This is a genomic window from Pseudomonas sp. BT76 TE3572 (assembly GCF_050435365.1).
Lineage (GTDB): Bacteria > Pseudomonadota > Gammaproteobacteria > Pseudomonadales > Pseudomonadaceae > Aquipseudomonas > Aquipseudomonas fluorescens_W.
Genome location: NZ_JBNDKE010000001.1, coordinates 3125674 through 3183011 on the forward strand (window position 1 = coordinate 3125674; position 57338 = coordinate 3183011).

Consider the following 57338-nt stretch of genomic DNA (forward strand, 5'->3'; position numbering starts at 1 on the left):
GTGTCGAGAGCACTCCACGGTATTCCTTGAGAAGCAATTCTCGGGCATTCTTGGCCGCTTCAACGCTCAATTTATGACTCCTTATATAGAATCCGTCAAAAAAACGGACAGGCGCCTGGGGATAAGTTCCAGTCCGCCATCGGGGCAGTTCTCATGTGCAACCAGGCCGTATCAGGTGCAGATCGAGAGGCTACTCTCTAAAAGGAAACCACTCCCTCTGACCTGCTATTGGGGCATGCGAATGCAACTCACCGACAAAGTAATCATTATCACTGGCGGTTGCCAAGGTTTAGGCCGCTCGATGGCCGAGTATTTAGCCGGTAAAGGCGCGAAGCTGGCGCTGGTTGACCTGAACCAGGAAAAGCTCGACGACGCCGTCGCCGCTTGCAAGGCTAAAGGTGTCGAGGCTCGCTCTTATCTGTGCAATGTCGCCAATGAAGAGCAAGTGACGCACATGGTCGCCCAGGTGGCCGAAGACTTCGGCGCGATCCATGGCCTGATCAATAACGCCGGGATCCTGCGCGACGGCTTGCTGATCAAGGTCAAGGACGGCGAGATGACCAAGATGAGCCTGGCCCAGTGGCAGTCGGTCATCGACGTCAACCTGACCGGCGTATTCCTGTGCACCCGTGAAGTCGCGGCCAAAATGATCGAGCTGAACAACAGCGGCGCGATCATTAATATCTCGTCGATCTCCCGCGCTGGCAACGCCGGCCAGACCAACTACTCCGCCGCCAAGGCCGGTGTCGCTGCGGCGACCGTGACCTGGGCCAAGGAATTGGCACGCTATGGCATTCGCGTGGCAGCCATTGCACCGGGCTTTATCGAAACCGAAATGACGCTGAGCATGAAGCCTGAAGCGCTGGAGAAGATAACGTCCGTGATTCCACTCAAGCGCATGGGCACGCCTGAAGAGATCGCCCATTCGGCGGCGTACATTTTCGAGAACGACTACTACAACGGTCGGATTATGGAGCTGGATGGCGGGTTGCGGATTTAAAGCAAGATCAAAAGATCGCGGCCTCGCTTCGCTCGACAGCTCCTACATGAATTGGCTTACACCTGTAGGAGCTGCGAGGCCGCGATCTTTTTTCAGCGAATCAATCGTCGCTGATGGTGATGTTCGGCATCGCTGGCGATACCGCTTCCTGCAACACGATCCGCGCGCCGACATGGCGGGCCAGTTCCTGGTAAACCATCGCAATCGGGCTGTCAGGCTCGGCGATCACCGTTGGCTTGCCGCCATCGGCCTGTTCGCGGATGGCCATCGCCAGCGGCAACGAAGCCAGCAGCTCGACGCCGTACTGGCTGGCCAGCTTCACACCGCCGCCCTCACCGAACAGATGCTCGGCATGCCCACAGTTGGAGCAGATGTGCACGGCCATGTTTTCCACCACGCCCAGCACCGGGATGTTGACCTTGCGGAACATCTCCACGCCCTTGCGCGCGTCCAGCAATGCCAGATCTTGCGGCGTGGTAACGATCACCGCGCCGGCCACCGGGACTTTCTGCGCCAGGGTCAGCTGGATGTCACCGGTGCCTGGCGGCATGTCGATGACCAGGTAATCCAGGTCGCCCCAGGCTGTTTGCGTGACCAGTTGCAACAAGGCGCCGGAAACCATCGGCCCGCGCCAGACCATCGGCGTGTTGTCATCCGTCAGGAACGCCATGGACATGACTTCGACACCATGGGACTCGATCGGAATAAACCACTTCTGATCCTTGACCTTGGGTCGGGTGCCTTCGGGGATGCCAAACATGATGCCCTGGCTCGGACCGTAAATGTCCGCGTCGAGGATCCCGACCTTGGCGCCTTCGCGGGCCAGGGCCAGGGCCAGGTTGGCGGCAGTGGTGGATTTGCCCACACCACCCTTGCCGGACGCCACGGCCACCACGTTCTTGACGTTGGCCAGCCCCGGGATCTGCGCTTGAGCCTTGTGCGCGGCGATCACGCTGGTGATGTCAACGCGAGCGCTCGTCACGCCGTCCAGGCCTTCGATGGCCATTTGCAGCATCTGTGACCAGCCACTCTTGAACAGACCGGCGGCGTAACCCAGCTCCAGCTGGACGCTGACGCGATCACCCTGAATGTCGATGCCGCGTACGCACCCGGCGCTGACCGGGTCCTGGTTCAGATAAGGGTCGGTGTATTGGCGAAGGACGGCTTCCACCGCTTCGCGATTGACGGCGCTCATGGGCAACTCCGATAGCAAGACTGGAAAATCAGGCGGGTATCCTACGCCGGACACACATTTGTGGCGAGGGAGCTTGCTCCCGCTCGACTGCGCAGCAGTCGCAATAGGGCTGATCCGGTTTGTCTGACAGATCGGCATCGCCGGGTTTGGGGCGGCTTCGCCACCCAGCGGGAGCAAGCTCCCTCGCCACAGTTTTTTGCGATCGCCGCATTTGGATACAGGCACACGGGGTGAAAAATATGCGCTGGCGCTTTATAGTGGCCGACCTCCGTTTCATCAAGTAGCCGAGCCCCATGTCCGAGCCACGCAAGATCCTCGTCACCAGCGCCCTGCCCTATGCCAATGGTTCGATCCATCTTGGCCACATGCTGGAATATATCCAGACCGATATGTGGGTGCGCTTCCAGAAGCACCGCGGCAATCAATGCATTTATGTCTGCGCCGACGACGCCCACGGTTCGGCCATCATGCTGCGCGCGGAAAAGGAAGGCATCACCCCGGAACAACTGATCGCCAACGTCCAGGCTGAACACAGCGCCGACTTTGCCGAGTTCCTGGTGGACTTCGACAACTTCCACTCCACTCACGCCGAAGAAAACCGTGAGCTGTCGAGCCAGATCTACCTGAAGCTGCGCGACGCCGGGCACATCGCCCAGCGTTCGATCACTCAGTACTTCGACCCGGAAAAGAAAATGTTCCTGGCCGACCGCTTCATCAAGGGCACCTGCCCGAAATGCGGCACCGAAGACCAGTACGGCGACAACTGCGAAAAATGCGGTGCGACCTACGCACCGACCGACCTGAAGGATCCGAAGTCGGCGATCTCTGGCGCCACCCCGGTGCTCAAGGATTCCCAGCACTTCTTCTTCAAGCTGCCGGACTTCCAGGAAATGCTGCAAGCATGGACCCGCAGCGGCACCCTGCAAGAAGCCGTGGCGAACAAAATCGCCGAATGGCTGGATGCCGGCCTGCAACAATGGGACATCTCCCGCGATGCGCCGTACTTCGGTTTCGAAATCCCTGACGAGCCAGGCAAATACTTCTACGTCTGGCTGGACGCGCCGATCGGCTACATGGCCAGCTTCAAGAACCTCTGCGACCGCACGCCGGAATTGGATTTCGACGCGTTCTGGGGCAAGGATTCCACCGCAGAGCTGTACCATTTCATCGGCAAGGACATCGTCAACTTCCACGCCCTGTTCTGGCCAGCCATGCTCGAAGGCGCCGGTTTCCGTAAACCGACCGGCATCAACGTACACGGCTACCTGACCGTCAACGGTCAGAAAATGTCCAAATCCCGCGGTACCTTCATCAAGGCCCGGACCTATCTCGACCACCTGTCGCCGGAATACCTGCGCTACTACTACGCGGCGAAGCTGAGCCGTGGCGTCGATGACCTGGACCTGAACCTCGAAGACTTCGTGCAGAAGGTCAACTCCGACCTGGTCGGCAAAGTCGTCAACATCGCCAGCCGCTGCGCCGGTTTCATCCATAAAGGCAACGCCGGCGTGCTGGTAGCGGGAAATGCCGCGCCGGAACTGACCGAAGCGTTCCTCGCCGCAGCGCCGAGCATCGCCGAAGCCTACGAGGCTCGCGACTTCGCCCGTGCCATGCGCGAGATCATGGGCCTGGCCGACCGCGCCAACGCCTGGATCGCCGACAAGGCGCCGTGGTCGCTGAACAAACAGGAAGGCAAGCAGGACGAAGTCCAGGCCATCTGCGCCCTGGGCGTCAACCTGTTCCGCCAGCTGGTGATCTTCCTCAAGCCGGTGCTGCCGCTGCTGGCCGCCGATGCCGAGGCGTTCCTCAACGTCGCCCCGCTGACCTGGAACGACCACGCCACCTTGCTCAGCAACCATCAGCTGAACGAGTTCAAACCGTTGATGACCCGTATCGACCCGGTAAAAGTGCAAGCCATGAGCGACGCCTCGAAAGAAGACCTGACCGCCAGCGCTACCGACACCGGCGACGCTGCACCTGCCGGCAACGGCGAACTGGCCAAGGATCCGCTGTCGCCGGAAATCGATTTCGATGCCTTTGCCGCTGTCGACCTGCGCGTCGCCCTGATCCTCAAGGCCGAACATGTGGAAGGTGCCGACAAACTGCTGCGCCTGACCCTGGACATCGGTGACGAGCAACGCAACGTGTTCTCCGGGATCAAGAGCGCTTATCCGGACCCGTCCAAGCTCAATGGTCGTCTGACCATGATGATCGCCAACCTCAAGCCACGGAAAATGAAGTTCGGTATCTCCGAAGGCATGGTGATGGCAGCCGGCCCTGGCGGTGAAGAAATCTACCTGCTCAGCCCTGACAGCGGCGCCAAGCCAGGTCAGCGCATCAAGTAAGGCTCTGCAGTAAACCGATCCCACAGTCGTGCCTGGCGCGACTGTGGGATTTTCATGCCTGGCCCACCCTCCGTCCTTGCCGGATAATGCCTAAGCTTTTTAGACCGCTCCGTTAAAAAGCCCCGTTCTTGCCGGCACGATCATGACCGAAATTGTTCTTACGCTTATCAGCACTGCCCTGATCAACAACCTCGTGTTGCACTGGCCGCTGGGCGTCGATCCGCTGTTGGGCAATGAGCACCGGCAGGTCCACGCGCTGGGCCTTGCAACGACTTGCTTGATGTTGATTGTCGGCATAGCGGGCTACTCGGCCTATCGTTGGATGCTGGTCCCGCTGGAGCTGACGTCGCTGCGCCTTTTCGTGTTCCTGCCATTAAGCGTTCTGCTGATTGGCCCGCTGCTGAAAGTGCTTTCCCGATTACTTCCAAAGCTTGCGTTCGATGGCCTCTGGCCCCTGCTGCTGGGCAATGCTGGCGTACTCGGGCTGACGCTGCTCAACGCTCAGGACGACAAAGGCTTCTTCTACGCCATGGCCCTGAGCCTGGGTGCCGGCCTGGGTTTCTGGCTGGTACTGAGCCTGTTCAGCGACTTGCGCCAACGCACCATCGAAAATGATATCCCCCTGCCCTTTCGCGGCCTGCCCATCGACCTGATCGGCGCCGGATTGATTGCAGTGGCCTTTCTCGGATTCAGCGGGCTGATCAAAACATGAGTCTGATTCAACGCATCGACGCCCTCTTACCGCAGACCCAATGCGGCAAGTGCGGCCACCCCGGATGCAAACCGTACGCCGAAGGCATTGCCAGCGGCGAACCGATCAACAAATGCCCACCGGGCGGCAGCGAGACCATCGCGGCCCTGGCCGAGCTGTTGAAAGTGCCGGTGCTGGAACTGGACGTCAGTCGCGGTTCGGCCCCGGCGCAAATCGCCTACATCCGTGAGGCCGAGTGCATTGGTTGCACCAAGTGCATCCAGGCCTGCCCGGTGGATGCCATTGTCGGCGCGGCGAAATTGATGCACACGGTGATCGTCGACGAATGCACCGGTTGCGACCTGTGCGTAGCGCCCTGCCCGGTGGATTGCATCGAGATGCGGCCGTTGCCGCTGGACACGGTGCTGCCGATTGTCGGCGGCCTGGCGTTCAGCCTTGAGGAACAACGCGCCCGAGCGGCCAAGCGCAATCACGCGCGACGCCGATTTGAACAGCGCAACGATCGCCTGCATCGCGAAGAACAACAGAAAATCGCCGAACGTCAGGCCCGCGCCCAGCGCGCCGTGCAGCAAAGCGAAGTGGCGACGCTCGATCCGGTTCAGGCCGCTCTTGAGCGAGTCCGTGCACAGAAGGCAGCGAATGCGGATACGGCGCTGAAAAAGGCCAAGATCGATCTGGCGATGAGTCGGGCGCAACTGAACAAGTCACTCAAGGCGTTCGGGCATCCGCCGACCTTCGAACAGCAGTCGCAACTGATCGTCCTGCAACAGCAGTTCGAGGCGGCCGAACAGGCGTTGGCAAAACTGGAAAGTACTGCACCGCCAGCCGCGGCCCCCGTCGTTCCGGCGAAAAATGCGCAGCTGAATCGGGCCAAGATCCAGTTGGCCATGCGTCGCGCCGAACTCAAGAAAGCTCAAGCCAACGAAGCGCCGACTGAGCAGATCGAAGCCCTGGAACTGGCGGTGAATGAAGCCGAGCGTCAGGTGGATGCCTATGCCGCCCCTTGAGTCGGTCGACGAACGCCTCCAGCAAGCCATGAAGCTGGTATTGCTGGCCACCGTGCCGGGGATGCTGGTGTTTTTCTGGCTGTATGGCTGGGGCGTGTTGATCAACCTGATGCTGACGGGTGTTACCGCACTGGCCGTCGAAGCGACCGTATTGCGCTTGCGCAAGCTTGCGCTGAAGCCGACCTTGAGCGACGGCAGTGCGCTGGTCAGCGCGACGCTGCTGGCGCTGGCCTTGCCGCCTTATTGCCCGTGGTGGCTGACGGTCTGTGCCGCGGCGTTCGCGATGGTGTTCGGCAAACACCTGTATGGCGGCGTTGGCAAGAACCCGTTCAACCCGGCAATGCTGGGCTTCGCCCTGGTGCTGGTGACTTTTCCCCAACAGATGACCCATTGGCCGTCATCCCATGGGCTGGACCTGATCGGCGGCTTGCAGCAGGTGTTCGGATTCAGCCTCGGGCAGACGCCAGACGCCTGGGTCCAGGCCACGGCGCTGGACAGCCTGCGGATCAACAAAAGCCTGACCATGGACGAACTGTTTGCCGCCAACCCGGCGTTCGGCCACTTCGGCGGCCGAGGCATGGAATGGGTCAACCTGGCCTTTCTGGCGGGCGGTGCGTTTCTGCTGCAACGACGGGTGTTCAGTTGGCATGCGCCGGTCGGCATGCTGGCCAGCCTGTTCGTCATCAGCCTGCTGTGCTGGAACGGCTCGGGCTCCGACTCCCATGGTTCGCCGCTGTTTCATCTGCTCACTGGCGCGAGCATGCTGGGTGCATTCTTCATCGTCACGGAACCGGTGTCCGGCGCAAAGAGCCCCGGCGCGCGACTGCTGTTCGGCGCGGGCGTCGGGCTACTGACGTACTTGATTCGTACCTGGGGAGGTTATCCGGACGGCGTCGCCTTCGCCGTACTGTTGATGAACCTCTGTGTGCCGGCGCTGGAGCGGTTTGCCGCCTCCAGACTGGAACGGGGTACGCCATGAGCCGAGCGTCGAGCGTTGTGATCCTGGTGGTGCTGGCAGGCCTGGGCATTGGCGCGACTTACCTCGTGCAGCACACCAGCGCGCCGCGCATTGCGGCCGAACAGCGCCTGATCGACAGTCGTAACCTGCTGGACCTGCTTCCGGCTGAAAGCTACGACAATCAGCCGCTGGAACAGCCACTCGCCCTCGAAAATACTGGGCTGGCCAACAGCACGTTGCTAGGTGGCTACCAGGCGACCAAGACTGGCCAACCCAGTGCCGTGTTACTGCGCAGCCAGACCCTGGGTTACGAGGGTTCCATCGAATTGCTGATCGCCATCGGCGCCAACGGCAAGGTGCTGGGCGTCAAAACGCTCAAGCAATCGGAGACGCCGGGGCTGGGCGGTCGACTCGCCGACTGGCCCAATGCCTGGCTTCAGGCTTTTTCCGGAAAGTCCCGAACCGAACCCGCCGACAATGGCTGGGCCTTGAAAAAGGATCAGGGGCAATTCGATCAAATGGCGGGGGCGACCATTACTTCGAGAGCAGTCATCAACGCCATCCATGACGCGTTGCGCTACTTCGATGAACACCAGCAACAGTTGATCGGGAGCAGCGCTCATGAATAAGTCATCGACTCTGCAGAATTCACTGATGCTTGCGCCGCTGATCGGTGCCACGGATTCATTGGTGTCCGCTCTGGGTTTGTGGCTGATGTTCATCGTGGTGATCAGTGCCTTTGGCGTGAGCATGGGCGCGTTGCGATCCCGACTTGTCCCGGCGACACATCTGCTTGCCAGCGTCCTGCTGGCGGCCACGCTGACCAGCTGCGCGGAGCTCGCCGCGCAAGTCTGGTCGCTGCAATGGCACCAACATGTGGGGTTCTATGCAGGATTGACCGCCTTGCAATGCGTTGTGCTGGAACACACCGGTTTTCTCCAGAGTGCCTGGCGTGATCGCCTGCGCCTGTGTGGCCTGTTCGGCGCGATGATGGCGGGCCTTGGCGGGCTGCGCGAATTCATCGGCAACGGAACATTCGGCAGCCATCTGCCATGGCTGGCTGGCACCGCGAAAGCGGACTGGCAAGGCTGGGTACTGACCGCCGACGGTGGCTTGCACCTGGCCACCCTGGCCCCAGGTGGATTCATTCTGCTGGGACTGCTGATCGCCGCACGTCAGGCCTGGACCCGCTCGACGCACTCTCACTGACCGCCTTCGAGGAAACGCACTGCCCATGAATGCCGCAAAACGCCTGGAAATTTTTCGCCGGTTTCACGAAGACAACCCGGAACCGAAAACCGAACTGGCCTACTCCTCGCCGTTCGAGTTACTGATCTCCGTGATTCTCTCGGCGCAGTCGACCGATGTCGGTGTCAACAAGGCCACCGCCAAGCTCTACCCGGTAGCGAATACACCGGCGGCAATTTATGCCTTGGGTGTCGAGGGACTGTCGGAATACATCAAGACCATCGGCCTGTTTAACAGCAAAGCGAAAAACGTGATCGAAACCTGTCGCTTGCTGATGGAACGTCATGGAGGCGAAGTGCCGCAAACCCGTGAAGAACTGGAAGCGTTACCCGGCGTCGGCCGCAAAACTGCCAACGTGGTGCTCAACACCGCATTCCGCCAGCTGACCATGGCCGTGGACACGCATATTTTCCGGGTCAGCAATCGTACCGGCATAGCGCCAGGCAAAAATGTGGTCGAGGTTGAGCAAAAACTCATGAAGTTCGTGCCGAAGGAATATCTGCTCGACTCCCATCACTGGCTGATCCTTCACGGACGCTACGTTTGCCTTGCCCGCAAGCCTCGCTGCGGCAGTTGCCGGATCGAAGACTTATGCGAATACAAGCACAAGACATCGGACGATTGAGGCGCTATTAAGATTTTCGATTTACCGATTGAAAAAATCTTTTTTACCCGCAGGGAGATTATCGATATAAGGAGCGCCAAAGGCAGTCTTAGCCTGGAGTAATGCTATGAGCACTGGCAAAGAGCAATTGGACGTAGAAGACGACTTCACCCCTGTTGAGACAGATGATGCTGAACCGGTGGTTGAAGTGGCGAAGACCAACCTGAGCAAACGCCGTACCATCGACAATCTGCTGGAGGAGCGCCGACTGCAAAAGCAATTGGCCGATTACGACTTTGATCTATGACACCTAAAAGCCTCCCGAAACGGAGGCTTTTTACTAAGTGCCGACCCCTGATCCCCCCCGCTCATCGCGCCTTGTCAAACGCTGAGGCATTCACACCAGACCATTGCGTTGAGCCAATTCGATCAGGTCGACCAAGGAGCGAGCATTGAGCTTCAACAACAGACGAGTCTTGTAAGTACTAACGGTCTTGTTGCTGAGGAACATTCCATCGGCGATCTCCTTGTTGGTCTTGCCTCGGGCCAATTGTTGCAAGACCATCATCTCCCGCCCCGACAGTCGATCCACCATATCGGCTTCACTGGCGTTCCCCAAACTGGAACGTACGGTATGCAAGGCTTGATTCGGAAAGTAACTGTAGCCTGACAATACCGCCTTAATTGCACTGAGCAACTCAGTGAGATCCTGTTGTTTACAGACATACCCTGCGGCACCAGATTGCATGCAACGCATGGAAAAATGCCCAGGCGCCTGGGAAGTTAATATCAGTACTTTCATGGGCATTGCTGTCGATGTCAGACGCGCAATGACTTCCAGTCCATCAAGTTTCGGTATTCCAATGTCCAGGATGACAATATCCGGCATATGCTCACGGGCAAGTTGCAACGCATCCACGCCATTATCTGTCTCTGCAATAACTTCGTAGCCGTGACGCTCCATTAGCATACGTACCGCAAGACGAATGACGGGGTGATCATCCACGATCAGCACTTTATTCATGGGCAAGTCCAATTTTCGCTGTTCGAATTTTTAGAGCCCGCACGATAGCCTAGTCGTTTCACCCATGGCATGCCGCCCCCCTCGGCCACCCACACCGAGAGACATTCCCTACAGACATTAAAGAATAATCTTACAAAATCCCCAAAAATACCGTGAGGGTAAAAACTTTATCAACCTGAAAACATTTCGATTATCCCCAGTTTTTTTGTTTCTATTTAAAACCAGAAAACCAATAACAGGGTTCATCGCAAGACGATCCAACGAATACCGACTATTGAGCTACCCTTAAAAGTAACCGATATTTACCACTTGAAACCCCACACCACAAACACCGAACATCAAGAATGTAATAAAAAATCACACCAGGCAACACTTCAATAAAAAACTCAACCCAACATCCCCTAAAACCCAACAACAGAGGTACCCGCCGCATGCTCAATACCGTTACTATCAAACCTTCGCATTCAACAACTTAAAAGGAGAACTACAGCAACACAAACACCGACCACTTAGTTATTAAAATGAAAACCAAAAACATCAATCAACCGAGATAAGACACTATTCCAATGAGCAAAAAACATGATCAAACTAAAGAAAAAAATCTTCAACCCCATGACAGTTATTGCCATATTTGCCGCTATTTCTGAAACATCAGCCGCCGTCTCACTGCCCTTTCTCGACAATAAGGAGCGGGAGCTTTATGTCTGGTTCCTGATCAGTTTCCCTTTTTATTTGCTTTTTCTTTTCTTCGCCACACTCAACTTCAACTACCGGTCGCTGTACGCGCCATCCGATTTCGGCAAGGGAAAGCATTTTATAAAAGTGATGGACAACGCTGAACGCGGTCAGCGGCCCGACAACCTGAAGGCCCCTCCCCTCCGGATCGGTATTCAGACGGGCCTCTCGGCTCTACAGCACGTTTGCCTGGCCGAGCCGCTAAAAAACCTGCACATCGTCGATGCGCGGTGGCTAAACAAGAAAATGGAATTCGGTGCCTGGATTGAAAAAAACCGGCACCCGCAGGGAAGCCCGGCAAAAGTGATCGTATTTCTCACCTGTACCGATTCGGAGGCATTACTGAAGGAGAGCGCGAGCAAGCAACCAAAACAGGCAAAAAATCGCAGCGGACCAACGCTTTGCATTGCTTACAATTTGAATTCACACGGTCTGACGATTCTTGATCACTCTTTTTACCTGACACGCAGCAGGTAACGCTTGAAGAGCATTCAGAGAGAGGAAACAGAAGGAAGGTATTGCAGATACAAAAAGAGCGCTGATAAAACGATGTCCGGCAGGAAAACTCCCCCTATTCAAAATTGTGGCCTTGTCACCGACAAGGCCACAACTCTATTAACGTCTTTCCACTACGGTTTCAAAGATCTCAGAAAAGCTTCCGGCCTTTGTTCGCCGCAATACGCATGCGCAAGGCGTTGAGCTTGATGAAGCCCGCCGCGTCGGCCTGGTTGTAGGCGCCGCCATCTTCTTCGAAGGTCGCGATGTTGGCATCGAACAACGATTCGTCGGACTTGCGACCGGTGACGATCACGTTGCCCTTGTACAGCTTCAGGCGCACAACGCCGTTCACGTGGGCCTGGGATGCATCGATCATCTGTTGCAGCATCAGACGCTCAGGGCTCCACCAGTAACCGGTGTAGATCAGGCTGGCGTATTTAGGCATCAGCTCGTCTTTGAGGTGAGCCACTTCGCGGTCCAGGGTGATCGATTCGATCGCACGGTGGGCGCGCAGCATGATGGTGCCGCCTGGGGTTTCGTAGCAGCCACGGGACTTCATGCCCACGTAACGGTTCTCGACGATGTCGAGACGGCCGATACCGTGTTCGCCACCGATACGGTTCAGGGTCGCCAGCACGGTAGCCGGGGTCATTTCGACGCCGTCCAGTGCGACGATGTCGCCGTTGCGGTAAGTCAGTTCCAGGTATTGCGCTTTATCTGGAGCCTTCTCCGGGGAGACGGTCCATTTCCACATGTCTTCTTCGTGCTCGGTCCAGGTGTCTTCCAGCACGCCGCCTTCATAGGAGATGTGCAGCAGGTTGGCATCCATCGAGTACGGGGATTTTTTCTTGCCGTGACGCTCGATCGGGATGTTGTGCTTTTCAGCATAATCCATCAGCTTTTCACGGGAGAGCAGATCCCATTCGCGCCACGGAGCGATCACTTTCACGCCTGGCTTCAAGGCGTAGGCGCCCAGCTCGAAACGAACCTGGTCGTTGCCCTTGCCGGTAGCGCCGTGGGAAATGGCGTCAGCACCGGTTTCGTTGGCGATTTCGATCAAGCGCTTGGCGATCAACGGACGAGCGATGGAAGTACCCAGCAGGTACTCGCCTTCGTAAACGGTGTTGGCGCGGAACATCGGGAAAACGAAATCGCGCACGAATTCTTCGCGCAAGTCGTCGATGTAGATCTCTTTCACGCCCATGGCCTGTGCCTTGGCGCGTGCAGGTTCGACCTCTTCGCCCTGACCCAGGTCAGCGGTGAAGGTCACGACTTCACAGTTATAAGTATCCTGCAGCCACTTGAGGATCACCGAAGTGTCCAGGCCGCCGGAATACGCCAGAACGACCTTGTTTACGTCCGCCATGCCATCACTCCACGGGGTTCTACGGAAAGCCGTCAAGTCTACCGCTCATGCAGGATAATTTACAGAGGCGCGACAGCTTATGACGACGAAGCGACAGATTATGTCGAGTGAGCGACGATAACAGCGGGTTCAGGAGGTCGACGCGGCCCTCGCCGATACAGTGGCCTGAGGGGCCGGCGTTTCGGTGGGCGCAACGCGCGCGAGGTGCACATTGACCCGACGGTTCTTCGCCCGGTTGGCGGAATTGGTATTGGGCGCCAATGGATAACGCTCGCCGTGAAAGCGCACGGTGATCTGCGATTCCTGAATGCCGTTGGCCTTGAAGAACTCCATGACGGCCAGGGCTCGACGCCGCGACAGATCACGATTGGTCAGGCGGTTGCCGCTGTTGTCGGAGTGGCCATCGAGTTCGATGTGGTTGACCGTCGGGTCGGCCTTCATGAATTCCAGCATCACTTGCAATTGTGCCTTGGCCTGCGCGTCGAGATCGATGCCTTCGCCGGGGAAGCCGATCTGCGATTGTTTAACCTGCTCGAAATTCTTCGGCAGCAGCTTCGCCACGCAGCCCTGATAGTCGTTGAAGGCCTGGCTGAACTTGACCGGCAACAGGCGCACTTCCGACACCCGGCCATCGCCAGAGTAATGTCGAACGACCGGACTGCGGCCATCCATCAGGCCACTGATCAAGCGGCCGGCCTGAACTTGCGAACTGTTGAACAACACATTGCCGCTGCCGATCCGCACAGAACCGAGGTTGATGTCACCACGCCCCGGCTGCCACGGTGCAGCCGCCGCCAACAAGGTGGCCGAACCGCCGCCGATCATCGCGTTGTAGGCCTTCAGACGAAACGTCGCTTGCTCGCCAGCGCGACGCACGAACTCACCCGAACCGAAATCAGTGATCGGTTGGCTCAGGCGGCACTCGAACTTGTCCCCTTCGACCTTCCACTCGATGCTCTCCAGACGGGTCTGGAAAGTGAGCGCCATCGCAGGAAGGCTGGCAAACACGCTGAGCAAGGCTAAATAACGCTGGCGCACGGGAGGCTCCACTGGCTTCTACAACAAAAAGACCGACACACAGATGTTTACGGCATACCTGTTGGATATCGGAAGCTTGCTGCAAAACTTGATAGCGAGTGCCTGGAAGAGTCTTTTCCGGTAGCATTCCCCTCAGTTTGACCCGCCTGGAATCCCCTCATGTCCGACCGCCTGACCCTGCTGCGTCCCGACGACTGGCATATTCATCTTCGCGATGGTGCTGTGTTGCCCAATACAGTCGCGGATGTCGCGCGCACCTTTGGTCGCGCCATCATCATGCCCAACCTGGTACCTCCGGTGCGTAACACCGCTGAAGCCGACGGCTATCGCCAGCGGATTCTCGCTGCACGCCCGGCTGGCAGCCGCTTCGAACCGTTGATGGTGCTGTACCTGACCGACCGCACCCAGCCCGAAGAAATTCGCGAGGCCAAGGCCAGCGGCTTCATTCACGCCGCCAAGCTGTACCCGGCCGGCGCGACCACCAACTCGGACTCTGGCGTCACCAGCATCGACAAGATTTTCCCTGCACTTGAGGCCATGGCCGAAGTCGGGATGCCCTTGCTGGTTCACGGTGAAGTCACCCGTGGCGATGTCGACGTGTTCGATCGCGAAAAAATCTTTATCGATGAGCACATGCGTCGTGTGGTCGAGCGCTTCCCGACGCTCAAAGTGGTGTTCGAACACATCACCACCGCTGATGCCGTGCAGTTCGTCAACGAGGCTTCGGCCAACGTTGGCGCGACCATCACCGCGCATCATCTGCTGTACAACCGCAACCACATGTTGGTGGGCGGGATTCGGCCGCACTTCTATTGCCTGCCGATCCTCAAGCGCAACACCCATCAGGAAGCCCTGCTCGACGCCGCCACCAGCGGCAGCGACAAGTTCTTCCTGGGCACCGACTCGGCGCCTCACGCCCAGCACGCCAAAGAAGCCGCTTGCGGCTGTGCCGGTTGCTACACCGCTTATGCAGCGATCGAGATGTATGCCGAAGCCTTCGAACAGCGCAACGCGCTGGACAAGCTCGAAGCCTTCGCCAGCCTCAACGGCCCGCGTTTCTACGGCCTGCCGGTGAACACCGATCGCATCACCTTGGTCCGCGAAGAGTGGACCGCCCCAACCAGCCTGCCATTTGGCGAGCTGACTGTAATCCCGCTGCGCGCCGGTGAAAAACTGCGCTGGCGCCTGCTGGAGGAACACGCGTGAGTGAAGACCATTTCGACGACGAACAGGACGGTCAAGGCGGCGGAGGTGGTTCGCGCCACCCAATGGCTGAGCGCTTCCGTGGATACCTGCCAGTTGTTGTCGACGTTGAAACCGGTGGTTTCAACTCTGCCACTGACGCCTTGCTGGAAATTGCTGCAACTACCATCGGCATGGACGAAAAAGGGTTTGTGTACCCCGATCACACCTACTTCTTTCGTGTAGAGCCTTTTGAAGGCGCGAACATCGAAGCGGCCGCTCTGGAATTCACCGGGATCAAACTCGATCACCCGCTGCGCATGGCAGTGAGTGAAGAAGCAGCGCTGACCGACATCTTCCGCGGCATCCGCAAGGCCCTGAAAGCCAACGGTTGCAAACGGGCAATTCTGGTCGGGCACAACAGCAGCTTCGATCTGGGCTTTCTTAACGCCGCTGTCGCGCGCCTGGACATGAAACGCAACCCGTTCCATCCGTTCTCGAGCTTCGATACGGCAACCCTGGCCGGTCTGGCTTACGGCCAGACCGTACTGGCCAAAGCTTGTCAGGCCGCCGATATCGACTTCGACGGTCGTGAGGCCCACTCGGCTCGCTACGACACCGAGAAGACGGCAGAGCTGTTCTGCGGCATCGTCAATCGCTGGAAACAAATGGGCGGCTGGGAAGATTTCAACGACTGATCTGTCGCTGATTAATCCCGCGCATAAAAAAACCGGCCACTGAGGCCGGTTTTTTTATGCCTGACGCTTGGGCTTACAGCGCCGCAGCGTGCTCGGTCAGGTAAGCAGCAACGCCTTCTGGAGAAGCGTTCATGCCCTTGTCGCCTTTTTTCCAGTTGGCAGGGCAAACTTCGCCGTGCTCTTCGTGGAATTGCAGAGCGTCGACCAGACGAATCAGCTCTTCCATGTTACGGCCCAGCGGCAGGTCGTTGATGATCTGCGAGCGGACAACGCCTTTGTCGTCGATCAGGAACGCGCCACGGAATGCAACGCCGTCAGCGGACTGAACGTCGTAGGCCTTCATGACTTCCTGCTTGATGTCGGCAGCCATGGTGTAGCGAACCTGGCCGATACCGCCATTGTTCACCGGGGTGTTGCGCCAGGCGTTGTGGGTGAAGTGCGAGTCGATCGAAACGGCGATCACTTCAACGTTGCGTGCCTTGAAGTCAGACATGCGGTTGTCCAGAGCGATCAGCTCGGACGGGCAAACGAAGGTGAAGTCCAGTGGGTAGAAGAACACCAGGCCGTATTTGCCTTTGATGGCCGACGACAGGGTGAAGCTGTCTACGATTTCGCCATTGCCGAGTACGGCCGGTACGGTGAAGTCTGGGGCTTGTTTGCCTACGAGTACGCTCATTGAATATCTCCTGGTCTATTAACGTGAAGAACTGGGTTCGCATCAGCCTGCCACCCTCAGGCGACAGCCCTGTGACACGACCCCCTTCGCAAGGACCGACCATCATACACGGCGTTTTTGAGCTGTCCTTAACGGATTTTCAACGTCACGGTGAAATTGCCGTCTGCGACGATGCTGGCAGATTGCCGGTCTGAAACCGTTCGTCAGTGACCCGCGCTTATAACGCGAAGCTTTCAGAAAGCACTTTGACAATCATTCTCGTTAACATTAAGATCCATCGCAATTGAGTCACAACCAGCGACGGTTTTCACTTATGTATGTCTGCCTCTGCACTGGCGTCACCGACGGTCAAATCCGCGATGCAATCTATGAAGGTTGCTGCAGCTACAAAGAAGTCCGTCAGGCCACCGGCGTAGCCAGCCAATGCGGCAAATGCGCCTGCCTTGCCAAGGAAGTGGTTCGCGAAACCCTGACCAAATTGCAATCGGCCCAGGCCGCGATTCCTTACCCTGTAGAATTTACTGCTGCGTAAATACCGTATTTCAAAGAACCGGACTTAATGTCCGGTTTTTTTATGTCTGAAAATCAAACGCTTACGCTCTAGACGCGGAACACAAACATTCTTATTCCGATTAATTTTCATTTAAGTTTCAATAACTTAGGTTTGACACTCTTAGTTGTGCGGCTCAAACTCTGCCTTATAGACAGCTACTTAGGGCAGGACCCCACCATGAAAGGCGACGTTACAGTCATCCAGCATCTCAACAAGATCCTTGCCAATGAACTGGTCGCGATCAATCAATACTTCCTGCATGCACGCATGTACGAAGATTGGGGCCTGAACAAGCTCGGCAAGCACGAATACCACGAATCCATCGACGAGATGAAGCACGCGGACAAGCTGATCAAGCGCATCCTGTTCCTTGAAGGCCTGCCGAACGTCCAGGACCTGGGCAAGCTGCAGATCGGCGAACACACCCAGGAAATGCTTGAGTGCGACCTGCGTATCGAACGCACCGGTCATGCCGATCTCAAAGTGGCTATCGCTCATTGCGAAACCGTTGGCGACTTTGGTAGCCGCGAATTGCTTGAAGATATTCTTGAATCCGAAGAAGAACATATCGACTGGCTGGAAACCCAACTGGGCCTGATCGATAAAGTCGGTCTTGAGAACTATCTGCAATCGCAGATGGGCGAAGAGTAAGTTAGCGCCCGCTAAATTCGAGATAACAAAAAGCCCCGCGCTCTTTTAAAGAGGCGGGGCTTTTTTATTGCCTACAGAGCCCGAATCAAGCTTCGGTCTTGTTGGCAGCAGCCGCTTCGACAGCAGCCTTGATGGTGGCCTGCAACGAACCGTCAGCAGCCATCTCGGTCATGATGTCGCTACCGCCGACCAGCTCACCGCCCACCCACAGTTGCGGGAAGGTTGGCCAGTTGGCGTATTTTGGCAGGTTGGCGCGGATTTCCGGGTTCTGCAGGATGTCCACGTACGCAAACTTTTCACCACATGCCATCACGGCCTGCGCGGCTTTCGCGGAGAAGCCACACTGCGGGGCATTCGGCGAACCTTTCATGTAAAGCAGAATGGTGTTGTTAGCAATCTGCTCTTTAATCGTTTCGATGATATCCATGGAGCACCTCGGCTGAACTTTCCGACTCAGGGGTCGGCACGGTGGCGCATTGTAACGGAAACCCGAGCACCCTGCTCGGTCTCCCCGACAGACTTGATCAAGCCGCCGCCACGGTCACTGGTACACCGTTCAACGCGGCATTGCCCGACAACTCATCGAGCTGACACTCGTCGGTCAAGTCATTGGCGCTGGAGCCCGGCTGACCACTGGCAATGGTCATCTGCACGCCCGGCCGCGCATGGCCCCAACCGTGAGGAAGACTGACCACACCTTTCATCATATCCAGACTGCCAAGCACTTCAACTTCAATCACACCGACCCGCGAACTGACCCGCACGCGCTGCCCGTCGTTGAGCCCACGGCTGGACAGGTCATCCGGGTGCATCAGCAATTGATGGCGCGGTTTGCCCTTCACCAGACGGTGATAGTTGTGCATCCACGAGTTGTTGCTGCGAACATGACGGCGGCCAATCATCAGCAACTCATCGGCCGCGGGTGCTTGCAAGGCTGCAAAGCGCGCCAGGTCGGCAAGGATCACTGGTGGCGCAGCCTGGACGCGCTGGTTGGCGGTTTTCAGGCGTGGCGCCAGATTGGATTTCAGCGCCCCGAGATCGACACCATGCGGGTGATCGAACAAGGTCGCCAGCGACAATTTCTGTTCCGAAGCATCGCCATACAACCCCATCCGCAAGCCACGGTCGATCATCTGCGCTGGCGGGATCGTCGGTTTCAGTTCCTTGCCGGTCTTCGCAGCAAAGGCCTTGGCCAGCCCGACGAAAATCTCCCAGTCATGCAACGCACCTTCGGGCTTGCCCAGGATCGCGCGGTTGAACCGAGTGACGTTACGCACCGCGAACATGTTGAATGTGGTGTCGTAGTGATCGTTTTCCAGGGCCGATGTGGACGGCAGGATCAGGTCGGCATAGCGCGTGGTTTCATTGATGTACAGGTCGATGCTGACCATGAACTCCAAACCGTCCAGGGCCTGTTCCAGTTGTCGGCCATTGGGCGTCGACAGTACCGGATTACCCGCCACGGTAATCAGCGCGCGAACCTGCCCTTCCCCTTCGGTAAGCATCTCTTCGGCCAGCGCCGAGACCGGCAGTTCTCCACCATATTCAGGACGCCCGGAGACCCGGCTCTGCCACAGATTGAAATGCCCACCTGAGGTGGAAGCCACCAGGTCCACCGCAGGTTCGGTGCACAACGCCCCTCCCACGCGATCAAGATTACCGGTGACCAGGTTGATCAGTTGCACAACCCAATGACACAAGGTGCCGAACGCCTGGGTCGAGACACCCATACGGCCGTAACAGACCGCCGTCGGCGCCGCCGCAAAGTCCCGCGCCAGTTGGCGGATCTGTTCGGCGGGCACCGCGCACAGCGGGCTCATGGCTTCGGCGGTGAAGTTCGCGACGGCTTCCCGCACGTCATCCAGACCGTCCACCGGCAAATGACTGTCTCGGGTCAGATCTTCAGCGAACAAGGTATTGAGCAGTCCGAACAACAGCGCGGCATCGCCACCGGGGCGCACGAACAGATGCTGGTCGGCAATCGCCGCGGTTTCGCTGCGGCGCGGATCGACCACCACCACTTTGCCGCCGCGGGCCTGAATGGCCTTCAAGCGCTTCTCCACATCCGGCACGGTCATGATGCTGCCGTTGGAGGCCAGCGGATTGCCGCCGAGGATCAGCATGAAATCGGTGTGATCGATGTCCGGGATCGGCAACAGCAAACCGTGGCCGTACATCAAATGGCTGGTCAGGTGATGGGGCAACTGATCGACCGAGGTCGCGGAAAACCGGTTGCGGGTTTTCAACAGGCCGAGAAAGTAATTGCTGTGGGTCATCAGCCCATAGTTGTGCACGCTGGGGTTGCCTTGATAGACCGCCACCGCGTTTTGCCCATGACGCTCCTGAATCGCCGCCAGACGTTCGGCTACAAGGCTGAAGGCGTCTTCCCACTCGATGGGTTGCCATTCGCTGCCGACCCGCAGCATCGGCTGACGCAGACGATCCGGATCGTTCTGAATATCTTGCAGGGCGACGGCCTTGGGGCAGATGTGCCCGCGGCTGAATGTATCCTGAGCGTCACCCTTGATCGACGTGATCTGCACCGCGCCGTCGGCCTCGGTGGTTTCGATGGTCAGGCCGCAGATGGCTTCACACAAGTGGCACGCACGGTGATGGAGAGTCTTGGTCATGGCCAGTCTCTGTCTTGTTCTGGGCGGGCGATATCGGCCGCGGGAACAAAACTATGGCGCCTGATCCACGGCTGCGCCAGCGACGTTCGTCTTGTGAATCGGCGGCCATCAGGCCAGCCGATGACCGCTGGGGATCAGTTCGGCGGCAGTCTCGGCGGCGCCTGCAACTGGATCTCCTGGATGGTTTCGATCTGCTCTTGAGCGACATGAACACCGGTGAGTTCGCCGATCAGCCGCCAGTGCTCGTCGAGCCCGGTGCTGATGGTTGCCATGCGGTCGATCATCCGCCGGCCGGCGGCCTTGGTCACGTCGTCTTCACTGCGCATCAACTCGAAGGACATCGAGGTCATGGACGCGGTGAGATGGGTCAACGAGCGAGCCGTGAGGCCGAGTAATTCCATTAACTGTCGTTCTTTCGATTCCATTCCGAAGGCTTCCTGCGTCGTTCGTACGTTAGTTATAACCCGCCACTTTGCATTAGCAAATGTTTCAGACCAGACACACCCCGCCATCCTGAGTACAAATGTTTCGAATGACAGGTCAGAAACCGACCGTTGCTACGCCTTCCCCGCCCCGTTTGATTGCAAAGCCCCGCGACCCCAGTGTACAAATGACAGGCTGCTGTCAGGAAACAGGCTTCAAAAGCGCTACTGCGGTCATCCCGTAGCCCCTCTGAAATCCCCTAAAAACCGTAGCCCTATTGGTAAGACGCGACATTTAATTATAAGATCGCGCCTTCCCCTATTTCGTCGCCCCGTGCGGCTTACGCCGCAGGTCTCGCCCGTTTTTCAGTTAAACAAGGCTTTGAGTATCTGCGGTCTGTTGCAAAAAGGTAGTCAATGATGAGCGCAAGGCACTTTCTCTCCCTGATGGATTGCACGCCCGAAGAGCTGGTCAGCGTGATCCGTCGAGGCGTTGAGCTCAAAGACCTGCGTAACCGCGGCGTACTGTTCGAGCCTCTGAAAAACCGCGTGCTCGGGATGATTTTCGAGAAGTCCTCGACCCGCACCCGTATTTCGTTCGAAGCCGGCATGATCCAGCTCGGTGGCCAGGCGATCTTCCTGTCGCCGCGCGACACCCAACTGGGCCGTGGCGAGCCGATCGGCGACGCCGCCATTGTCATGTCGAGCATGCTCGATGCGGTGATGATCCGTACGTTTTCCCACAGCACACTGACTGAGTTCGCCGCCAACTCCCGTGTGCCGCTGATCAACGGCCTGTCCGATGACCTGCACCCGTGCCAGTTGCTGGCCGACATGCAGACGTTCCTCGAACACCGCGGCTCGATCCAGGGCAAAACCGTGGCCTGGATCGGCGACGGCAACAACATGTGCAACAGCTATATAGAAGCGGCGATCCAGTTCGACTTCCAGTTGCGCGTCGCGTGCCCGGAAGGCTTTGAACCCAACCCTGAATTTGTGGCCAAGGCCGGCGATCGGGTCACCATCGTCCGCGATCCGAAGGAGGCCGTACGCGGCGCCCACCTGGTCAGCACCGACGTCTGGACCTCCATGGGCCAGGAAGAGGAAACCGCCAAGCGCCTGAAGCTGTTCGCGCCATTCCAGGTCAACCGCGCCCTGCTCGACCTGGCCGCACCGGACGTGCTGTTCATGCACTGCCTGCCGGCCCACCGTGGCGAGGAAATCAGCGTCGACCTGCTCGATGACCCGCGCTCCGTCGCATGGGATCAAGCCGAAAACCGTCTTCACGCACAAAAGGCCCTGCTCGAGTTTCTCGTCGAACCGGCGTACCACCACGCATGAGCCATCCATTACTGCTGAACCTGCGCAACCTCGCCTGCGGCTACCAAGACCAGCGCGTCGTGCAGAACCTCAACCTGCATTTGAATGCCGGCGACATCGGTTGCCTGCTGGGCTCTTCGGGTTGCGGCAAAACCACCACGCTGCGGGCGATTGCCGGTTTCGAACCGGTACACGAAGGTGAAATCCAGTTGGCGGGCGAGACCATCTCCCGCGCCGGTTTCACCCTTGCTCCGGAGAAACGCCGGATCGGCATGGTGTTCCAGGATTACGCACTGTTTCCGCACTTGAGCGTGGCCGAGAACATCGCCTTCGGGATCCGCAAGCATCCGCAAAAGGATCGCGTCACCGAAGAGTTGCTGGAACTGGTCAACCTGAAAAACCTCGGCAAACGCTTCCCGCATGAGCTGTCCGGTGGTCAACAGCAGCGCGTCGCACTGGCCCGCGCGTTGGCGCCGGAACCTCAACTGCTGCTGCTCGACGAACCCTTTTCCAACCTTGATGGCGAGCTGCGACGCAAGCTCAGCCATGAGGTGCGCGATATCCTCAAGGCCCGTGGCACCAGCGCGATTCTGGTGACCCACGACCAGGAAGAGGCCTTCGCGGTGAGTGACCACGTGGGGGTTTTCAAGGAGGGTCGCCTGGAGCAGTGGGACACGCCTTACAACCTGTATCACGAACCGCTGACGCCGTTTGTGGCCAGCTTCATTGGCCAGGGTTATTTCATCCGCGGTCAGCTGAGCAGCCCCGAGTCGGTGCAGACCGAACTGGGTGAGTTACGCGGTAATCGTGCCTACACCTGGCCGGTTGGCGGTGCGGTGGATGTATTGCTGCGTCCGGACGATATCGTTTATGCACCAGACAGCACGTTGAAGGCGCGGATTGTCGGCAAGTCTTTCCAGGGTGCGTCCACGTTGTATCGCTTGCAGTTGCCGACCGGCGCGCAGCTGGAATCGATTTTCCCAAGCCATGCCGATCATCAGGTGGGTTCAGAGGTCGGCATTCGTGTCGCGGCTGAACACCTGGTGCTGTTTCAGGCGTCGGGCAGTACGGCGGCGCAGATTCCGGTCGTAGAATCCGGTGTCCGCCGCTATAGCAGCGCCCACTAAGCACACGCAATAAAATGTGGGAGCTAGCTTGCTCCCACATTGGGTGTTCGTTTAACTGAGCATTAGCGTGCCGCTTGCAACGAGCGTCGCATTCCCGCCGATTTTCACCCGATCCCCTTCCAGCCGACAGAACAACTCCCCGCCTCGAGCTGAGCGCTGGCAAGCCGTCAGGCTTGACTTGCCCAAACGTTTCGACCAGTACGGAATCAGGCTGCAATGGGTGGAACCCGTCACCGGGTCTTCGTTGATGCCGATCGCCGGTGCGAAGTAGCGGGAAACAAAATCATGCTGGCTGCCCCTGGCTGTGACAATTGCTCCTGGCCACGGCAGTTTCGCCAATGCCGCCATGTCCGGCTGACATTCGAGCACCGCCTGCTCGGATTCCAGCACCACGAACAACTCGTTAGCCCCCAGCACATCAACCGCTTCCACACCCAGCGCGCGCTCGACATCCAGGGTCACGCCCACTTCCGACGGAATGAGCGCCGGGAAATCCAGCCACAAGCGCTCACCCTCACGACTCACGCTTAGCGGGCCGGACTTGCAGATAAAGTCCAGCCGCTCGACCGGCTCTTTATAGATTTCAAACAGAACATAAGCGCTGGCCAGGGTCGCATGACCGCACAATGGCACTTCGGTGGTCGGGGTAAACCAGCGGATGCGCCAGCCCTGCCCTTCGCGCACCACGAAAGCAGTTTCGGCGAGGTTGTGCTCGGCGGCGATCTTCTGCATCAACTCATCGGCAAGCCAGGCATCGAGGCGATAGACCATCGCCGGGTTGCCACTGAACGGCCGATCACTGAACGCATCGACCTGATGAAACTCAAGCTGCATAACCTTCTCCCTTTGTCAGGTCACGGAGCATGAAGCTCCCGGCAACCCGGCACCAGTAACAGAGTCTTTACATTTCCACCATACAGCGCCAGACCGGGAGCCCTCGTCAGGCGCGGCCGATATCAGCGAATTTCGCTTGGGTATGTTCGGCCAGCACCGCGGGTGCCAATTCGACTTCCAGCCCACGCCGCCCCGCGCTGACAAAAATGCTGGCAAAGGGCTGAGCCGAATTATCGATAAAGGTGCGCAAGCGCTTTTTCTGTCCCAGCGGGCTGATCCCGCCCAACAGGTAGCCGGTGGATCGTTGCGCAGCGGCAGGATCGGCCATTTCGACTTTTTTCACGCCCGCAGCATGCGCCAGGCCTTTCAAGTCCAGACTTCCGACGACCGGCACCACGGCCACCAACAATTCACCTTTTTCGCTGGCCGCCAGCAAGGTCTTGAACACCTGCGCCGGATCCAGTCCCAGCTTCTCCGCGGCCTCCAGCCCGTAGGACGCTGCCTTCGGATCATGTTCGTAACTGTGCACGCGATGTTCGGCACGAACTTTTTTCAACAAATCCAATGCGGGGGTCATGACAGCTCCAGGCTTGGCGGCAGAAGAAAAATACTGCGCTGGATTCTAGGCCATTGATCGACAAATGGCTCTATTGCGGCGCTATTTCAAAGGCTTGGCGGCGCCTTATGCCGTTCGTCCACCTTCAGCCTGACGCGTGAACGATGCGGTCATTCATGTGACTAATAGTTCGATTGTGACTGACGGTTCACTTTCGACCTTTGACAGCAGCGTTTCTTGTCTATATTTTTTCGAATCTGAATACTGTACGAATGTTCCTATCGCAGCACCCAGCAGTAGGCCGAGAACAGGATGGGGATCCTGCCTCGGTGAAAATCGCGCTTTGTCCCTGAGGAAAAAGCGCCAGACAACAACAAAAACGAGGTTTTCAATGACAACTGCTTTACAACAACCGTCGCTCTCAAGCCAATGCATGGCCGAATTTTTGGGCACTGCGCTGCTGATATTTTTTGGTACAGGTTGTGTTGCCGCGCTCAAGGTCGCGGGTGCCAGCTTCGGCCTTTGGGAAATCAGCATCATCTGGGGGGTCGGCGTGAGCATGGCGATCTACTTGACCGCCGGCGTTTCCGGGGCTCATCTCAATCCCGCCGTCAGCATTGCCCTGAGCATTTTCGCTGACTTCGAAAAGCGCAAACTGCCGTTCTATATTCTCGCCCAGATCGCTGGTGCCTTCTGTGGAGCGTTGTTGGTTTACACGCTGTACAGCAACTTATTCTTCGATTACGAACAAACTCACCATATGGTTCGTGGTACTCAGGCCAGCCTCGAATTGGCGTCGGTGTTCTCCACCTTCCCCAACCCGGCCCTGACCACGGCACAAGCCTTCCTGGTTGAGGTGATCATCACCGCCATCCTGATGGGCGTGATCATGTCCCTGACCGACGACAACAATGGCTTGCCAAAGGGTCCGCTCGCTCCGCTGCTGATCGGCCTGCTGATTGCCGTGATTGGCAGTTCAATGGGGCCGCTGACCGGTTTTGCGATGAACCCGGCGCGCGACTTCGGTCCTAAACTGATGACTTTCTTCGCTGGCTGGGGTGAAATTTCCTTCACCGGCGGGCGCGATATCCCGTATTTCCTGATTCCGATTTTTGCACCGATTGTCGGTGCCTGCCTCGGTGCTGCAGCTTATCGCGGGCTGATTGCCCGTCATCTGCCCAGCGCCCTGACTGCTACACAGGACGCTGCACCGGCCATTGACGGCAAACCAAGAACTTCTTGATACCGTTGGCGTGTGATCCTGCCCATCAGATCACGCGCCGGACCTCACTCCCTTTTTTCGTCCAAGGCAATCGACATGACCGACACTCAGAATAAGAACTACATCATTGCCCTCGATCAGGGTACGACCAGCTCCCGCGCGATCATTTTCGACCGCGACGCGAACGTGGTCTGCACCGCCCAGCGCGAATTCGCACAGCATTACCCGCAAGCCGGTTGGGTCGAACACGACCCGATGGAAATCTTCGCGACCCAAAGCGCCGTGATGGTCGAGGCCCTGGCTCAAGCCGGCCTGCATCACGACCAGGTCGCCGCCATCGGCATCACCAACCAGCGCGAAACCACCGTGGTCTGGGACAAGACCACAGGCCGCCCGATCTACAACGCGATCGTCTGGCAGTGCCGCCGCAGCACCGAGATCTGCCAGCAGCTCAAGCGCGACGGTCACGAGCAATACATCAGCGACACCACCGGCCTGGTTACCGACCCGTACTTCTCCGGCACCAAGCTCAAGTGGATCCTCGACAACGTCGAAGGCAGCCGCGAACGTGCGCGCAAAGGCGAACTGTTGTTCGGCACCATCGACAGCTGGCTGATCTGGAAATTTACCGGCGGCAAAGTGCACGTCACCGACTACACCAACGCCTCGCGCACCATGCTCTTCAACATCCACACGCTGGAGTGGGACGCGAAGATGCTGGAGGTGCTGGATATTCCGCGCGAGATGCTGCCGGAAGTTAAATCCTCGTCCGAAATCTACGGCCACACCAAAAGCGGCATCGCCATCGGCGGTATCGCGGGTGACCAGCAAGCAGCCCTTTTCGGCCAGATGTGCGTTGAGCCAGGCCAGGCGAAAAACACCTACGGCACCGGCTGCTTCCTGCTGATGAACACCGGCGACAAAGCGGTGAAGTCCAAGCACGGCATGTTGACCACCATCGCCTGCGGCCCGCGCGGCGAAGTGGCTTACGCGCTGGAAGGTGCTGTGTTCAACGGCGGTTCGACTGTTCAGTGGCTGCGTGACGAACTGAAGATCATCAACGACGCCCACGACACCGAATACTTCGCCAACAAGGTCAAGGACAGCAACGGCGTGTACCTGGTGCCAGCCTTTACCGGCCTGGGCGCACCGTACTGGGACCCGTATGCCCGCGGTGCATTGTTTGGCCTGACTCGCGGCGTACGCGTGGATCACATCATTCGTGCAGCCCTGGAGTCGATTGCCTACCAGACCCGCGACGTTCTGGACGCGATGCAACAGGATTCCGGCGAACGCTTGAAATCCCTGCGTGTGGACGGCGGCGCAGTCGCGAACAACTTCCTGATGCAGTTTCAGGCCGACATCCTCGGCACTCAGGTCGAGCGTCCGCAAATGCGCGAAACCACTGCACTGGGCGCCGCTTACCTGGCCGGTCTGGCGTGTGGCTTCTGGGGCAGCCTGGATGAGTTGCGCGGCAAGGCTGTGATCGAGCGCGAATTCGAACCGACCCTGGACGAAACCGCGAAGGAAAAACTCTACGCCGGCTGGAAAAAAGCCGTCAGCCGCACCCGCGACTGGGAACCGCATGAAGGCGCTGAATAAGCCAAGCTGAGTACTCGTAACTGGTAGGGAGCAGATTCCTGCGGCATCATGGGCAAATTTTGCACGGCAGCCCAAAGGAAGCCCCATGAATCTGCCTCCCCGTCAGCAGCAAATCCTCGAACTGGTCCGCGAACGCGGCTATGTCAGCATCGAGGAAATGGCTACGCTGTTCGTCGTTACACCGCAAACCATCCGCCGCGACATCAATCAGCTCGCGGAAGCTAATTTGTTGCGTCGCTACCATGGCGGCGCAGCCTACGATTCCAGTGTCGAAAACACCGCCTACGCCATGCGTGCCGATCAGATGCGCGATGAAAAGCAGCGTATCGGTGAAGCCATTGCGGCTCAAATCCCCGATCACGCCTCGCTGTTCATCAATATCGGCACCACCACCGAATCCATCGCCCGGGCGTTGCTCAATCACAATCACCTGAAGATCATCACCAACAACCTGCATGTGGCTTCGATGCTCAGCGCCAAGGACGACTTCGATGTCCTGCTGACCGGTGGCAACGTGCGGCGTGACGGCGGCGTGGTCGGTCAGGCCAGCGTCGACTTCATTAACCAGTTCAAGGTTGATTTCGCCCTGGTCGGCATCAGCGGTATCGATGAAGACGGCAGTCTGCTGGACTTCGACTATCAGGAAGTTCGGGTGTCCCAGGCGATCATCGCCAATGCCCGACAGGTCATCCTCGCGGCTGACTCCAGCAAATTCGGGCGCAACGCCATGATTCGCCTGGGGCCGATCAGCCTGATTGATTGCCTGGTCACCGATCAGCAGCCTGTGCCGGCGTTGGCGCAGTTGTTGAGTCAGCACAAGATTCGGCTGGAAGTGGTTTAATCCTTTCCAAACAGCGCGCTCCCTTGTGGCGAGGGAGCTTGCTCCCGCTCGGCTGCGCAGCAGACGCAAATCAGACGATGTGTTCTTCCTGAAAAACCGCGCTCGCCGGTTTTAGGGCTGCTTCGCAGCCCAGCGGGAGCAAGCTCCCTCGCCACAAAAGCACTCAAATCGCACTTTTAATGTTCGCAAATTTTCCTTTGACGGCCCTTCGATCAGTATTTTCAATCGAAGTTAACTGGCTGTGGGCGACTTTATGGGCTACCATTTTCGCAAATGAACATTAATGTTCGAATTCCAATACAGAAAATCATAAAAGCCCGAGGCTAGCCGATGCCCACTTCTACCTTGCCTACGCCCCCTCTCGCTGAGATCTACGATATCGCCGTTATCGGTGGCGGGATCAATGGCGTGGGGATCGCAGCGGATGCCGCCGGTCGCGGTCTTTCGGTGTTTCTTTGTGAGAAAGACGACCTGGCCAGCCACACCTCGTCAGCCAGCAGCAAGCTGATCCACGGTGGCCTGCGCTACCTTGAACATTACGAATTCCGTCTGGTGCGCGAAGCCCTGGCCGAACGCGAAGTGCTGTTGGCCAAGGCCCCACACATCGTCAAGCAGATGCGCTTCGTGCTGCCACATCGCCCACACCTGCGTCCGGCCTGGATGATCCGCGCCGGTCTGTTCCTTTATGACCACCTCGGCAAGCGGGAAAAACTAGAAGGCTCGAAAAGCCTGAAGTTCGGCCCGGACAGCCCGCTGAAAAGCGAAATAACCAAAGGCTTCGAATACTCCGATTGCTGGGTCGACGATGCTCGTCTGGTGGTCCTGAACGCCATGGCCGCCCGCGAAAACGGCGCCCACGTTCACACCCAGACCCGTTGCGTCAGCGCCCGTCGCACCAAGGGCATGTGGCACCTGCATCTGGAACGCGCCGATGGCAGTCTGTTTTCGATCCGCGCCAAGGCACTGGTAAACGCCGCCGGCCCTTGGGTCGCCAAGTTCATTCGTGACGACCTGAAGATGGAATCGCCGTACGGCATCCGCCTGATTCAGGGCAGCCACCTGATCGTTCCGAAATTGTACGAAGGCGAACACGCGCACATTCTGCAAAACGAAGATCAGCGCATCGTGTTCACCATTCCGTACTTGAACCACTTCACCCTGATCGGCACCACCGACCGCGAGTACACCGGGGATCCGGCTGCCGTTGCGATCACTGAAGGTGAAACCGATTACCTGTTGAAAGTGGTCAACTCCCATTTCAAGAAACGCATCAGCCGCGACGATATCCTGCACAGCTATTCCGGTGTTCGCCCGCTGTGCAACGACGAATCCGACAACCCGTCGGCTGTCACTCGCGACTACACCCTGGCGCTGTCGGGCACCGGCGAAGAAGCGCCGCTGTTGTCGGTGTTCGGCGGCAAGCTGACCACCTACCGCAAACTGGCCGAGTCGGCGCTGGCGCAACTGGCTCCGTACTTCAAAGACATCAAGCCGAGCTGGACCGCCAGCGCTACCCTGCCGGGCGGCGAAGACATGACCACCCCGCAAGCCTTGTGCGCCTTGATCCGTGACAAGTACGACTGGGTGCCGACCGAAATCGCCCGCCGCTGGTCCACCACCTACGGCAGCCGCACCTGGCGCATGCTGGAAGGCGTGCAGAATCTCAGTGATATGGGCGAACACATCGGCGGCGGGCTCTACACCCGTGAAGTCGATTACCTGTGCAGCGAAGAGTGGGCGACCACCGTGCACGACATCCTGTGGCGCCGCAGCAAGCTGGGGCTGTTCACCACCCCGGTGGAACAGGAAAAACTCAAGGATTACCTGAACAAGGTCGAACAGAACCGCAGCAAGATCGAAGCGGCCTGATCGCAAATCCGGTTAAACGAAAGCCCCTGAATCGAGAGATTCAGGGGCTTTTCGCATGCTGCCAGACACTAAACATCCCCTGTGGAATCGTCGCACCGCCGCTCCCACAGGGGGATTTCGGCGCCCTCGGGATTTCATTCGGTTTTCCGAACGCGACTTGCCGGTCGATTCGGTTAACCGGATTCTTCAACATCAAAAACCTCGCCACAAATATTTAATCCCCTTATAAATCAATGTATTGACCTGACTGTCCTGGCCTGGCACGAGTCATGCTCTACACTCTTGGACGAATGTCCGCTGAGCCAACCCTTCAGGAGCCGGCAAGCATTCAAAGCACAAAAAGGGCCGATGAACTGGCTCCATATAAAAACAATGTCGAGGAAAATTTGATGCGCATCGTTCCCCATCTCCTGGGCGCAGCCATTGCTGCCGCTCTGATCAGCACTCCAGTTTTCGCCGCCGAGCTCACCGGCACCCTGAAGAAGATCAAAGAGTCCGGCGTTATCACCCTCGGACATCGTGACGCTTCCATTCCGTTTTCCTACATCGCTGATGCTTCCGGCAAACCGATGGGCTACTCCCACGATATCCAGCTGAAAATCGTCGAAGCCATCAAGAAAGACCTCGACCTGCCGAACCTTCAGGTCAAATACAACCTGGTCACCTCGCAAACTCGTATCCCGCTGGTGCAGAACGGCACCGTGGACGTCGAGTGCGGCTCCACCACCAACAACGTCGAGCGTCAGCAGCAAGTTGACTTCTCCGTCGGTATCTTCGAAATCGGTACCCGCCTGCTGTCCAAGAAAGGTTCCGCGTACAAGGATTTCGACGACCTCAAAGGCAAGAACGTCGTGACCACCGCCGGCACCACGTCCGAGCGCATCCTCAAGTCGATGAACGCCGACAAACAAATGGGCATGAACGTCATCTCCGCCAAAGACCACGGCGAATCCTTCCAGATGCTGGAATCGGGCCGTGCCGTCGCGTTCATGATGGACGACGCGCTGCTGGCCGGTGAAGCGGCCAAAGCCAAGAAGGCGGATGACTGGGCCGTAACCGGCACTCCACAATCCTTCGAAATCTACGGCTGCATGGTCCGCAAGGGCGACGAGCCGTTCAAGAAAGTCGTGGATGACGCCATCGTTGCAACCTACAAGTCCGGCGAGATCAACAAGATCTACGAAAAATGGTTCATGGCGCCAATCCCGCCAAAAGGCCTGAACCTGAACTTCCCGATGAGCGACGAGCTCAAGGCCCTGATCGCCAATCCGACCGATAAAGCGGCTGACGAAAAGAAATCCTGATTTCTGACTAACCTTATCTCCTGAGAGGGCCCCTGCCCTTTCAGGGGATAGTCATTCCCTGCTGGCATTTCTGGAAACACTCGAACCGGTGGCTGTCGAGCCGCTCGTGTGTGCCTGACCGTCAAGGTTGGGCGGGAACGGAGCTTCCCCAGGCGGGCACTTGTACATCGAACGATCTGAGGGGAGACCCTAATGAATTACAACTGGGACTGGGGCGTGTTCTTCAAGTCCACCGGCGTGGGCAGCGAGACGTATCTCGACTGGTACGTCGCCGGTTTGGGCTGGACCATCGCCATCGCCGTCGTGGCCTGGATCATTGCCCTGCTGCTGGGCTCGATTCTGGGTGTCATGCGCACCGTACCGAATCGCATCGTATCGGGCATCGCGACCTGTTACGTCGAACTCTTCCGTAACGTGCCGCTGCTGGTCCAGCTGTTCATCTGGTACTTTCTGGTGCCCGATCTGCTGCCTCCGGACCTGCAAGAGTGGTACAAGCAGGATCTCAACCCAACCACCTCGGCTTACCTCAGTGTTGTCGTCTGCCTGGGCTTGTTCACCGCCGCTCGTGTTTGCGAACAAGTGCGTACCGGTATCCAGGCGCTGCCTCGCGGCCAGGAATCCGCCGCTCGCGCCATGGGCTTCAAGCTGCCGCAAATCTACTGGAACGTGCTGCTGCCCCAGGCTTACCGGATCATCATTCCGCCGCTCACCTCGGAATTCCTGAACGTGTTCAAGAACTCTTCCGTCGCGTCGCTGATCGGCCTGATGGAGTTGCTCGCGCAGACCAAACAGACCGCCGAGTTTTCCGCCAACCTGTTCGAAGCCTTCACCCTGGCAACGCTGATCTACTTCACGCTAAACATGGGCCTGATGCTGCTGATGCGCATGGTCGAGAAGAAAGTGGCCGTACCGGGTCTGATCTCCGTAGGGGGTAAATGATGGAATTCGACTTCTCGGGCATCGTCCCGTCCCTGCCGGGTTTGTGGAACGGCATGGTCATGACCCTGCAACTGATGGCACTGGGCGTGTCCGGCGGGATCATCCTCGGCACGATCCTGGCGCTGATGCGCCTGTCCCACAGCAAACTGCTGTCGAACATTGCCGGCGCCTACGTTAACTACTTCCGCTCGATTCCACTGCTGCTGGTCATCACCTGGTTCTACCTGGCGGTGCCGTTCGTACTGCGCTGGATCACCGGCGAAGACACCCCGATCGGCGCGTTTGCCTCGTGCATCGTGGCGTTCATGATGTTTGAAGCCGCGTACTTCTGCGAAATCGTCCGGGCCGGCGTACAGTCGATTTCCAAGGGCCAGATGGGTGCAGCCCAAGCCCTGGGCATGACGTATAGCCAGATGATGCGGTTGATCATCCTGCCGCAAGCGTTCCGCAAGATGACCCCGCTGCTGCTGCAACAGAGCATCATCCTGTTTCAGGACACCTCGCTGGTCTACGCGGTCGGTCTGGTGGACTTCCTCAATGCCTCGCGTGCCAGTGGCGACATCATCGGTCGCTCCAACGAGTTCCTGATCTTTGCAGGTCTCACGTACTTCACAATCAGCTTTGCCGCCTCGCTGCTGGTCAAGCGTCTGCAAAAAAGGTTTGCCGTATGATCTCTATCAAGAATGTCAACAAGTGGTATGGCGACTTCCAGGTACTGACTGACTGCAGCACCGAGGTCAAAAAAGGCGAAGTGATTGTGGTGTGCGGGCCGTCCGGTTCCGGAAAATCCACCCTGATCAAATGCGTCAATGCCCTGGAACCGTTCCAGAAAGGCGACGTGGTGGTCGATGGCACGTCCATCGCCGACCCGAAGACCGACCTGCCGAAACTGCGTTCGCGCGTTGGCATGGTGTTCCAGCATTTCGAACTGTTCCCGCACCTGACCATCACCGAAAACCTGACCATCGCGCAGATCAAGGTGTTGGGCCGCAGCAAGGAAGAAGCCACCAAGAAAGGCCTTCAACTGCTTGAGCGCGTCGGGCTGTCCGCCCATGCGCATAAGCACCCGGGCCAGCTCTCCGGTGGTCAGCAACAACGTGTGGCAATTGCCCGTGCGCTGGCGATGGACCCGATCGTCATGCTGTTCGACGAACCGACTTCGGCGCTGGACCCTGAAATGGTCAACGAAGTACTCGACGTGATGGTGCAACTGGCTCACGAAGGCATGACCATGATGTGCGTGACCCACGAAATGGGCTTCGCCCGTAAAGTGGCGGACCGGGTGATTTTCATGGACCAGGGCCGGATCATCGAAGACTGCAAGAAAGAGGAATTCTTCGGCGACATCAATGCCCGCGCCGAGCGTACGCAGCATTTCCTCGCCAAGATTCTGCAGCACTAAGACGGTACTGGCTTGCCCTTGTGGCGAGGGAGCTTGCTCCCGCTGGGTCGCGCAGCGGCCCCAAAACCTGCCAATGCATGATGTCAGACACACCGCATTGACCGGTTTTACGACTGCTTCGCAGCCGAGCGGGAGCAAGCTCCCCCGCCACAGGTTCCGCATTCGACTGGAAACCAGAGCAAGCCTGTTGCCACGCTGGTTGACCCAAGGCATCTGTGATGAAATGCGACCCCACTCTCTATCGCGCCGCGCCGCCATCACTCGCCGTGAAACCCCGTCTGATTCGCCATCTGTTCCTGCCGCCGCTGGTCATCGCCCTGATGATCGGATTGGGTTACATCGGCTTCTGGGTCAGTGAACACTACGGGATCCGCAGCCTCAGCGAGAACGGCCAGCGTCAGCTGGAACTGCACGCCCGCGCCGTCGAGAGCGAGATCAGCAAGTACACCTACCTGCCCAGCCTGCTGGAACTCGAATCCAGCGTTTCGAAGCTGTTGGCCGACCCGTCGCCGGAACACCGACAGACGGTCAATGAATACCTCGAAGGCCTGAACCGGCGCAGCCGCAGTCGGGCTATCTATGTGATGGACACCACCGGCCGTGTCATGGCCACCAGTAACTGGCGCGATGTCGACAGTTACCTGGGCGAAGACCTGTCCTTCCGCGCCTATTTCCAGAATGCCGTTCGCGGTCAGCCGGGGCGTTTCTACGGCATCGGCAGCACCAACGGCGAGCCCGGTTATTACCTGGCTCATGGCCTGGAAGAACAGGGCAAGATCATCGGTGTCGCGGTGGTCAAGGTCCGCCTCGAAGCGATGGAAGAACGCTGGCAGCGCGCGCGGCTGGAAGCGTTCGTCAGCGACGAGAACGGCATCATCATTCTTTCCAGCGATCCGGCACGGCGCCTGAAATCGGTTGTGCCGCTGAGCGACGAAACGAAAGAAAAACTCGCTCGCAGCCTTCAGTACTACTGGTTCCCGCTGAACGAACTGCAACCGCTGGCCCGGGAAAAACTGGCCGAAGGCGAGGAAAAACTCACCTTCCCCGCCAACAGCGAAGTGGAATCCGACGATGAAGACATCAGCTACCTGTCGCAAACCCGTCCGCTGAGCGACACACCATGGAATTTCACCCTGCTCACCCCCCTGCAGGATTTGCGTCGCGAAGCGATCAATCAGGGGATTCTGGTGGCGGTGGCGTTTGCCCTCGTGGCGTTCCTGCTGATCGCCTGGAACGAGCGGCGCAAGGTCATTGCCACGCGTCTGGCCGCCCGGGAAGCCTTGCAGGAAGCCAACAATCAACTGGAGCGTCGGATTACCGAACGCACCACTGATCTGCGCGCCAGCAACGAACGGCTCAAGGGCCAGATCCGCGAACGGCGTCTGGCCGAAGAGACGCTACGCCGCGCCCAGGATGAACTGGTGCAGGCCGGTAAACTCGCGGCCATCGGCCAGATGTCCACCAGCATCGCCCACGAATTGAACCAGCCATTGGCGGCGCTCCGAACCTTGTCTGGCAACACCGTACGGTTTCTGGAACGCGGTCAACTGGACGTTGCCAGCACCAACCTCAAGACCATCAACGAACTGATCGACCGCATGGGCCGGATCACCGCCAGCCTGCGTTCATTCGCTCGACGCGGCGACGACAAAGGTCAGGCCAGCCTCGGCAAAGCGGTGGATGCAGCCTTACAGTTGCTCGGTGGTCGCGTGGAAAGCACGCACCTGCAACTGCACCGAGACTTCGCCGATCTGCAGGTGCAGATCGACCAGACCCGTCTGGAGCAGATTCTGGTCAACCTGATCGGCAACGCCCTCGACGCCATGCAGGCACAGCCGCTGCCAGAACTGTGGCTCGAAGGCGAAGAGTTCGATGGTAAATATCGCCTTCGTGTACGCGACAACGGCCACGGCATCGACGCCGAAGCCCGCAAACATCTATTCGAACCGTTCTTCACCACCAAACCCGGCGAACAGGGCCTGGGCCTCGGCCTGACCCTTTCCGCCAGCCTGGCCGCCGCCACCGGCGGGCACTTGGGTGTCGAGCACCCGGCCAGCGGTGGTACCACCTTCGTCCTCAGTTTACCGTTGGTAAGCCCCACTCACGCCGAGCCAATATGAACAATGACCTTAGTGTGCTGATCGTCGAAGACGACCCCCATGTGCTGCTCGGCTGCCAACAGGCGCTGACCCTTGAAGACATTCCCTGCGAGGGCGTCGGTAGCGCCGAAGAAGCGCTGGAGCGAGTCGGCGACAACTTCGCCGGCATCGTCATCAGCGACATCCGCCTGCCGGGCATCGACGGTCTGGAATTGCTGACCCGTCTCAAGGCCCGCGATCGTAGCCTGCCGGTGGTGCTGATCACCGGTCACGGCGACATTTCCATGGCCGTCGGCGCGATGCAGAAAGGCGCCTATGACTTCATGGAGAAACCTTTCTCCCCCGAGCGTCTGGTCGATGTGGCGCGCCGTGCGCTGGAGCAACGCAGCCTCGCGCGGGAAGTCTCTTCGTTGCGCCGGCAACTGGCGGAGCGGGATTCCCTCGAAGGCCGGATCATCGGCCGCTCGCCCGCCATGCAAAACCTGCGGGAATTGATCGCCAACGTCGCCGATACGTCGGCCAACGTGCTGATCGAAGGCGAGACCGGCACCGGTAAAGAGCTGGTTGCGCGTTGCCTGCACGACTTCAGTCGGCGGCACACCAAGCAGTTCGTCGCGCTGAACTGCGGGGGTCTGCCGGAAAACCTGTTCGAAAGCGAAATCTTCGGCCATGAAGCCAACGCCTTCACGGGCGCTGGCAAACGGCGGATCGGCAAGATCGAACACGCCGACGGCGGCACGCTGTTCCTCGACGAAGTGGAAAGCATGCCGCTGCCGCTGCAGATCAAACTGCTGCGGGTATTGCAGGAACGCACCCTGGAACGTCTCGGCTCGAACCAGAGCGTGGCGGTGGATTGCCGGGTGATCGCGGCGACCAAGTCCGATCTGGATGAGTCGAGCAAGGCTGGCGAGTTTCGCAGCGACCTGTATTACCGCTTGAACGTGGTGACCCTTGAATTACCACCGCTGCGTGAACGCCGCGAAGACATCCTGCAATTGTTCGAACACTTTCTGCAGCAATCGTCCCTGCGTTTCGACCGTGCCGTGCCGGACTTGGACAACCAGACCCTGTCGAACCTGATGAGCCACGACTGGCCGGGCAACGTGCGCGAATTGCGCAACGTCGCCGAGCGTTTTGCCCTCGGTCTGCCGGCCTTCAAGAAATCCGGCGCCAGCGGCAGCAATCAGGGCCTGGCCTTCGCCGAAGCGGTAGAAGCGTTTGAACGCAACCTGCTGAGCGACGCCCTGCAGCGCAGCGGCGGCAACCTGACCCAGGCCAGCCTGGAACTCGGGATGGCCAAGACCACGCTGTTCGACAAAGTGAAGAAGTACGGGCTGAGCCACTGATGGACCTGATTCTCAAAGCAACCCTGGGCGCGGCCGTGGTGGTGATCCTCGCCGCGCTGGCCAAGACCAAAAACTATTACATCGCCGGATTGGTGCCGCTGTTTCCGACCTTTGCACTGATTGCTCATTACATCGTCGGCAAGGGCCGTTCGCTGGAGGATTTGAAGACCACCATCGTGTTCGGGATGTGGTCGATCATTCCTTACTTCATCTACCTGGCGACGTTGTATGTCATGGTGGACCGGATGCGGCTCGAGGCTTCGCTCGCTGTGGCGGCGGTGGCCTGGTTGATGGCGGCGGCGGTGTTGGTTTCGGTTTGGGTTCGTCTTCAAGGCTGACTGATGTGATCGGTTTTAGAACCACCCCTCACCCCAGCCCTCTCCCCAGCGGGGAGAGGGGGAAAGGGAGCAGATCTTCATGTGCTTCTAAGCCTGAGTTCGACTCAGACCTTTCACGTCGCAAAATTTCAACTAGGCGCATCGGTCAGTCCCCTCGCCCCCCTGGGGCGGTCCGACGTTTCGGGAGGGTTAGGGTGAGGGGTCGATCTAGAGAGTCGCCAAAGCACCTCACCCGTTGACCGTCCCACCCTTCGCTTCACTCATGATCTGCCGAATCGCCCCGACAAACGTCTCCACTGGCTGCCCGCCCGTGACGGCGTACTGCCCGTTGAAAACAACAGTCGGCACCGAACTCACCCCGCGCGACAGCCACAACTGCTCTTCCTCACGAACTTCCTTGGCAAATTCATCCGACGCCAGTATCGCCTCGGCCCGCTGTCGATCCAGGCCAACGCTTTCGGCGATCTGCGCCAATTGCCCATGGTCGGACGGATTGCCGCCCTCGGTGAAATACAACGTGAACAGCGCCTCTTTCAGATTGAACTGCAACCCTTCCAGCCCCGCCCAGAACAGCAAGCGGTGGGCATCGAAGGTGTTGTAGATCCGACTATTGCCGTCCGTGCGAAACGCAAACCCGACCTCGGCGCCACGCGCGCGGATCATCTCGCGATTCTTCTGGGATTGCTCGGGCGTCGAGCCGTATTTCTCGGTGATGTGTTCGGTGATGTTCTGCCCTTCAGGTCCCATCTTCGGGTTCAGCTCGAACGGCTGGAAACGGATCTCGGCCTGCACCTCGTCGCCCAGCAAATCCAGGGCCCGGGTCAGGCCGTAAAGGCCGACGACGCACCAGGGGCAGGACACGTCGCTGACGAAATCGATTTTCAGGGGGGCACTCATCACACACCTCACAGACTGGAACGCGCCGGAAAGCTCGAACGATATCACCCGAAAGACCGGTGCGCGCAGCTCCCACATTTAATCGGTGGGTTACAGGAGGTTATGTTCGACCACCGGATCAATCTGCGCCCAATGCGAGGTGTCTTCACGGTGGGCCTGCAAGTACGGTAACACCGCCGCCAGCAATGGCGCCTTGAATGCTTCCTGGAATCGATGCGCCAACCCCGGAATCAGCTTCAACTGACTGCCGCGAATATGCGCCGCAAGGTGCACACCGTGCATCACCGGCAGCAACGGATCAGCCGTGCCGTGAACCACCAGCGTCGGAACGCGCAATTGATTGAGCAGCGCCACCCGACTGCGCTCGGCGAGGATCGCCATGATCTGGCGCTTCACGCCCTCTGGGTTGAACGCCCGGTCATAGGACAGCGCCGCCTGATGCAGTAGCGCTTGCCGATCATCGCTCACCGTCGGGCTGCCCAGCGCCGCCAGCAAATCGGCTTGCTGTTCCAGCGCCACTTCGCGATTGGGCGCCCCACGGCGCGACAACAGTTGCACCAACGCCGCACTCGGCGCTGGCAACCCTTCGGCCCCGGAACTGGTCATGATCAGGGTCAGGCTCTCGACCCGCTGTGGCGCCATGGCCGCCATATGCTGGGCAATCATCCCGCCCATGCTCGCGCCCAGCACGTGGAATTGCTCGACGTGCAACGCATCCATCAAGCCAAAGGCATCGTCTGCCATATCGGTCAGGGTGTACGGCGCCGACACCGGCAAACCGAGTTTGTAGCGCAGCACTTCGAACGTCAGGTTGGCATCGACGGGCGCTTGCCGCCAGGTCGAGAGCCCGACATCGCGATTGTCATAACGAATCACCCGAAACCCTTGCTGGCACAGCGCGACCACCACCTCGTCCGGCCAGTGAATCAACTGCCCGCCAAGGCCCATCACCAGCAACAACGCAGGGTCTGACGCACGGCCGATGCTCTGGTACGCCAGGCTCACCTGTGCCAGATCGACCCGCTCGGTCGGAACATTGATATCGCAACGAGACGCCGCCAAGGACGGCAGGCCGAACAACAGCGCGGCCAGGAAAACCGTTGTGGAAAAAAATCGTACACGCATGAAAAACACCGAAACGCAGAACTCCAGTAGAGCGCGAGTCTGATGAAGTTTGTTCAAGCGCGCTGCCACAGTTACGTGACAGTTTGATGAAGAGTGCTGAGCGGTCATTTTCAGGACCGCGTTATCGTTCATCGCGAGCAAGCTCGCTCCCACAGGGTAAGGGTCGATCACAGATTTTGTGTACGGCATCAATCCTGTGGGAGATTCTATGTTGCAGGGCAACCCTGCAACTTCAGGCCGGCTGGTATTCGCTCTGATTTTTCATCAGGGCAAATGCCACCCGACAGAGTTTCCGGGCAAGGGCCACCAATGCCTGGGTTTTCGAGAAGCCTCTTGCCAAATACGACTCGTAAAACGGTTTCCATTTAGCTGAGCGACAGGCTGCCATTGCGGCGTTGTAAGCCAACCGGCGTACTTCCGGATCCCCTTTTTTGCTCAGGTGCCGGGGGCCGTTCTTCTTCCCGGAGTCATCGACCGTAAGGTCCATCCCTAGAAACGCGATGAACGCATCACTATTGGCAAAATCACCGCGCATAAAGGTCGTCGCCAACCCGGTTGCAGTCAGTTCGCCAACACCTTCGATCGCTTTGCAGCGGTCGATATTCTCTTCAATTCCCGCCTCTTTGCTGACCTTGCGCAGCAGTTTCTGAATGGCCTGATCCGCTTGCTTGAAGGCCTTTTGCTGGGCGGCCTGCACTTTCTTCAACAAGGGTTCATTGGCCCAGCTCAGCATCAGGCCAGCATGGTTCTGGATCAGCGTTGCACGTCTGTGGAGCAGGCTTTTCAGCGAGGTGTAGGCCTTGGGTGGCGGGCTCCAGATCCGTAGTCCGTCTTGTTCGTTCGTCAAATAGCGCGCCAGCAGACGGGCATCGCAGGGATCGTTCTTGGCGCGCTGGCCGATGCCGCGGCGATAGTTGCTTACCCGATAAGCATCCACGACATAGACCTGGTGACCCATCGCATGGGCCAGCTCGACAGTGTCCAGGTGGTAGATGTTGGTGGCTTCAACGGCGATAGCGCTTTGGGCGGGCAATGTTTTAAGCCAGCGTTTAAGGGCTGTTCGATCGTTCTTGATGGCGTCAGTGGATTGCAGGTCGGAGCGATAGACAACTATTTCAGCCTTGGCGATATCGATGCCAACAACCGTCTGCGAAGTAAGGATTGTCATGACGAATCCTCGGAGCTAGGGTTTAAGAGCTTGTCGGGGTCTACCGTTGCGCTGGCTTGCCTCTATCGTCGGTTTTACCGATGAATTCCTTATCGGCGCTTTGGGTAGAAAGGGCGGGACGAGAAGTCTCCCACGGTCCGTACTGGCTAGAGTCGGAATCGAGCTTTTAGTCACGCCCACCCCTTCAAGTCTAAACATACAAGCGAGCTTGCTCCGGGCGGCGTTCCGACGATGGCGTCCGCACAGACGCTACATCCGTTAAGCCAATTGACTCCGCAACTGCCGCGCCGCCGCCACCATGTTCACCAACGCCGCCTCAGTCTCCGGCCACGCCCGGGTCTTCAACCCGCAATCCGGGTTCACCCACAACCGCTCCGCCGGAATACGCTTCACCGCTTTGCTCATCAACTTGACCATCTCGGCCGTGTCCGGCACCCGTGGCGAGTGGATGTCGTAGACGCCCGGACCGATGTCGTTCGGGTAGTCGAACGCTTCGAAAGCCTCCAGCAATTCCATGTCCGAACGCGAGGTTTCGATGGTGATCACATCGGCGTCCATCGCCGCGATGGACTGAATCACGTCGTTGAATTCGCTGTAGCACATGTGGGTGTGGATCTGGGTTTCGTCCCGCACACCGGAGGCGCTCAAGCGGAAAGCTTCCACCGCCCAGTCGAGGTATTCCTGCCATTGCGCCCGACGCAGCGGCAAGCCTTCACGGAACGCGGCTTCGTCGATCTGCACGATCTTGATGCCGGCGGTTTCCAGGTCCACCACTTCGTCACGCAGGGCCAGGGCCAACTGCTGCGCCTGGATTTTTCGCGAAACGTCTTCACGCGGGAACGACCACATCAGCATGGTCACGGGACCGGTGAGCATGCCTTTCATGACCTTGTCGGTCAGGCTCTGGGCATAGGTGATCCAGTCGACTGTCATGGCGGTCGGACGGCTGAGGTCGCCGTAGATGATCGCCGGTTTGACGCAGCGCGAACCGTAGCTCTGCACCCAACCGAACCGGGTGAACAGGTAGCCGTCCAGTTGCTCGGCGAAGTACTCGACCATGTCGTTGCGTTCGGCTTCACCGTGTACCAGCACGTCCAGACCCAGGCGTTCCTGGACTTGCACCGCGTGGCGGATTTCGCTGTGCATGGCGTCGGTGTAGTCGTTGGCCGACAGCTTGCCTTGCTTGAAGGCCTGGCGCGCCAGACGGATCGAACCGGTCTGCGGGAACGAGCCGATGGTGGTGGTCGGGAATGCTGGCAGTTTCAACCGCGCACGCTGCTGCTCGATGCGCTTGGCGAACGGCGATTGGCGTTGGCTGTCCTTATCACTGATGGCGTCGATGCGCGCCTGCACCTCGGCTTTGTGGATACGCGGTGACTCGGCGCGGCTGGCCTGAATCGCACGGCTCTCGGCGAGGGCGGCTTGCACCTTGGGCGATTGCGGATCGTTCAGAGCATCGCGCAACACGGCGATTTCTCCGCACTTTTGTACGGCGAAGGCCAGCCAGCTTTTCAGTTCCGGGTCGAGTTTGTCTTCGCGATCCAGATCCACCGGGCTGTGCAGCAGCGAGCAGGAACTGCTGACCCACAGGTTGTCGCCGAAGCGTTCCTGGGCCGGTTGCAGTTGCGCCAGCACTTGCTCCAGTTCGCAGCGCCAGACGTTGCGACCGTTGACCAGGCCCACCGAGAGAATCTTGTAAGTCGGCAGACGGTCCAGCACCTGGCCGAGTTGATCCGGGGCGCGCACAGCGTCGATGTGCAAGCCTTGCACCGGCAGGCTGACCGCCAGGCCGAGGTTGTCTTCCAGGCCGCTGAAGTAGGTCGCCACCAGTTTTTTCAGCGGCGAGTATTGAAGGATGTGGTAAGCGCGCTCGAAAGCGTTTTTCCAGGCCTGTGGCAGGTCGAGGGTCAGGATCGGTTCGTCGATCTGCACCCACTCCACGCCTTGTGCGGCGAGGCGACCGAGGATTTCGCCGTAGATCGGCAGCAGGCGTTCCAGCAGGTCGAGCTTGTCGAAGTCGTTGCCCTTGGCTTTGCCCAGCCACAGGTAAGTCAGTGGACCGATGATCACCGGTTTGACGTTGTGGCCGAGGGCCTTCGCCTCGTCGACTTCGTCGAACAACTGTTCCCAGCTCAGCTTGAACTGCTGGTCAGCGGTGAATTCCGGGACCAGGTAGTGGTAGTTGGTGTCGAACCACTTGGTCAGTTCCTGGGCATATTGCGCTTTGCTGTGTTCGCCGCCGCAGCAGGCAGTCGAGGCGCCACGGGCCATGGCGAACAGGGTGTCGAGGGTCGGCAGGCCGCGCGAGTCCTTGGTGCTGTCGAAACGCTCGGGGATCACACCGAAGGTCAAGGAATGGCTCAGGACCTGGTCGTACCAGGCGAAGTCGCCCACGGGCAGCAGGTCGATGCCGGCGTCTTTCTGCAATTGCCAGTGGGTGGCGCGCAATTGGCGGCCGACGCTTTTCAGCGCGTCTTGATCCAGATCGCCCTTCCAGTAGGATTCGAGGGCTTTTTTCAGTTCGCGGTCAGCGCCGATGCGCGGGAAACCAAGTGTGTGGGCCAGAGCCATGGTGAATTTCTCCCTGTAAAAGATGGTGCTATTGTCGACAGCTAACCCAACATGAGACAAACTCAACCTTTTCGTGTTGATCACAAGTTTTCCTCATGGAGCCCCCCCCGGTGCTTGAAATCCGTCACCTGAAGACCCTGCACGCCTTGCGCGAAGCCGATAGCCTGGTAGATGCGGCCGACCGCCTGCACCTGACGCAGTCGGCCCTGTCCCACCAGTTCAAGGAACTGGAGGAGCGCATGGGCATGCCGCTGTTCGTGCGCAAGACCAAACCGGTGCGTTTCACCAGTGCCGGTTTGCGCCTGCTGCAACTGGCTGACGCGACCTTGCCATTGCTGCGCGGCGCCGAGCGCGATATCGCGCGGCTGGCCGGTGGCACTGCCGGGCGTTTGCACATGGCGATCGAGTGTCACAGTTGCTTTCAGTGGCTGATGCCGACCATCGACCAGTTCCGCGATGCCTGGCCGGAAGTCGAACTGGACCTGGCCTCAGGCTTCTCCTTCGCCCCGCTGCCTGCGCTGGCCCGCGGCGATCTGGATTTGGTGGTGACTTCTGATCCGCTGGAACTCGCCGGGATCACTTACGTGCCGTTGTTCACCTATGAAGCGATGCTCGCGGTCGCCAACCAGCACCGTTTGGCGAGCAAGGCCTACATCGTCCCGGAAGATTTGCTTACCGAAACGCTGATCACCTACCCGGTGGAGCGTGATCGACTGGACATCTTCACCCGTTTCCTGGAGCCGGCCGATATCGAACCGGCGCAGGTCCGCACCTCGGAACTGACGGTGATGATGATGCAATTGGTGGCCAGCGGCCGCGGTGTGTGTGGCATGCCCCATTGGGCGCTGCATGAATACAGCTCACGGGGTTATGTGAAGGCCAAGCGGCTGGGTGAGAAAGGTTTGTTTGCGACGCTGTACGCCGGGATTCGCGCCGACATGCTGGATGCGCCATACATGCGCGATTTCTTGCTGACGGCCAAGGACACGTCGTTCTCGACACTCGACGGCGTCAGCGCCGTCCGTTAGTACACCACAACACCTGTAGGAGTGAGCCTGCTCGCGATGACGGTCTGACATTCAACATTTGTATGGACTGACACACCGCTATCGCGAGCAGGCTCACTCCTACAGGGGATTTTCGTGATCCTTAGATCTCGCGCCACATGTGGATTTTGTCGAAGTAGTCCTCGCCCACCCGTACCGCCAAAGGTTCGAGACCAAACTGGATGAAGCCGCAACGCTGATACAGGTTTAACGCGGCCTCATTACCAGCGGTGACGGTCAGCTGGATCAACTTCAGACCTTTATGGTTCTGCGCTTCAGCCAGGGCGGCCTGCACCAGGTGATAACCGATCCCGCGTTGCCGGACTTTGCCGGACACGTACATGCCAAACAATGTCGCCTTGTGCCGGGCCTTTTCCCGAGGCTCGAAGGCCAGGCCGACGATGCCCGCCAACTCCCCGCCTTCGAACGCACCGAACACCACGTCCAGCTTGCTGGTCAGGCGTGATTCCCACCAACTCAACGGCATCACGGCGCGTTCGCGCACGCTGGAGGTAAACGCCTGGGGATGCAGGTCATAGGCTTCGAGCATCAGCGCCCGATAATCCAGAGCATGACTGGCATCAAGCCGTTCAATCCACATGTTCAAGCCATCCGTCGTTGTTCCAGCATCAGTCGCACCGCCAGCGCCGACAGCACGAACCCCATGAAATAGCGCTGCACCGCCAGCCAGGACGGGTTGTTGACGAACCAGGAGGCGATACCCGCGGCGAACAGCGCGATCAGCAGATTGACGCTGAAACTGACGCTGATCTGGGTCAGGCCCAGCGTGATGCTTTGAGTGAACACCGAGCCATGCTCAGGTGTGATGAACTGCGGAAACACCGACAAATAAAACACAGCGATCTTCGGGTTCAGGGCGCTGGTCAGAAAGCCCATGGTGATCAGTTTGCGCGACGAGTCCGGTGGCAACTGCTGCGCCTCAAAGGGTGAACGCGCACCCGGTTTGACGGCTTGCCAGGCCAACCACATCAGGTACAGCGCGCCAGCCCACTTCAGCACTTCGTAGGCCATCGGCACCGCCAGAAACACCGCGGTCAAACCGGCAGCGGCCGCGAACAGGTGCACGAAAAACCCCGCGACCACACCAAGCAACGAAGTCACACCGGCCTTGCGCCCCTGGCAGATCGAACGGGAGATCAGGTAAATCATGTTCGGCCCCGGCGTCAGCACCATCAGCAATGCGGCAGCGGCGAAAATCAGCAAGTCTTGAAGCGGGATCATGGGCAGTCCTTTAGTCCAGAGATGATCAAGCGATTGCGGTTAAGGAGGCTCGATAAAACGGCAGGATCAGGTCCCGTGTCAATGGCGCCAGCGTGACATTGCCGTCGGTGGCCGGGTCGATCCAGCGCACTTCTTCGATCTCCGCCGCAGGCGATACGTCAGAATCGATGGTCATCTGAAAGAGTTCGGCCTGGACGACAAAACCGGGCTCGTTGGCCGCCGGCGCCGAGAATTTCCCGAGATATGTGGCGTGTGCCGGATCGATGACCAGGCCCAATTCCTCTTCCAGTTCACGGGCCAGCGCGTGGACCGGTTGCTCATGGGCTTCAATCTTGCCCCCCGGCTGCATGAACGCCTCGGTACCGCGCTTGCGGACCAACAACGTGCGGCCATCCGGGCCGATCAACAGGGCAGCGGCGATGCGAATGAGTCGGGGCGAAACAGCGGATGACAGCGTCATGGATCAGGATCGTCCTTGGAAAAAGGCGCAAGGATCACATGAGTCTCGGCGCCTCGTCACGCCGAAAAAAGCATCTGCCGAGCCCTCTGTGGGAGCGAGCCTGCTCGCGATGAAGATAACGCGGTTTTTCAGGTACACCGCATCATCGTTCATCGCGAGCAGGCTCACTCCCACATTGGACTAGTACGGCGCCTAGACCTCACTCGCCTCGAGAACCGCAACGTCTTCCGGCACCTTCACGAAAATGCTGTATTTCGCGCCTTCCATGGCTTCGAAGGCGATCAACTTGTCCACCAGCGGCCCATTCAACACCTTGCCGGCATTGAGCAGCAGCATGCCGTTGTCGGCATTGAGGTTGCGCGCCAGGATCATGCCCGCCGTCACTTCCCGTGTGGTCATCACCTTGACCGACGGATCGGCCAACGAGACATCGCTCTGGTACGCGGCACAGACCTGGATGAAATCCTCCACCAGTTCGGGATCGTAGAGCCGCCCGGCATAGCTGCGAATGTAGACCAGCGCTTCATCGCTGTTCATTTGCCGCTCGAGGATCAGCCCGCGCTGCAACTCGATGAAATCCACCGCGAGTTTCAACAGTCGCGAACCGAACGGAATCGCCTCGCCCTTGAGCCGGTCGGGGAAGCCGTTGCCGTCCCAGCGCTCCTGATGATAAAGAATCAGACGGGCGGCGTCCTTCATCGGGTCGAGGGTCATCAACAGCGATTCGCTCTGCTTGGGATAACCGCGATAGCGTTCCCGATCACTGTGGTGCAGCAGGTCCGCGGGCGCGGTCATCATGCTGTCGGTCCAGCTCAGCTTGCCGATGTTGTAGAGCGCCGCGGCCATGGCCAGGTCGCGACTGGTGCCCTCGTCCAGGCCATGAAGTTTGCAGTAGACCCGCACCAGTTCGATGATCTGGCGGTTGGTCTGTTTGGACGGCGGCAGGCGCAGGTTGGCCAGCAGCGAGAACACTTCGGTGCCGGTGACATAGCTGTGCTTGAGCTCTTCGTAGGCCAGGTCGAGCATGTCGGCGGTCTGCTGGAGTTCGGCAGTGCGGGCGGCGACGTGTTTTTCCAGGGTGACGTTGAGCGACTTCAACTGGTCGTTCTGCAGCCGGGTCAATTGCTCCAGGCGCTGGCGTTCGCGCTCGGAATATTGATGAGCCAAGGCCTGGCGCAAGGTCAGGAGCATTTCCTCGTCGTTCCAGGGTTTGCTGATGTAGCGGTGAATCTGCCCTTCGTTGATCGCTTTGATGATCGTCGGCATGTCCGCGTAGCCGGTGAGCAGAATCCGGGTGGTCGTCGGGTACAACTGATGGATACGGGCCAGCAGCGTGGCGCCGTCCATGTTGGGCATGCGTGCGTCGGTCATCACCAGGTCAATGGAGTGTTGTTCCATGATCTCCAGCGCCTGGGCACCACTGGTGGCCAGCAGCAACTCGTAGGGCTGGCCGCGTAACAGGCGACGCAGGCTGTTGAGGATTGACTCCTCGTCATCGACCAGCAGCACCTTGGGTTTATCGTTCAAAGTCGTGGGGAGTTGCTCTTCCATGGCGTCACCTCAAGTGAAACGGGCACATCGTTATGACAGGATCCGGCAAACATCCCCTATTGCCGGAGCCTGACCTACAGGCTAGATGATTTTCAGCCCGGCAACAGAAATGATTCAGCTCATTCAGTTGCACGAAGTTCTGGACAGACGACTATGCTCAGCTGACTCGGATCCATAATCTGTACGTTCGGCCAGGTGATCAGGGAAAGGATGCCCCCTATGACTAAACCGCATCAAACCACTGCCGGTACTGGCGTATGTCGATAAATACGCTGCTGGCACGGACCAACCGGCGGATTCTTATCGTCGACGACACCGCTTCTATTCATGCGGACTTCGCCAAGATCCTCAGCCCGCCATCGATTGATGACGACAGCCTGATCAGCGCCGAAAACGCCCTGTTCGGAACCCCTGCGGCGCTATCGCTGCAAAGCTTCGTGCTCGACTCGGCGTTTCAGGGCCTCGAAGCCCTGGGCAAGGTCGAGACGGCGCTGGCCAACGACATGCCCTATGCAATGGCTTTCATCGACATGCGCATGCCGCCGGGCTGGGACGGGCTGGAAACCATCGAACGGCTGTGGCAGGTCGATCCCAAGCTGCAAGTGGCGCTGTGCACCGCTTATTCCGACTATTCCTGGGAAGACATCGACGAACGCCTGGAACTGGGCGATCGCCTGCTGATTCTGAAAAAACCCTTCGATGCCATCGAAATCCGCCAGATGGCCAGCGCATTGACGGCCAAGTGGCAAATGACCGAAGACGCAGAGCTGAAGATGTCGCTGCTCGAACAGGCGGTCGAAGAGCGCACCCGCGAGCTGTCCGACGCCAACATCATCGTGCAGAACAGCCCCACCATTCTGTATCGGTTGCGCGGCGAGCCGTCGTTTCCGTTGATGTATATCTCGCACAACATCACCAAATACGGTCATGTCGCGGCGAAACTGGTCGCCTCGGCCAACTGGGCCCAGGAACTGGTCCATCCCGATGATCAAACCAAGGTCGACACCGCCATGGCCCGGGTGCTGGACCGTCATGCGGCGGGCGCTTCCATCGAATTCCGCATGCGCACAGGCGAAGGAGCCTGGCGCTGGGTCGAAAACCGCTACATCCCGGTGCGCGACGATGAAGGCCGTTTGCTGGAAGTCGAAGGCATCATCATCGACATCACTGAACGCAAAATTGCCGAGGAGAAAATTGCCCTGCTCGCCCGCACCGACGGGCTGACCGGGCTGGCCAACCGTGCGACGCTGATCGAGCGGCTGCACCAGGCGTTCGCCTCTGCGCGTCGGGGGGCGGCACCGTTCGCCATGTTTTACCTGGACCTGGATCACTTCAAACGCATCAACGATACCCTCGGCCATCCGGTGGGCGACCTGTTGCTGCAAGAGGTTGCACGCCGGATCAAGGCCTGCGTACGCGAAAACGATGTGGTTGCCCGCCTCGGCGGTGACGAGTTCGCGATCTTGCAACTGGACGTCAGTGACCCGACCCAATCCGCGGCCCTGGCCGCCAAGATCCGCGATACGTTGGTACTGCCCTACTCCCTGGCCGGCAATGATGTGCGGGTCTCGGTGAGTATCGGCATCAGCAGCTGCACCCCCGAAAGCATCAGCGCCGACGGCCTGCTGACCCAGGCCGACATGGCGCTGTATCGCTCCAAGGAAAAGGGTCGCAACCAGTACCACTTCCACTCAGAGGAGATCAATCAGGAGATGGTCGAACGCATGGCCATCGCCAGCGACTTGAGAGCGGCCATCGAACACGAAGAACTTGAACTGCATTATTGGCCGGAAGTGGACCTGAGCAGCGGCAAAATCCTCGGCATGGAAGCGCAAGTCACCTGGAACCACCCTGAACGCGGTCTGCTGGACGCCTCGACGTTCCTGCCCGCTGCGGAGAAGACCGGCACCATCGTCGCGCTCGGTCACTGGGTGCTGGATCGCGCCTGTCAGCAAATGCGTCAATGGCGCGATGAGGGAATGGCGCCGCCGGTGATTGCGATCAAGCTGTCCCTGGCCCAACTCAAGAGTGGTCCCGAACTGATCTATGACGTGCTGCGCACCACCGCGCGCTGGGAGCTCTGCCCCTGGGACCTGCGCTTCGACGTCACTGAAGCGACGCTGGCCCAGACTAAATGGACCCACAACGATGTGTTGCCGCGCCTGCGTGAACTGGGCGTGAAGATCGCCATCGACGACTTCGGCACCGAGTACTCCTCGTTCGACTACCTCAAGACCTACCAGGTCAATCACCTGAAACTCGCGCAGGCCTTCATCGACAACGCCGCCCGCGATCCGGCCAGCGCGAACACCTTGCGCGCCATCATCAACTTCGCCCGTGACGTCGGGATCGGCATCATTGCCGAGGGCGTCGAAACCCAGGAGCAGCGCAGCTCGCTGATGGCCACCGGTTCACCGATGAACGCCCAGGGTTACTTCTTCAGCAAAGCGGTCAGCAGCCAGCAGGCTGCCGAGCTGCTGAAAGCCGGCAGCATCGTGCCCCCGAACCACGACATCGGGCCGATCCGGAACAACCCGCCACGCTTCACGGAGGACAAAGGATGAAAACGCCTTTCGTGCGGACCAACCGGCGCATCCTGATCGTCGATGACACGCCTTCGATCCATGAGGATTTTCGCAAGATCCTCGGCCCTGAGATTGAAGGTGAACAGACCCTGGCCGGTGCTGAAGAGGCCCTGTTCGGCACCGTGCAGCTAGATCGGCTGACGTTCCAGCTCGACTCGGCCTACCAGGGCGAGGAAGCCCTCGAACTGGTCACTCGCGCACTGGCCGAAGGCCGTCCCTATGCCATGGCGTTCACCGACATGCGCATGCCACCAGGCTGGGACGGCCTGGAAACCATCGAACAACTGTGGAAAGCCGATCCTCACCTGCAAATCGCGTTGTGCACGGCCTATTCCGATTACACCTGGGAAGACATGGCCGAACGGCTGGAATTCGGCGACCAGTTGCTGGTGCTGAAAAAACCCTTCGACAGCCTGGAAATCCGCCAGATGGCCAGTGCCCTGACCTGGAAATGGCAGATGGCGCAGGACGCGGCGATGAAGGTCCTGAGCCTGGAGCAAACCATCGAGGCGCGGGTCCACGAATTGCTCAAGGTGTCGCACCTGTTGCAGTACGACGTGCTGACAGAGCTGCCCAACAGCACGTTGCTCGGTGACCGGTTGAACCAGTCCCTGGCCCTGTCCCGTCGCCATGACAAGCAACTGGCCGTGATGTTTCTGGGCCTCGATCGCTTCAAGCGCATCAACAATGCCCTGGGGCATCCGGCCGGTGATGAAATGCTTAAACAGGTCGGCCGCAGTCTGGTGGCGACGGTGCGCGAGTCCGACTCGGTGTTTCGCTATGGCGCTGACGAATTCGTAGTGATCCTCGCCGATGTCCGCCACCCTCAGCAGACCAAGGGCATCGCCGAAAAACTCTTGAGTGCCATCCGCGCGCCCCAGCACATTGCCGGTCACGACTTGTGTGTGACCGCCAGCCTGGGAATCAGCATCTATCCCGACGATGGCTTCGATGCGATCTCGCTGATCAAAAAAGCCGAAACCGCGATGCGCAACGTCAAGGAAAGCGGCCCGAACGATTTCAGGTTTTTCATCGACGACATGAACCAGCGCGCCCGGGATCAGCAAAGCATCGAGACCGGCATTCGCCTGGCGCTGGAGCGCAACGAATTTGTCCTGCATTACCAACCCAAACTGGACCTGGGCAGCGGCCAGGTGGTCGGTGCCGAGGCACTGATCCGCTGGCAAAAACCGGGGCACGGCCTGGTCTACCCCTCGGATTTCATCAGTGTGGCCGAAGACAGCGGCTTGATCGTGCCGCTGAGCAAATGGGTACTGGCCGAGGCGTGCCGACAAGCCTGCGCCTGGCAGGCCGCGGGGCTGCCGAAGATCTGTATGTCGGTGAATATGTCGGCCATTGATTTCCGTCAGCGGGACTTTGTCGACGGCATCGAACAGACACTCAAAAAAACAGGGATGGAACCGGCCTTGCTGGAGCTGGAAATCACCGAAGGCGTGCTGATGCAAAACGTCGACACCACGGTGAACGCCCTGACCCGGCTCAAGGTGATAGGCGTGCGACTGGCCATCGATGACTTCGGTACCGGATATTCCAGCCTGAGCTACTTGCGGCGTTTTCCCATCGACGTGCTGAAAATCGACCAGTCGTTCATTCGCGGTTTAAGCAGCGACAGCAACGACGCCGCGCTGGTCAGCGCCATTATCAGCCTGGGCCGGAGCCTCAAGCTGACCATCATTGCCGAAGGGGTGGAAACCCTCGAACAACTGGATTTCCTCAAGGCCCATCAATGCGAGGAAGGCCAGGGTTTCTACTTCAGCAAAGCCGTGGAGCCGGACGCCTTCGTCCGGTATCTGGGGTCGGTGAAGCCCTCTTCATCCGCAGCTACGTGAACGATGCACAACGACACACAGGCCCCATGCCAAGGAATCATCAGATGTCGCCTTCCTTTCCCCGTCTGCTATTGGCGCTGCTGTTCGGACTCTGCCTGAGCGCCGGCGCCGCGCCGCTGAATGAAGCGCTCAAACCACTGCCGGCAGTGCCCCAGCAGAATCCGCTGCAGGTCGAACTCGGGCGCCAGTTGTTCAATGAACCGCGCTTGTCGGTCGACAGCTCACTGTCCTGCGCCAGTTGCCATCGACTGGAAAACGGCGGCGCCGACAACAAGGCGTTTTCCATTGGTTTCGCCGGCCTTCCGTTGACGATCAACACCCCCAGCGTGTTCAACGCCAGCCTGAACTTCCGGCAATTCTGGAACGGCCGCGCCGACACCCTGGAAACCCAGATCCACGGCGTGGTGCAAAGCCCCAGTGAAATGGGCAGTAACTGGGAGCATGTGGTGCAGATGCTGAGCGCCGATCCGGCTTATCGGACCTCGTTCGCCAACGCCTACCCGGACGGCGTGACCATGAATAATGTGCAGAATGCCCTGGCCACCTATGAACGCACGCTGATCAGCGCCAACTCGCGTTTCGATCAATACCTGCAAGGCGATACCGACATTCTCACCCTCGACGAGAAATACGGTTACCAACGCTTCAAGGACTACGGCTGCATCGCCTGCCATCAGGGCGTCAACATCGGCGGCAACATGTTCCAGAAGTTCGGGGTCATGGGCGACTACTTCAAGACTCGGGGCAACCCCACCGAAGCCGACCTGGGCCGCTATCTGGTCACCAAAGACGAAGAGGACCGCAACGTGTTCAAGGTTCCGAGCCTGCGCAACGTCGCCGTGACCGCTCCGTATTTCCACGATGGTTCGGCCAAAACCCTCGAAGAGGCGGTGGATGTGATGTTCAAGTTCCAGCTCGGTCGTATTCCCTCTGCCGATGACAAGACGCTGATCATCAAATTCCTCAAGACCCTGACCGGTGAATGGGGAGGCAAGCCCTTATGAAAACGTCTAACCGTCGCAACCTGGCGTTGCTCGGCGTCGTGGCCCTGATGCTGGCTTCAGTGCTGCTGTTTCTGTACCTCAAATCCAGCTCGAACCAGACGACGACCTACACCGAATCCCGGGACTTGATCGGCCGGATCAAGCAGTTGAACGCACAATGGGAAACCGAGATCCTCAAGGCCAGGGTCGCCATCAGTCACAACTACGATCCGTTGGTCACACCGCTGACCGAGATAACGAACCTGTGGGAGCGGTTCGATACCATGGAGTCGAACCACGGCCGCAACGACTCGCCCATCTGGCGCGCCAGCCATGAAGCGTACCTGACTGCCATTCAGGAAAAGACCCGCTTGGTGGAGCAGTTCAAGTCTCACAACGCCGTGCTGCGCAACTCACTGGCGTTCCTGCCCACCGCCGAGGACGACATTCAGGAACAGCTGTCCCGGTTGGTGGACGAGGACCAACTGCAACTTCAGAACATTGCCACCGACACGTATGACTTGCTGCTCAGCAGCCTGGAGTTCGCCCAGGTCACTTCCGATGACAAGGCCGCCGACATCCTGGTCGGGCTGAACAAACTGGGGGTGAACAAACAGCGTCTACCTGAACAGTTCCACAGAACGATCGATATCATGAGCAACCACATCGCGCTGATCCTGCGCGAACAACCTGTGGTCAATCGGTTACTGGAAAACATCGAAGCCGTTCCCGTGGCCGAACGCCTGGACGACATTACCAACCTGCTGAACACCGACCAGCAGCGGACCGACGCGATCGATCAGCGTTATCACTTCTACATGCTGGTGTTTTCCGTACTGTTGGTGCTGTTGCTGGTTTACCTGGCGATTCACCTGATGCGCAGTTTCACCGTGATCAATCGCGTCAACAAAGCCCTGCAAACCGCCAATGAGGACCTCGAACTGCGCGTTGAAGAGCGCACCCGCGAACTCAAGGATACCCAGAGCGAACTGCTCGACACCGCGCGCCAGGCCGGCATGGCCGAGATCGCCACCAATGTGCTGCACAACGTCGGCAACGTGCTCAACAGCGTGAACATTTCGGCCGACCTGGTGACCCGCAAACTGCGCGCCAGCAAAGCGCAGGGCCTGGGCAAGGCCATGCAGCTGATCAACGAACACCCAGGCGACCTCGGCACCTTTCTGACCGAGGACCCAAAAGGCAAGTTGCTACCGGGCTACCTGAATCAACTGGTGGACGCGATAGCCCTGGAACAACAAGGCATGACCGACGAACTGTCCCAACTGACCAAAAGCGTGGACCACATCAAGGACATCGTCGCCACCCAGCAATCCTACGCGGGCGCCAACAGCCTGATGGAACCGCTGCACATCAGCGAATTGCTGGAGGACGCCCTGCGCATGAACTCCGGCGCCCTGACCCGACACCACGTCACGGTGGTCAAGGAGTACAGCGACGTGCCGCGAGTCATGGGGGACAAGCACCGGTTGCTGCTGATCCTGATCAACCTGATCAGCAACGCCAAATACGCCATGTCCGACCTCAGCAATCGCCCGCGACAAATGACCCTGGGGGTGAAAATCGTCGAAGACAAGACCCTGCAAGTCAGCGTCAAGGACGACGGCGAAGGCATCGCCGAGGAAAACATGACGCGCATCTTTGCCCACGGGTTTACCACCCGCAAGGAAGGCCATGGCTTCGGCCTGCACAGCTGCGCCCTGGCCGCCATCGAAATGAACGGCCACCTCACCGCCCATAGCGACGGACCGGGCAAAGGCGCGCTGTTCACGTTGCAGATCCCGCTGAAAACCGTACCGGAGGAAGCATGAGCAAACCTTCGAACCGACGCATTCTGCTGATCGATGACACCCCGTCCATTCACGTGGATTTCCGCAAGATTCTCACCCCCATGCCGGAGCAGACCGTCGAACTGGACGAGATGGAGGCCGCGCTGTTTGGCAACGAAGTGAAATCAACCACTGCGCTGTTCGAGCTGGACTCGGCCTATGGCGGCCAGGAAGGCCTGGGCAAACTGAACGAAGCCATGCAGGAACAACGCCCCTACGCCCTGGCCTTCGTCGACATGCGCATGCCCGAGGGCTGGGACGGTGCGCAGACCATCGAACATTTGTGGCAGGCCGACCCGCGCCTGCAAGTGGTGGTGTGCACCGCCTATTCCGACTATTCCTGGGATGAACTGCTCGATCGATTGAAGGCCCATGATCGACTGTTGATCCTGAAAAAGCCGTTCGACAACATTGAAGTCCAGCAAATGGCCAACACCTTGCTGACCAAATGGGACATGACCGAACGGGCCAGCGTGCAGATGGACCATTTAGGGCAGATGGTCGAACGCCGAACCCGGCAGTTCACCGAGGCCAGCGTTGAGTTGCAGCGGGAAATCGACGAGCGCAAACAGCTTGAAACCCAATTGGTGCAATCGGAAAAACTCGCGTCATTGGGGCAACTCGCGGCGGGCGTCGCTCATGAAATCAACAACCCCATCGGCTTCATTTCCTCCAACCTCGGCACTCTGGATGGCTACTTCAAACAGCTGCAGGAAATGCTCGACGCCTATCGGGATGCGGAAGAGGCAATCGGTTCCAGCGAGCTCGTAGAGCGTTTGAACCAACTGCGCGAACGGGTCGAGCTGGAGTTCCTGCGCGAGGACATTCCGCTGCTGATCAAGGAATCCAAGGACGGCATCAACCGGGTCGGGCAGATCGTCAAGGACCTGAAGGACTTCTCCCGGGTGGACTCCAATCAGGAATGGCAGTGGGCCAATCTGCAACAGGGCATCGAATCGACCTTGAACATTGTCGCCAACGAACTCAAGTACAAGGCCGATGTGCTCAAGGAATATCAGATCCTGCCCGACATCGAATGCCTGCCTTCGCAAATCAATCAGGTGATCATGAACCTGATCGTCAACGCTTCTCAGGCCATCGGCCCGGAGCGCGGCACCATCACCTTACGCACCGGGCTTGAAGCGGAAACGGTGTGGATCGAAGTCGCAGACACCGGCGCCGGCATTGCGCCGGACTGCCTGCAGAAAATCTTCGACCCGTTCTTCACCACCAAACCGGTGGGCCAGGGGACGGGACTGGGGTTGTCCCTGTCCTATGGCATCGTGAAAAAACACCGGGGGGATATTACGGTGCGCAGTGAAGTTGGCGTGGGGACGACATTCAGGGTTGAGCTACCGATGCGCCAAACAAAACCATCCGCCTGAACACCATTCGCCCATCAGGCAATTATGTGGCTTCCTGGAAATCCATCTCCGGTGGTTGGCGACGGAAGCCACTGGTCAGCACCGCCAGGTACACCACGCCAATCGCCAGCCAGCTCAGGCCCAGATAGATCGCCAGGTGATCGAGGCTGACCATCAGCCACAAATCCGCCGCCAGGCCGATAAACGGGAACAGCAGGAACAACACGAATTCACGCAGCCCTTTGTTCTCACCGCCAATCCAGTAGTGAAAGATCACCGACAGGTTCACCAGGCTGAACGCCAGGAACGCGCCGAAGTTGATGAACGAGGTTGAGGTGGTGACGTCCAGTTTCAGTGCCAGCAACGCGACCACGGCGCACAACAGGATGCTGTTGACCGGCGTGCCAAAGCGTTCATGCAAAGTGCCGAAGAACGATTTTGGCAGCACACCGTCACGGCCCATGGCGAACAACAGTCGCGAGCCGCTGGCCTGCGCCGACAGGCCCGACGCAAACTGGCCGACGATCAGGCCAATCAGGAAGATCGACACGAACAGGTCACCACCAATGTTGCGGGCAATTTCATAAGCCGCCGAGTCGACGCTGTCGAACTGGAACGACGGGTGCGCGATCTGTACGAAGTACGACACACCGACAAAGATCAGCCCGCCAATCAGAGTGATCAGCATGATCGCTCGCGGGATGGTGCGGCGCGGGTCGCGGGTTTCTTCGGTCAGGGTGCTGACCGCGTCAAACCCGAGGAATGAATAACAGGCGATGGCTGCACCGCTCATGATCAGCGGCATCTGCATGTCACCGTTGAAGAACGGTTTGACCGACCACAACGGCGTGCTCGCATCGCCGCCGACGTAATGAACACACAGCGCAACGAAGGCGATCAGCACCAGGAACTGCACCAGCATCAGTAACGCGTTGATGCCGTTGGCCAGTTTCAGACCGACGATGTTGATCGCACTGGTGATGCCGATGAACGCCAGCACCCAGATCCACTGCGGCACGGCCGGGAACGCGGAGTTGAGGTAGGCCGCGCCGATCAGCCAGATCGCCATCGGCAGGAACAGGTAGTCGAGCAGCACGGCCCAACCGGCGATGAAACCGAGTTTCGGGCTGATCGCCTTGCGGACATAGCTATAGGCCGAGCCCGCGACGGGAAACGCCGAGGCCATTCGGCCGTAACTCATGGCGGTGAAAAACATCGCCACCAGCGCCGCCAGGTAAGCGGCCGGGACCATGCCGGCGGTGGATTGAGCGAGGATGCCAAAGGTGCCGAGCACGATGATCGGCGTCA

52 protein-coding genes and 2 pseudogenes (2 of these 54 only partly in view) are annotated in these 57338 nt (G+C 58.9%); 34 read left to right on the plus strand and 20 right to left on the minus strand.

From position 1 onward, the window contains the following. On the minus strand, nucleotides 1–70 hold the 5' end (the start) of the coding sequence (locus tag ABH912_RS14315) for a HugZ family protein (RefSeq protein ID WP_429510959.1). Its footprint begins 662 nt before the window's first position; 70 of the gene's 732 nt are visible here — the first part of the coding sequence; its start codon is at nucleotides 68–70; its stop codon lies off the left edge, out of view. Between the two features lie 171 nt (nucleotides 71–241). Here ABH912_RS14315 and ABH912_RS14320 point away from each other — a divergent pair, with 171 nt between their 5' ends. Then, nucleotides 242–1000, plus strand: a complete 759-nt coding sequence (locus ABH912_RS14320) for an SDR family oxidoreductase (RefSeq protein WP_429510960.1) — start codon at nucleotides 242–244, stop codon at nucleotides 998–1000. A 100-nt stretch (nucleotides 1001–1100) separates the two neighbouring features. Here ABH912_RS14320 and apbC read toward each other — a convergent pair whose 3' ends face one another. After that, the gene (apbC, locus tag ABH912_RS14325) at nucleotides 1101–2195 is read right to left on the minus strand and encodes an iron-sulfur cluster carrier protein ApbC (protein ID WP_429510961.1); all 1095 of its coding nucleotides are present in this window, start codon (nucleotides 2193–2195) and stop codon (nucleotides 1101–1103) included. A gap of 293 nt (nucleotides 2196–2488) precedes the next feature. Between apbC and metG the strand changes: the two genes are divergently transcribed. From metG to ABH912_RS14365, 8 genes are all read left to right on the plus strand, one after another. Continuing rightward, nucleotides 2489–4540: a methionine--tRNA ligase gene (metG, locus tag ABH912_RS14330; protein WP_429510962.1), complete on the plus strand. Its 2052-nt coding sequence runs from the start codon at nucleotides 2489–2491 to the stop codon at nucleotides 4538–4540. A 142-nt stretch (nucleotides 4541–4682) separates the two neighbouring features. Continuing rightward, entirely contained in the window at nucleotides 4683–5252 is a 570-nt protein-coding gene (locus ABH912_RS14335) for an electron transport complex protein RnfA (protein WP_429510963.1), read from the plus strand. Next, nucleotides 5249–6259, plus strand: coding sequence for an electron transport complex subunit RsxB (gene rsxB, locus ABH912_RS14340; RefSeq protein ID WP_429510964.1), 1011 nt, complete (start codon nucleotides 5249–5251; stop codon nucleotides 6257–6259). Before ABH912_RS14335 ends, rsxB begins: the two co-directional genes overlap by 4 nt. Further along, complete coding sequence (locus ABH912_RS14345) at nucleotides 6246–7238, plus strand: RnfABCDGE type electron transport complex subunit D (protein WP_429510965.1); 993 nt, start codon at nucleotides 6246–6248, stop codon at nucleotides 7236–7238. Before rsxB ends, ABH912_RS14345 begins: the two co-directional genes overlap by 14 nt. After that, complete coding sequence (locus ABH912_RS14350) at nucleotides 7235–7846, plus strand: RnfABCDGE type electron transport complex subunit G (protein WP_429510966.1); 612 nt, start codon at nucleotides 7235–7237, stop codon at nucleotides 7844–7846. Before ABH912_RS14345 ends, ABH912_RS14350 begins: the two co-directional genes overlap by 4 nt. Then, nucleotides 7839–8426 (plus strand): Rnf-Nqr domain containing protein, encoded by a 588-nt coding sequence (locus ABH912_RS14355; RefSeq protein WP_429510967.1) that lies wholly within the window; start codon nucleotides 7839–7841, stop codon nucleotides 8424–8426. The genes ABH912_RS14350 and ABH912_RS14355 overlap by 8 nt, the downstream gene beginning before the upstream one ends. Before the next feature lie 25 nt (nucleotides 8427–8451). Beyond that, nucleotides 8452–9090: an endonuclease III gene (gene nth, locus ABH912_RS14360; protein ID WP_033057477.1), complete on the plus strand. Its 639-nt coding sequence runs from the start codon at nucleotides 8452–8454 to the stop codon at nucleotides 9088–9090. 106 nt (nucleotides 9091–9196) lie between these two features. Further along, complete coding sequence (locus ABH912_RS14365) at nucleotides 9197–9376, plus strand: PA3496 family putative envelope integrity protein (protein WP_010457665.1); 180 nt, start codon at nucleotides 9197–9199, stop codon at nucleotides 9374–9376. 90 nt (nucleotides 9377–9466) lie between these two features. Here the strand turns inward: ABH912_RS14365 and ABH912_RS14370 are convergent, their stop codons facing one another. Further along, complete coding sequence (locus tag ABH912_RS14370) at nucleotides 9467–10093, minus strand: response regulator transcription factor (RefSeq protein WP_008155570.1); 627 nt, start codon at nucleotides 10091–10093, stop codon at nucleotides 9467–9469. Between the two features lie 579 nt (nucleotides 10094–10672). Between ABH912_RS14370 and ABH912_RS14375 the strand changes: the two genes are divergently transcribed. Next, nucleotides 10673–11305, plus strand: a complete 633-nt coding sequence (locus tag ABH912_RS14375) for a hypothetical protein (protein WP_429510968.1) — start codon at nucleotides 10673–10675, stop codon at nucleotides 11303–11305. Nucleotides 11306–11474: 169 nt separating this feature from the next. Here the strand turns inward: ABH912_RS14375 and ABH912_RS14380 are convergent, their stop codons facing one another. After that, a complete protein-coding gene (locus ABH912_RS14380; RefSeq protein WP_007898502.1) occupies nucleotides 11475–12692 on the minus strand; it encodes an argininosuccinate synthase in 1218 nt (405 codons plus the stop codon). Between the two features lie 129 nt (nucleotides 12693–12821). Continuing rightward, on the minus strand, nucleotides 12822–13730 hold the full coding sequence (locus ABH912_RS14385) for a flagellar protein MotY (protein ID WP_429510969.1): 909 nt from the start codon (nucleotides 13728–13730) through the stop codon (nucleotides 12822–12824). 159 nt (nucleotides 13731–13889) lie between these two features. Between ABH912_RS14385 and pyrC the strand changes: the two genes are divergently transcribed. Together pyrC and rnt are read left to right on the plus strand one after the other, a co-directional pair. Beyond that, the gene (gene pyrC / locus ABH912_RS14390; RefSeq protein WP_033057474.1) at nucleotides 13890–14936 is read left to right on the plus strand and encodes a dihydroorotase; all 1047 of its coding nucleotides are present in this window, start codon (nucleotides 13890–13892) and stop codon (nucleotides 14934–14936) included. Further along, nucleotides 14933–15610, plus strand: a complete 678-nt coding sequence (gene rnt, locus ABH912_RS14395) for a ribonuclease T (protein ID WP_033057472.1) — start codon at nucleotides 14933–14935, stop codon at nucleotides 15608–15610. The genes pyrC and rnt overlap by 4 nt, the downstream gene beginning before the upstream one ends. A gap of 73 nt (nucleotides 15611–15683) precedes the next feature. Here the strand turns inward: rnt and ABH912_RS14400 are convergent, their stop codons facing one another. Continuing rightward, nucleotides 15684–16286 carry a peroxiredoxin gene (locus tag ABH912_RS14400; RefSeq protein ID WP_033057471.1) on the minus strand — a complete coding sequence of 201 codons (603 nt, stop codon included), beginning with the start codon at nucleotides 16284–16286 and terminating at the stop codon, nucleotides 15684–15686. Between the two features lie 313 nt (nucleotides 16287–16599). Between ABH912_RS14400 and ABH912_RS14405 the strand changes: the two genes are divergently transcribed. Both ABH912_RS14405 and bfr read left to right on the plus strand, forming a co-directional pair. Then, nucleotides 16600–16818 (plus strand): bacterioferritin-associated ferredoxin, encoded by a 219-nt coding sequence (locus tag ABH912_RS14405; protein ID WP_033057470.1) that lies wholly within the window; start codon nucleotides 16600–16602, stop codon nucleotides 16816–16818. Between the two features lie 198 nt (nucleotides 16819–17016). Continuing rightward, a complete protein-coding gene (bfr, locus tag ABH912_RS14410; protein WP_008155586.1) occupies nucleotides 17017–17490 on the plus strand; it encodes a bacterioferritin in 474 nt (157 codons plus the stop codon). Nucleotides 17491–17575: 85 nt separating this feature from the next. Here the strand turns inward: bfr and grxD are convergent, their stop codons facing one another. From grxD to ABH912_RS14425, 3 genes are all read right to left on the minus strand, one after another. Further along, a complete protein-coding gene (grxD, locus tag ABH912_RS14415; RefSeq protein ID WP_033057469.1) occupies nucleotides 17576–17917 on the minus strand; it encodes a Grx4 family monothiol glutaredoxin in 342 nt (113 codons plus the stop codon). A gap of 97 nt (nucleotides 17918–18014) precedes the next feature. Next, a complete protein-coding gene (locus tag ABH912_RS14420; protein WP_429510970.1) occupies nucleotides 18015–20120 on the minus strand; it encodes a molybdopterin oxidoreductase family protein in 2106 nt (701 codons plus the stop codon). Nucleotides 20121–20254: 134 nt separating this feature from the next. After that, nucleotides 20255–20545 (minus strand): hypothetical protein, encoded by a 291-nt coding sequence (locus ABH912_RS14425; RefSeq protein ID WP_033057467.1) that lies wholly within the window; start codon nucleotides 20543–20545, stop codon nucleotides 20255–20257. A gap of 417 nt (nucleotides 20546–20962) precedes the next feature. Between ABH912_RS14425 and argF the strand changes: the two genes are divergently transcribed. Then, nucleotides 20963–21883, plus strand: coding sequence for an ornithine carbamoyltransferase (argF, locus tag ABH912_RS14430; RefSeq protein WP_033057465.1), 921 nt, complete (start codon nucleotides 20963–20965; stop codon nucleotides 21881–21883). Further along, on the plus strand, nucleotides 21880–22989 hold the full coding sequence (locus ABH912_RS14435; RefSeq protein ID WP_033057464.1) for an ABC transporter ATP-binding protein: 1110 nt from the start codon (nucleotides 21880–21882) through the stop codon (nucleotides 22987–22989). Before argF ends, ABH912_RS14435 begins: the two co-directional genes overlap by 4 nt. A gap of 51 nt (nucleotides 22990–23040) precedes the next feature. Here the strand turns inward: ABH912_RS14435 and ABH912_RS14440 are convergent, their stop codons facing one another. Further along, complete coding sequence (locus ABH912_RS14440; RefSeq protein WP_033057463.1) at nucleotides 23041–23823, minus strand: PhzF family phenazine biosynthesis protein; 783 nt, start codon at nucleotides 23821–23823, stop codon at nucleotides 23041–23043. Between the two features lie 106 nt (nucleotides 23824–23929). Then, nucleotides 23930–24400, minus strand: a complete 471-nt coding sequence (ybaK, locus tag ABH912_RS14445; protein ID WP_007971306.1) for a Cys-tRNA(Pro) deacylase — start codon at nucleotides 24398–24400, stop codon at nucleotides 23930–23932. 370 nt (nucleotides 24401–24770) lie between these two features. On the opposite strand from ybaK, the gene ABH912_RS14450 reads away from it, so the two are divergent. The 11 genes from ABH912_RS14450 to ABH912_RS14500 all read left to right on the plus strand — a co-directional run bounded on the left by ABH912_RS14450 (nucleotide 24771) and on the right by ABH912_RS14500 (nucleotide 37341). Continuing rightward, a complete protein-coding gene (locus ABH912_RS14450; protein WP_033057462.1) occupies nucleotides 24771–25622 on the plus strand; it encodes an MIP/aquaporin family protein in 852 nt (283 codons plus the stop codon). 75 nt (nucleotides 25623–25697) lie between these two features. Beyond that, the gene (glpK, locus tag ABH912_RS14455; RefSeq protein ID WP_033057460.1) at nucleotides 25698–27203 is read left to right on the plus strand and encodes a glycerol kinase GlpK; all 1506 of its coding nucleotides are present in this window, start codon (nucleotides 25698–25700) and stop codon (nucleotides 27201–27203) included. 85 nt (nucleotides 27204–27288) lie between these two features. Further along, nucleotides 27289–28044, plus strand: coding sequence for a DeoR/GlpR family transcriptional regulator (locus ABH912_RS14460; protein ID WP_007916700.1), 756 nt, complete (start codon nucleotides 27289–27291; stop codon nucleotides 28042–28044). 330 nt (nucleotides 28045–28374) lie between these two features. Next, nucleotides 28375–29913: a glycerol-3-phosphate dehydrogenase gene (gene glpD / locus ABH912_RS14465; RefSeq protein WP_429510971.1), complete on the plus strand. Its 1539-nt coding sequence runs from the start codon at nucleotides 28375–28377 to the stop codon at nucleotides 29911–29913. Nucleotides 29914–30302: 389 nt separating this feature from the next. Next, the gene (locus ABH912_RS14470) at nucleotides 30303–31217 is read left to right on the plus strand and encodes a glutamate/aspartate ABC transporter substrate-binding protein (protein ID WP_033057458.1); all 915 of its coding nucleotides are present in this window, start codon (nucleotides 30303–30305) and stop codon (nucleotides 31215–31217) included. Nucleotides 31218–31409: 192 nt separating this feature from the next. Next, on the plus strand, nucleotides 31410–32156 hold the full coding sequence (locus ABH912_RS14475; protein WP_008156468.1) for an amino acid ABC transporter permease: 747 nt from the start codon (nucleotides 31410–31412) through the stop codon (nucleotides 32154–32156). Further along, complete coding sequence (locus ABH912_RS14480) at nucleotides 32156–32827, plus strand: amino acid ABC transporter permease (protein WP_033057457.1); 672 nt, start codon at nucleotides 32156–32158, stop codon at nucleotides 32825–32827. Before ABH912_RS14475 ends, ABH912_RS14480 begins: the two co-directional genes overlap by 1 nt. Beyond that, nucleotides 32824–33558 (plus strand): amino acid ABC transporter ATP-binding protein, encoded by a 735-nt coding sequence (locus ABH912_RS14485; RefSeq protein WP_033057456.1) that lies wholly within the window; start codon nucleotides 32824–32826, stop codon nucleotides 33556–33558. The genes ABH912_RS14480 and ABH912_RS14485 overlap by 4 nt, the downstream gene beginning before the upstream one ends. 218 nt (nucleotides 33559–33776) lie before the next feature. After that, on the plus strand, nucleotides 33777–35678 hold the full coding sequence (locus tag ABH912_RS14490; protein WP_033057455.1) for a sensor histidine kinase: 1902 nt from the start codon (nucleotides 33777–33779) through the stop codon (nucleotides 35676–35678). Next, complete coding sequence (locus tag ABH912_RS14495) at nucleotides 35675–37003, plus strand: sigma-54-dependent transcriptional regulator (RefSeq protein ID WP_033057453.1); 1329 nt, start codon at nucleotides 35675–35677, stop codon at nucleotides 37001–37003. The genes ABH912_RS14490 and ABH912_RS14495 overlap by 4 nt, the downstream gene beginning before the upstream one ends. An 8-nt stretch (nucleotides 37004–37011) precedes the next feature. Next, nucleotides 37012–37341 (plus strand): GlpM family protein, encoded by a 330-nt coding sequence (locus tag ABH912_RS14500; RefSeq protein WP_197281743.1) that lies wholly within the window; start codon nucleotides 37012–37014, stop codon nucleotides 37339–37341. Between the two features lie 228 nt (nucleotides 37342–37569). Here ABH912_RS14500 and ABH912_RS14505 read toward each other — a convergent pair whose 3' ends face one another. The 4 genes and pseudogenes from ABH912_RS14505 to metE form a co-directional block, all read right to left on the minus strand. Further along, the gene (locus ABH912_RS14505) at nucleotides 37570–38238 is read right to left on the minus strand and encodes a DsbA family oxidoreductase (RefSeq protein ID WP_033057450.1); all 669 of its coding nucleotides are present in this window, start codon (nucleotides 38236–38238) and stop codon (nucleotides 37570–37572) included. A gap of 90 nt (nucleotides 38239–38328) precedes the next feature. Beyond that, nucleotides 38329–39363 carry an alpha/beta fold hydrolase gene (locus ABH912_RS14510; RefSeq protein ID WP_033057448.1) on the minus strand — a complete coding sequence of 345 codons (1035 nt, stop codon included), beginning with the start codon at nucleotides 39361–39363 and terminating at the stop codon, nucleotides 38329–38331. A 206-nt stretch (nucleotides 39364–39569) separates the two neighbouring features. Then, nucleotides 39570–40531 (minus strand): annotated as a pseudogene (locus ABH912_RS14515) (IS110 family transposase). Nucleotides 40532–40789: 258 nt separating this feature from the next. After that, nucleotides 40790–43102: a 5-methyltetrahydropteroyltriglutamate--homocysteine S-methyltransferase gene (metE, locus tag ABH912_RS14520; protein ID WP_429510972.1), complete on the minus strand. Its 2313-nt coding sequence runs from the start codon at nucleotides 43100–43102 to the stop codon at nucleotides 40790–40792. 110 nt (nucleotides 43103–43212) lie between these two features. Here metE and metR point away from each other — a divergent pair, with 110 nt between their 5' ends. Further along, entirely contained in the window at nucleotides 43213–44130 is a 918-nt protein-coding gene (metR, locus tag ABH912_RS14525; RefSeq protein ID WP_008155262.1) for a transcriptional regulator MetR, read from the plus strand. 121 nt (nucleotides 44131–44251) lie between these two features. Here metR and ABH912_RS14530 read toward each other — a convergent pair whose 3' ends face one another. The 4 genes from ABH912_RS14530 to ABH912_RS14545 all read right to left on the minus strand — a co-directional run bounded on the left by ABH912_RS14530 (nucleotide 44252) and on the right by ABH912_RS14545 (nucleotide 47401). After that, entirely contained in the window at nucleotides 44252–44749 is a 498-nt protein-coding gene (locus ABH912_RS14530; protein ID WP_429510973.1) for a GNAT family N-acetyltransferase, read from the minus strand. A 2-nt stretch (nucleotides 44750–44751) separates the two neighbouring features. After that, nucleotides 44752–45390, minus strand: coding sequence for a LysE family translocator (locus tag ABH912_RS14535; RefSeq protein ID WP_033057445.1), 639 nt, complete (start codon nucleotides 45388–45390; stop codon nucleotides 44752–44754). A 25-nt stretch (nucleotides 45391–45415) separates the two neighbouring features. Continuing rightward, the gene (locus ABH912_RS14540; RefSeq protein WP_429510974.1) at nucleotides 45416–45850 is read right to left on the minus strand and encodes an NUDIX hydrolase; all 435 of its coding nucleotides are present in this window, start codon (nucleotides 45848–45850) and stop codon (nucleotides 45416–45418) included. 192 nt (nucleotides 45851–46042) lie between these two features. Next, nucleotides 46043–47401: an HD domain-containing phosphohydrolase gene (locus ABH912_RS14545; RefSeq protein ID WP_033057441.1), complete on the minus strand. Its 1359-nt coding sequence runs from the start codon at nucleotides 47399–47401 to the stop codon at nucleotides 46043–46045. Between the two features lie 257 nt (nucleotides 47402–47658). On the opposite strand from ABH912_RS14545, the gene ABH912_RS14550 reads away from it, so the two are divergent. The 6 genes and pseudogenes from ABH912_RS14550 (at nucleotide 47659) to ABH912_RS14575 (ending at nucleotide 56051) form a co-directional block, all read left to right on the plus strand. Beyond that, nucleotides 47659–49965 (plus strand): putative bifunctional diguanylate cyclase/phosphodiesterase, encoded by a 2307-nt coding sequence (locus ABH912_RS14550; protein ID WP_429510975.1) that lies wholly within the window; start codon nucleotides 47659–47661, stop codon nucleotides 49963–49965. Continuing rightward, nucleotides 49962–51836 (plus strand): putative bifunctional diguanylate cyclase/phosphodiesterase, encoded by a 1875-nt coding sequence (locus ABH912_RS14555; RefSeq protein WP_429510976.1) that lies wholly within the window; start codon nucleotides 49962–49964, stop codon nucleotides 51834–51836. Before ABH912_RS14550 ends, ABH912_RS14555 begins: the two co-directional genes overlap by 4 nt. Nucleotides 51837–51880: 44 nt before the next feature. Beyond that, nucleotides 51881–52840 (plus strand): cytochrome-c peroxidase, encoded by a 960-nt coding sequence (locus ABH912_RS14560; RefSeq protein WP_033057438.1) that lies wholly within the window; start codon nucleotides 51881–51883, stop codon nucleotides 52838–52840. Further along, nucleotides 52837–54648: a DAHL domain-containing protein gene (locus ABH912_RS14565; protein ID WP_033057437.1), complete on the plus strand. Its 1812-nt coding sequence runs from the start codon at nucleotides 52837–52839 to the stop codon at nucleotides 54646–54648. The genes ABH912_RS14560 and ABH912_RS14565 overlap by 4 nt, the downstream gene beginning before the upstream one ends. Before the next feature lie 590 nt (nucleotides 54649–55238). Then, nucleotides 55239–55325, plus strand: a pseudogene (locus ABH912_RS14570) (hypothetical protein); the annotation flags it as partial. Between the two features lie 57 nt (nucleotides 55326–55382). Further along, nucleotides 55383–56051, plus strand: a complete 669-nt coding sequence (locus tag ABH912_RS14575; protein ID WP_419866191.1) for an ATP-binding protein — start codon at nucleotides 55383–55385, stop codon at nucleotides 56049–56051. Nucleotides 56052–56073: 22 nt separating this feature from the next. On the opposite strand, the gene ABH912_RS14580 is transcribed toward ABH912_RS14575, so the two are convergent. Then, nucleotides 56074–57338 carry the 3' portion of an APC family permease gene (locus ABH912_RS14580; RefSeq protein WP_033057435.1) on the minus strand. The gene runs 61 nt beyond the window's last position, so 1265 of the gene's 1326 nt are visible here — the last part of the coding sequence; its start codon lies off the right edge, out of view; it ends in the stop codon at nucleotides 56074–56076.

What these genes read in the sequence shown, in the direction of transcription:
- ABH912_RS14320 (WP_429510960.1), top strand. Translation starts at nt 242, where the DNA reads ATGCAACTCACCGACAAAGTAATCATTATCACTGGCGGTTGCCAAGGT.
- apbC (WP_429510961.1), bottom strand. Translation starts at nt 2,195, where the DNA reads ATGAGCGCCGTCAATCGCGAAGCGGTGGAAGCCGTCCTTCGCCAATAC.
- metG (WP_429510962.1), top strand. Translation starts at nt 2,489, where the DNA reads ATGTCCGAGCCACGCAAGATCCTCGTCACCAGCGCCCTGCCCTATGCC.
- ABH912_RS14335 (WP_429510963.1), top strand. Translation starts at nt 4,683, where the DNA reads ATGACCGAAATTGTTCTTACGCTTATCAGCACTGCCCTGATCAACAAC.
- rsxB (WP_429510964.1), top strand. Translation starts at nt 5,249, where the DNA reads ATGAGTCTGATTCAACGCATCGACGCCCTCTTACCGCAGACCCAATGC.
- ABH912_RS14345 (WP_429510965.1), top strand. Translation starts at nt 6,246, where the DNA reads ATGCCGCCCCTTGAGTCGGTCGACGAACGCCTCCAGCAAGCCATGAAG.
- ABH912_RS14350 (WP_429510966.1), top strand. Translation starts at nt 7,235, where the DNA reads ATGAGCCGAGCGTCGAGCGTTGTGATCCTGGTGGTGCTGGCAGGCCTG.
- ABH912_RS14355 (WP_429510967.1), top strand. Translation starts at nt 7,839, where the DNA reads ATGAATAAGTCATCGACTCTGCAGAATTCACTGATGCTTGCGCCGCTG.
- nth (WP_033057477.1), top strand. Translation starts at nt 8,452, where the DNA reads ATGAATGCCGCAAAACGCCTGGAAATTTTTCGCCGGTTTCACGAAGAC.
- ABH912_RS14365 (WP_010457665.1), top strand. Translation starts at nt 9,197, where the DNA reads ATGAGCACTGGCAAAGAGCAATTGGACGTAGAAGACGACTTCACCCCT.
- ABH912_RS14370 (WP_008155570.1), bottom strand. Translation starts at nt 10,093, where the DNA reads ATGAATAAAGTGCTGATCGTGGATGATCACCCCGTCATTCGTCTTGCG.
- ABH912_RS14375 (WP_429510968.1), top strand. Translation starts at nt 10,673, where the DNA reads ATGATCAAACTAAAGAAAAAAATCTTCAACCCCATGACAGTTATTGCC.
- ABH912_RS14380 (WP_007898502.1), bottom strand. Translation starts at nt 12,692, where the DNA reads ATGGCGGACGTAAACAAGGTCGTTCTGGCGTATTCCGGCGGCCTGGAC.
- pyrC (WP_033057474.1), top strand. Translation starts at nt 13,890, where the DNA reads ATGTCCGACCGCCTGACCCTGCTGCGTCCCGACGACTGGCATATTCAT.
- ABH912_RS14400 (WP_033057471.1), bottom strand. Translation starts at nt 16,286, where the DNA reads ATGAGCGTACTCGTAGGCAAACAAGCCCCAGACTTCACCGTACCGGCC.
- ABH912_RS14405 (WP_033057470.1), top strand. Translation starts at nt 16,600, where the DNA reads ATGTATGTCTGCCTCTGCACTGGCGTCACCGACGGTCAAATCCGCGAT.
- bfr (WP_008155586.1), top strand. Translation starts at nt 17,017, where the DNA reads ATGAAAGGCGACGTTACAGTCATCCAGCATCTCAACAAGATCCTTGCC.
- grxD (WP_033057469.1), bottom strand. Translation starts at nt 17,917, where the DNA reads ATGGATATCATCGAAACGATTAAAGAGCAGATTGCTAACAACACCATT.
- ABH912_RS14420 (WP_429510970.1), bottom strand. Translation starts at nt 20,120, where the DNA reads ATGACCAAGACTCTCCATCACCGTGCGTGCCACTTGTGTGAAGCCATC.
- ABH912_RS14425 (WP_033057467.1), bottom strand. Translation starts at nt 20,545, where the DNA reads ATGGAATCGAAAGAACGACAGTTAATGGAATTACTCGGCCTCACGGCT.
- argF (WP_033057465.1), top strand. Translation starts at nt 20,963, where the DNA reads ATGAGCGCAAGGCACTTTCTCTCCCTGATGGATTGCACGCCCGAAGAG.
- ABH912_RS14435 (WP_033057464.1), top strand. Translation starts at nt 21,880, where the DNA reads ATGAGCCATCCATTACTGCTGAACCTGCGCAACCTCGCCTGCGGCTAC.
- ABH912_RS14440 (WP_033057463.1), bottom strand. Translation starts at nt 23,823, where the DNA reads ATGCAGCTTGAGTTTCATCAGGTCGATGCGTTCAGTGATCGGCCGTTC.
- ybaK (WP_007971306.1), bottom strand. Translation starts at nt 24,400, where the DNA reads ATGACCCCCGCATTGGATTTGTTGAAAAAAGTTCGTGCCGAACATCGC.
- ABH912_RS14450 (WP_033057462.1), top strand. Translation starts at nt 24,771, where the DNA reads ATGACAACTGCTTTACAACAACCGTCGCTCTCAAGCCAATGCATGGCC.
- glpK (WP_033057460.1), top strand. Translation starts at nt 25,698, where the DNA reads ATGACCGACACTCAGAATAAGAACTACATCATTGCCCTCGATCAGGGT.
- ABH912_RS14460 (WP_007916700.1), top strand. Translation starts at nt 27,289, where the DNA reads ATGAATCTGCCTCCCCGTCAGCAGCAAATCCTCGAACTGGTCCGCGAA.
- glpD (WP_429510971.1), top strand. Translation starts at nt 28,375, where the DNA reads ATGCCCACTTCTACCTTGCCTACGCCCCCTCTCGCTGAGATCTACGAT.
- ABH912_RS14470 (WP_033057458.1), top strand. Translation starts at nt 30,303, where the DNA reads ATGCGCATCGTTCCCCATCTCCTGGGCGCAGCCATTGCTGCCGCTCTG.
- ABH912_RS14475 (WP_008156468.1), top strand. Translation starts at nt 31,410, where the DNA reads ATGAATTACAACTGGGACTGGGGCGTGTTCTTCAAGTCCACCGGCGTG.
- ABH912_RS14480 (WP_033057457.1), top strand. Translation starts at nt 32,156, where the DNA reads ATGGAATTCGACTTCTCGGGCATCGTCCCGTCCCTGCCGGGTTTGTGG.
- ABH912_RS14485 (WP_033057456.1), top strand. Translation starts at nt 32,824, where the DNA reads ATGATCTCTATCAAGAATGTCAACAAGTGGTATGGCGACTTCCAGGTA.
- ABH912_RS14490 (WP_033057455.1), top strand. Translation starts at nt 33,777, where the DNA reads ATGAAATGCGACCCCACTCTCTATCGCGCCGCGCCGCCATCACTCGCC.
- ABH912_RS14495 (WP_033057453.1), top strand. Translation starts at nt 35,675, where the DNA reads ATGAACAATGACCTTAGTGTGCTGATCGTCGAAGACGACCCCCATGTG.
- ABH912_RS14505 (WP_033057450.1), bottom strand. Translation starts at nt 38,238, where the DNA reads ATGAGTGCCCCCCTGAAAATCGATTTCGTCAGCGACGTGTCCTGCCCC.
- ABH912_RS14510 (WP_033057448.1), bottom strand. Translation starts at nt 39,363, where the DNA reads ATGCGTGTACGATTTTTTTCCACAACGGTTTTCCTGGCCGCGCTGTTG.
- metE (WP_429510972.1), bottom strand. Translation starts at nt 43,102, where the DNA reads ATGGCTCTGGCCCACACACTTGGTTTCCCGCGCATCGGCGCTGACCGC.
- ABH912_RS14530 (WP_429510973.1), bottom strand. Translation starts at nt 44,749, where the DNA reads ATGTGGATTGAACGGCTTGATGCCAGTCATGCTCTGGATTATCGGGCG.
- ABH912_RS14535 (WP_033057445.1), bottom strand. Translation starts at nt 45,390, where the DNA reads ATGATCCCGCTTCAAGACTTGCTGATTTTCGCCGCTGCCGCATTGCTG.
- ABH912_RS14540 (WP_429510974.1), bottom strand. Translation starts at nt 45,850, where the DNA reads ATGACGCTGTCATCCGCTGTTTCGCCCCGACTCATTCGCATCGCCGCT.
- ABH912_RS14545 (WP_033057441.1), bottom strand. Translation starts at nt 47,401, where the DNA reads ATGGAAGAGCAACTCCCCACGACTTTGAACGATAAACCCAAGGTGCTG.
- ABH912_RS14550 (WP_429510975.1), top strand. Translation starts at nt 47,659, where the DNA reads ATGTCGATAAATACGCTGCTGGCACGGACCAACCGGCGGATTCTTATC.
- ABH912_RS14555 (WP_429510976.1), top strand. Translation starts at nt 49,962, where the DNA reads ATGAAAACGCCTTTCGTGCGGACCAACCGGCGCATCCTGATCGTCGAT.
- ABH912_RS14560 (WP_033057438.1), top strand. Translation starts at nt 51,881, where the DNA reads ATGTCGCCTTCCTTTCCCCGTCTGCTATTGGCGCTGCTGTTCGGACTC.
- ABH912_RS14565 (WP_033057437.1), top strand. Translation starts at nt 52,837, where the DNA reads ATGAAAACGTCTAACCGTCGCAACCTGGCGTTGCTCGGCGTCGTGGCC.
- ABH912_RS14575 (WP_419866191.1), top strand. Translation starts at nt 55,383, where the DNA reads ATGCTCGACGCCTATCGGGATGCGGAAGAGGCAATCGGTTCCAGCGAG.